Source organism: Streptomyces sp. NPDC060031 (genome assembly GCF_042736805.1).
Lineage (GTDB): Bacteria > Actinomycetota > Actinomycetes > Streptomycetales > Streptomycetaceae > Streptomyces.
Genome location: NZ_JBHWVM010000038.1, coordinates 1 through 54,644, shown reverse-complemented (window position 1 = coordinate 54,644; position 54,644 = coordinate 1). Strand labels below are relative to the sequence as shown.

54 protein-coding genes (1 of these 54 running past the window's edge) are annotated in these 54,644 nt (G+C 72.3%); 24 read left to right on the top strand and 30 right to left on the bottom strand.

Annotated features, from left to right (window positions below):
• The 6 genes from ACFWB8_RS18950 to paaA form a co-directional block, all read right to left on the bottom strand.
• On the bottom strand, positions 1-427 hold the beginning of the coding sequence (locus ACFWB8_RS18950; RefSeq protein ID WP_385227806.1) for an acyl-CoA dehydrogenase family protein. The gene continues 716 nt to the left of window position 1, outside the view; the window shows 427 of its 1,143 coding nt (coding positions 1-427); its start codon is at positions 425-427; its stop codon lies off the left edge, out of view.
• 107 nt (positions 428-534) lie between these two features.
• On the bottom strand, positions 535-1,680 hold the full coding sequence (locus ACFWB8_RS18945; protein WP_385227803.1) for a 2Fe-2S iron-sulfur cluster-binding protein: 1,146 nt from the start codon (positions 1,678-1,680) through the stop codon (positions 535-537).
• The gene (gene paaD, locus ACFWB8_RS18940) at positions 1,680-2,165 is read right to left on the bottom strand and encodes a 1,2-phenylacetyl-CoA epoxidase subunit PaaD (protein WP_385227850.1); all 486 of its coding nucleotides are present in this window, start codon (positions 2,163-2,165) and stop codon (positions 1,680-1,682) included. The genes ACFWB8_RS18945 and paaD overlap by 1 nt, the downstream gene beginning before the upstream one ends.
• A 68-nt stretch (positions 2,166-2,233) precedes the next feature.
• Positions 2,234-2,959, bottom strand: coding sequence for a 1,2-phenylacetyl-CoA epoxidase subunit PaaC (gene paaC, locus ACFWB8_RS18935; RefSeq protein ID WP_385227800.1), 726 nt, complete (start codon positions 2,957-2,959; stop codon positions 2,234-2,236).
• On the bottom strand, positions 2,956-3,240 hold the full coding sequence (paaB, locus tag ACFWB8_RS18930) for a 1,2-phenylacetyl-CoA epoxidase subunit PaaB (RefSeq protein WP_243629195.1): 285 nt from the start codon (positions 3,238-3,240) through the stop codon (positions 2,956-2,958). Before paaB ends, paaC begins: the two co-directional genes overlap by 4 nt.
• Entirely contained in the window at positions 3,237-4,214 is a 978-nt protein-coding gene (gene paaA / locus ACFWB8_RS18925) for a 1,2-phenylacetyl-CoA epoxidase subunit PaaA (protein WP_385227797.1), read from the bottom strand. Before paaA ends, paaB begins: the two co-directional genes overlap by 4 nt.
• A gap of 134 nt (positions 4,215-4,348) precedes the next feature.
• On the opposite strand from paaA, the gene ACFWB8_RS18920 reads away from it, so the two are divergent.
• From ACFWB8_RS18920 to ACFWB8_RS18910, 3 genes are read left to right on the top strand one after another with little or no spacing between them, the layout of a single operon-like run.
• Entirely contained in the window at positions 4,349-5,011 is a 663-nt protein-coding gene (locus tag ACFWB8_RS18920) for a DUF5819 family protein (protein ID WP_385227795.1), read from the top strand.
• Positions 5,008-6,171, top strand: a complete 1,164-nt coding sequence (locus ACFWB8_RS18915) for an HTTM domain-containing protein (RefSeq protein WP_385227792.1) — start codon at positions 5,008-5,010, stop codon at positions 6,169-6,171. Before ACFWB8_RS18920 ends, ACFWB8_RS18915 begins: the two co-directional genes overlap by 4 nt.
• A gap of 57 nt (positions 6,172-6,228) precedes the next feature.
• The gene (locus ACFWB8_RS18910; protein ID WP_385227789.1) at positions 6,229-6,984 is read left to right on the top strand and encodes a TrmH family RNA methyltransferase; all 756 of its coding nucleotides are present in this window, start codon (positions 6,229-6,231) and stop codon (positions 6,982-6,984) included.
• Between the two features lie 16 nt (positions 6,985-7,000).
• On the opposite strand, the gene paaN is transcribed toward ACFWB8_RS18910, so the two are convergent.
• Positions 7,001-8,698 carry a phenylacetic acid degradation protein PaaN gene (gene paaN / locus ACFWB8_RS18905; protein WP_385227786.1) on the bottom strand — a complete coding sequence of 566 codons (1,698 nt, stop codon included), beginning with the start codon at positions 8,696-8,698 and terminating at the stop codon, positions 7,001-7,003.
• Between the two features lie 123 nt (positions 8,699-8,821).
• Here paaN and ACFWB8_RS18900 point away from each other — a divergent pair, with 123 nt between their 5' ends.
• Together ACFWB8_RS18900 and ACFWB8_RS18895 are read left to right on the top strand one after the other, a co-directional pair.
• Entirely contained in the window at positions 8,822-10,348 is a 1,527-nt protein-coding gene (locus ACFWB8_RS18900; RefSeq protein ID WP_385227783.1) for a 3-hydroxyacyl-CoA dehydrogenase, read from the top strand.
• Entirely contained in the window at positions 10,345-10,932 is a 588-nt protein-coding gene (locus tag ACFWB8_RS18895) for a TetR/AcrR family transcriptional regulator (RefSeq protein ID WP_385227780.1), read from the top strand. Before ACFWB8_RS18900 ends, ACFWB8_RS18895 begins: the two co-directional genes overlap by 4 nt.
• A gap of 12 nt (positions 10,933-10,944) precedes the next feature.
• Here ACFWB8_RS18895 and ACFWB8_RS18890 read toward each other — a convergent pair whose 3' ends face one another.
• Positions 10,945-11,505: an Lrp/AsnC family transcriptional regulator gene (locus ACFWB8_RS18890; protein ID WP_385227776.1), complete on the bottom strand. Its 561-nt coding sequence runs from the start codon at positions 11,503-11,505 to the stop codon at positions 10,945-10,947.
• Between the two features lie 177 nt (positions 11,506-11,682).
• On the opposite strand from ACFWB8_RS18890, the gene pdhA (ACFWB8_RS18885) reads away from it, so the two are divergent.
• The 4 genes from pdhA (ACFWB8_RS18885) to ACFWB8_RS18870 all read left to right on the top strand — a co-directional run bounded on the left by pdhA (ACFWB8_RS18885) (position 11,683) and on the right by ACFWB8_RS18870 (position 15,470).
• Positions 11,683-12,816: a pyruvate dehydrogenase (acetyl-transferring) E1 component subunit alpha gene (gene pdhA, locus ACFWB8_RS18885; protein WP_385227847.1), complete on the top strand. Its 1,134-nt coding sequence runs from the start codon at positions 11,683-11,685 to the stop codon at positions 12,814-12,816.
• A complete protein-coding gene (locus ACFWB8_RS18880) occupies positions 12,816-13,814 on the top strand; it encodes an alpha-ketoacid dehydrogenase subunit beta (protein WP_385227773.1) in 999 nt (332 codons plus the stop codon). The genes pdhA (ACFWB8_RS18885) and ACFWB8_RS18880 overlap by 1 nt, the downstream gene beginning before the upstream one ends.
• Positions 13,814-15,133, top strand: a complete 1,320-nt coding sequence (locus ACFWB8_RS18875) for a dihydrolipoamide acetyltransferase family protein (protein WP_385227770.1) — start codon at positions 13,814-13,816, stop codon at positions 15,131-15,133. The genes ACFWB8_RS18880 and ACFWB8_RS18875 overlap by 1 nt, the downstream gene beginning before the upstream one ends.
• Positions 15,134-15,239: 106 nt before the next feature.
• Positions 15,240-15,470, top strand: a complete 231-nt coding sequence (locus ACFWB8_RS18870; protein WP_385227767.1) for a hypothetical protein — start codon at positions 15,240-15,242, stop codon at positions 15,468-15,470.
• A 16-nt stretch (positions 15,471-15,486) separates the two neighbouring features.
• Here the strand turns inward: ACFWB8_RS18870 and ACFWB8_RS18865 are convergent, their stop codons facing one another.
• The 10 genes from ACFWB8_RS18865 to ACFWB8_RS18820 form a co-directional block, all read right to left on the bottom strand.
• Positions 15,487-16,464, bottom strand: coding sequence for an NAD(P)H-quinone oxidoreductase (locus tag ACFWB8_RS18865; RefSeq protein WP_385227764.1), 978 nt, complete (start codon positions 16,462-16,464; stop codon positions 15,487-15,489).
• 42 nt (positions 16,465-16,506) lie between these two features.
• Entirely contained in the window at positions 16,507-17,607 is a 1,101-nt protein-coding gene (locus tag ACFWB8_RS18860; protein ID WP_385227761.1) for a potassium channel family protein, read from the bottom strand.
• Complete coding sequence (locus ACFWB8_RS18855) at positions 17,595-18,878, bottom strand: molybdopterin molybdotransferase MoeA (protein WP_385227758.1); 1,284 nt, start codon at positions 18,876-18,878, stop codon at positions 17,595-17,597. The genes ACFWB8_RS18860 and ACFWB8_RS18855 overlap by 13 nt, the downstream gene beginning before the upstream one ends.
• Positions 18,875-19,741 carry an NTP transferase domain-containing protein gene (locus ACFWB8_RS18850; RefSeq protein WP_385227754.1) on the bottom strand — a complete coding sequence of 289 codons (867 nt, stop codon included), beginning with the start codon at positions 19,739-19,741 and terminating at the stop codon, positions 18,875-18,877. The genes ACFWB8_RS18855 and ACFWB8_RS18850 overlap by 4 nt, the downstream gene beginning before the upstream one ends.
• A gap of 446 nt (positions 19,742-20,187) precedes the next feature.
• Entirely contained in the window at positions 20,188-20,724 is a 537-nt protein-coding gene (locus tag ACFWB8_RS18845) for a bacterial proteasome activator family protein (RefSeq protein ID WP_385227751.1), read from the bottom strand.
• Positions 20,725-20,806: 82 nt separating this feature from the next.
• The gene (locus tag ACFWB8_RS18840) at positions 20,807-23,659 is read right to left on the bottom strand and encodes an FtsX-like permease family protein (protein WP_385227748.1); all 2,853 of its coding nucleotides are present in this window, start codon (positions 23,657-23,659) and stop codon (positions 20,807-20,809) included.
• Positions 23,656-24,387, bottom strand: coding sequence for an ABC transporter ATP-binding protein (locus ACFWB8_RS18835; protein WP_385227745.1), 732 nt, complete (start codon positions 24,385-24,387; stop codon positions 23,656-23,658). The genes ACFWB8_RS18840 and ACFWB8_RS18835 overlap by 4 nt, the downstream gene beginning before the upstream one ends.
• Before the next feature lie 127 nt (positions 24,388-24,514).
• Positions 24,515-25,219 (bottom strand): PadR family transcriptional regulator, encoded by a 705-nt coding sequence (locus tag ACFWB8_RS18830; protein ID WP_385227741.1) that lies wholly within the window; start codon positions 25,217-25,219, stop codon positions 24,515-24,517.
• Positions 25,220-25,315: 96 nt separating this feature from the next.
• Entirely contained in the window at positions 25,316-25,831 is a 516-nt protein-coding gene (locus tag ACFWB8_RS18825; protein ID WP_385227738.1) for a hypothetical protein, read from the bottom strand.
• Positions 25,832-26,030: 199 nt separating this feature from the next.
• Positions 26,031-27,701 carry a protein kinase gene (locus ACFWB8_RS18820; protein WP_385227735.1) on the bottom strand — a complete coding sequence of 557 codons (1,671 nt, stop codon included), beginning with the start codon at positions 27,699-27,701 and terminating at the stop codon, positions 26,031-26,033.
• A gap of 206 nt (positions 27,702-27,907) precedes the next feature.
• On the opposite strand from ACFWB8_RS18820, the gene ACFWB8_RS18815 reads away from it, so the two are divergent.
• Positions 27,908-29,497 (top strand): protein kinase, encoded by a 1,590-nt coding sequence (locus ACFWB8_RS18815; RefSeq protein ID WP_385227732.1) that lies wholly within the window; start codon positions 27,908-27,910, stop codon positions 29,495-29,497.
• Between the two features lie 95 nt (positions 29,498-29,592).
• Here ACFWB8_RS18815 and ACFWB8_RS18810 read toward each other — a convergent pair whose 3' ends face one another.
• On the bottom strand, positions 29,593-30,009 hold the full coding sequence (locus ACFWB8_RS18810; RefSeq protein ID WP_385227729.1) for a pyridoxamine 5'-phosphate oxidase family protein: 417 nt from the start codon (positions 30,007-30,009) through the stop codon (positions 29,593-29,595).
• A gap of 114 nt (positions 30,010-30,123) precedes the next feature.
• On the bottom strand, positions 30,124-30,783 hold the full coding sequence (locus tag ACFWB8_RS18805; RefSeq protein WP_385227726.1) for a response regulator: 660 nt from the start codon (positions 30,781-30,783) through the stop codon (positions 30,124-30,126).
• Between the two features lie 325 nt (positions 30,784-31,108).
• On the opposite strand from ACFWB8_RS18805, the gene pdhA (ACFWB8_RS18800) reads away from it, so the two are divergent.
• The 4 genes from pdhA (ACFWB8_RS18800) to ACFWB8_RS18785 all read left to right on the top strand — a co-directional run bounded on the left by pdhA (ACFWB8_RS18800) (position 31,109) and on the right by ACFWB8_RS18785 (position 35,729).
• Entirely contained in the window at positions 31,109-32,326 is a 1,218-nt protein-coding gene (pdhA, locus tag ACFWB8_RS18800; RefSeq protein ID WP_385227723.1) for a pyruvate dehydrogenase (acetyl-transferring) E1 component subunit alpha, read from the top strand.
• 5 nt (positions 32,327-32,331) lie between these two features.
• On the top strand, positions 32,332-33,312 hold the full coding sequence (locus ACFWB8_RS18795; protein WP_385227720.1) for an alpha-ketoacid dehydrogenase subunit beta: 981 nt from the start codon (positions 32,332-32,334) through the stop codon (positions 33,310-33,312).
• 31 nt (positions 33,313-33,343) lie between these two features.
• The gene (locus tag ACFWB8_RS18790) at positions 33,344-34,759 is read left to right on the top strand and encodes a dihydrolipoamide acetyltransferase family protein (RefSeq protein WP_385227844.1); all 1,416 of its coding nucleotides are present in this window, start codon (positions 33,344-33,346) and stop codon (positions 34,757-34,759) included.
• Positions 34,760-34,967: 208 nt separating this feature from the next.
• A complete protein-coding gene (locus tag ACFWB8_RS18785) occupies positions 34,968-35,729 on the top strand; it encodes a hypothetical protein (protein ID WP_385227717.1) in 762 nt (253 codons plus the stop codon).
• Here the strand turns inward: ACFWB8_RS18785 and ACFWB8_RS18780 are convergent.
• From ACFWB8_RS18780 to ACFWB8_RS18770, 3 genes are all read right to left on the bottom strand, one after another.
• Positions 35,726-36,142, bottom strand: a complete 417-nt coding sequence (locus ACFWB8_RS18780) for a PPOX class F420-dependent oxidoreductase (RefSeq protein WP_385227714.1) — start codon at positions 36,140-36,142, stop codon at positions 35,726-35,728. The two genes, ACFWB8_RS18785 and ACFWB8_RS18780, sit on opposite strands and share 4 nt — an antisense overlap.
• A gap of 86 nt (positions 36,143-36,228) precedes the next feature.
• On the bottom strand, positions 36,229-37,437 hold the full coding sequence (locus tag ACFWB8_RS18775) for a DUF1266 domain-containing protein (RefSeq protein WP_385227711.1): 1,209 nt from the start codon (positions 37,435-37,437) through the stop codon (positions 36,229-36,231).
• Positions 37,438-37,485: 48 nt separating this feature from the next.
• Positions 37,486-37,929, bottom strand: coding sequence for a MarR family winged helix-turn-helix transcriptional regulator (locus ACFWB8_RS18770; RefSeq protein ID WP_385227708.1), 444 nt, complete (start codon positions 37,927-37,929; stop codon positions 37,486-37,488).
• Between the two features lie 86 nt (positions 37,930-38,015).
• Here ACFWB8_RS18770 and ACFWB8_RS18765 point away from each other — a divergent pair, with 86 nt between their 5' ends.
• From ACFWB8_RS18765 to ACFWB8_RS18740, 6 genes are all read left to right on the top strand, one after another.
• Positions 38,016-38,387 carry a VOC family protein gene (locus ACFWB8_RS18765; protein ID WP_385227705.1) on the top strand — a complete coding sequence of 124 codons (372 nt, stop codon included), beginning with the start codon at positions 38,016-38,018 and terminating at the stop codon, positions 38,385-38,387.
• 139 nt (positions 38,388-38,526) lie between these two features.
• The gene (locus ACFWB8_RS18760; RefSeq protein WP_385227702.1) at positions 38,527-39,747 is read left to right on the top strand and encodes an FAD-dependent monooxygenase; all 1,221 of its coding nucleotides are present in this window, start codon (positions 38,527-38,529) and stop codon (positions 39,745-39,747) included.
• A 151-nt stretch (positions 39,748-39,898) separates the two neighbouring features.
• Positions 39,899-41,839, top strand: a complete 1,941-nt coding sequence (locus tag ACFWB8_RS18755) for a C1 family peptidase (RefSeq protein ID WP_385227699.1) — start codon at positions 39,899-39,901, stop codon at positions 41,837-41,839.
• Between the two features lie 15 nt (positions 41,840-41,854).
• Positions 41,855-42,163: a protease inhibitor I42 family protein gene (locus ACFWB8_RS18750; protein WP_385227696.1), complete on the top strand. Its 309-nt coding sequence runs from the start codon at positions 41,855-41,857 to the stop codon at positions 42,161-42,163.
• A gap of 63 nt (positions 42,164-42,226) precedes the next feature.
• A complete protein-coding gene (locus tag ACFWB8_RS18745; protein ID WP_385227693.1) occupies positions 42,227-42,895 on the top strand; it encodes a GntR family transcriptional regulator in 669 nt (222 codons plus the stop codon).
• Positions 42,896-42,900: 5 nt separating this feature from the next.
• Positions 42,901-44,229: a nitrate/nitrite transporter gene (locus ACFWB8_RS18740; protein ID WP_385227841.1), complete on the top strand. Its 1,329-nt coding sequence runs from the start codon at positions 42,901-42,903 to the stop codon at positions 44,227-44,229.
• On the opposite strand, the gene ACFWB8_RS18735 is transcribed toward ACFWB8_RS18740, so the two are convergent.
• Both ACFWB8_RS18735 and ACFWB8_RS18730 read right to left on the bottom strand, forming a co-directional pair.
• Positions 44,208-44,906 carry a CDP-diacylglycerol diphosphatase gene (locus ACFWB8_RS18735; protein ID WP_385227690.1) on the bottom strand — a complete coding sequence of 233 codons (699 nt, stop codon included), beginning with the start codon at positions 44,904-44,906 and terminating at the stop codon, positions 44,208-44,210. The genes ACFWB8_RS18740 and ACFWB8_RS18735 overlap by 22 nt on opposite strands.
• Before the next feature lie 562 nt (positions 44,907-45,468).
• Positions 45,469-46,323 carry a maleylpyruvate isomerase family mycothiol-dependent enzyme gene (locus ACFWB8_RS18730; protein ID WP_385227687.1) on the bottom strand — a complete coding sequence of 285 codons (855 nt, stop codon included), beginning with the start codon at positions 46,321-46,323 and terminating at the stop codon, positions 45,469-45,471.
• Between the two features lie 123 nt (positions 46,324-46,446).
• Between ACFWB8_RS18730 and ACFWB8_RS18725 the strand changes: the two genes are divergently transcribed.
• A complete protein-coding gene (locus ACFWB8_RS18725) occupies positions 46,447-47,235 on the top strand; it encodes a carbon-nitrogen family hydrolase (RefSeq protein WP_385227684.1) in 789 nt (262 codons plus the stop codon).
• A 153-nt stretch (positions 47,236-47,388) separates the two neighbouring features.
• Here the strand turns inward: ACFWB8_RS18725 and ACFWB8_RS18720 are convergent, their stop codons facing one another.
• Both ACFWB8_RS18720 and ACFWB8_RS18715 read right to left on the bottom strand, forming a co-directional pair.
• Positions 47,389-47,952, bottom strand: coding sequence for a hypothetical protein (locus tag ACFWB8_RS18720; RefSeq protein WP_385227681.1), 564 nt, complete (start codon positions 47,950-47,952; stop codon positions 47,389-47,391).
• Positions 47,953-48,113: 161 nt separating this feature from the next.
• Complete coding sequence (locus ACFWB8_RS18715; RefSeq protein ID WP_385227678.1) at positions 48,114-48,458, bottom strand: hypothetical protein; 345 nt, start codon at positions 48,456-48,458, stop codon at positions 48,114-48,116.
• A gap of 32 nt (positions 48,459-48,490) precedes the next feature.
• Between ACFWB8_RS18715 and ACFWB8_RS18710 the strand changes: the two genes are divergently transcribed.
• Positions 48,491-49,294: a hypothetical protein gene (locus ACFWB8_RS18710; protein ID WP_385227675.1), complete on the top strand. Its 804-nt coding sequence runs from the start codon at positions 48,491-48,493 to the stop codon at positions 49,292-49,294.
• Positions 49,295-49,330: 36 nt separating this feature from the next.
• Positions 49,331-49,852, top strand: coding sequence for a DUF4240 domain-containing protein (locus tag ACFWB8_RS18705; RefSeq protein ID WP_385227672.1), 522 nt, complete (start codon positions 49,331-49,333; stop codon positions 49,850-49,852).
• On the opposite strand, the gene ACFWB8_RS18700 is transcribed toward ACFWB8_RS18705, so the two are convergent.
• Entirely contained in the window at positions 49,849-50,403 is a 555-nt protein-coding gene (locus ACFWB8_RS18700) for a Uma2 family endonuclease (protein WP_385227669.1), read from the bottom strand. The two genes, ACFWB8_RS18705 and ACFWB8_RS18700, sit on opposite strands and share 4 nt — an antisense overlap.
• Positions 50,404-50,506: 103 nt before the next feature.
• Between ACFWB8_RS18700 and ACFWB8_RS18695 the strand changes: the two genes are divergently transcribed.
• The gene (locus tag ACFWB8_RS18695; protein ID WP_385227666.1) at positions 50,507-52,327 is read left to right on the top strand and encodes an NHL domain-containing thioredoxin family protein; all 1,821 of its coding nucleotides are present in this window, start codon (positions 50,507-50,509) and stop codon (positions 52,325-52,327) included.
• 66 nt (positions 52,328-52,393) lie between these two features.
• On the opposite strand, the gene ACFWB8_RS18690 is transcribed toward ACFWB8_RS18695, so the two are convergent.
• Together ACFWB8_RS18690 and ACFWB8_RS18685 are read right to left on the bottom strand one after the other, a co-directional pair.
• Positions 52,394-53,689 (bottom strand): M18 family aminopeptidase, encoded by a 1,296-nt coding sequence (locus tag ACFWB8_RS18690; protein ID WP_385227663.1) that lies wholly within the window; start codon positions 53,687-53,689, stop codon positions 52,394-52,396.
• A gap of 103 nt (positions 53,690-53,792) precedes the next feature.
• Entirely contained in the window at positions 53,793-54,533 is a 741-nt protein-coding gene (locus tag ACFWB8_RS18685; protein ID WP_385227660.1) for a hypothetical protein, read from the bottom strand.
• Positions 54,534-54,644 lie beyond the last annotated feature (111 nt).

Here is a 54,644-nt window from a genome sequence, read left to right as displayed (position 1 = left end):
GGGCGGTGACGGAGAGCTCGGCCGGGTCGTGCCCGGTGCGGCCGTGCGCGGCGACGGTCAGGACGAGGCTGCCGCGCCCGGCGTCGCGCAGGAGCGCGGACTTCAGTTCGGGACTGCCGTGGGCCTGGACCGCCATGGCGGTGGCGCAGTGCTCCAGCAGCGGCACCCGGGCCAGTACCCGCGCCGCCTCCCGCAGCACCAGGCACAGGGCGATGGCGTCGAGTCCGGCTCCGCCGTACTCCTCGGCGAGGACCAGGCTCAGCAGGTCGGAGCCGGCGAGCTTGGCCCACAGCCCGCGGTCGAACTCCTCGGCCACGGCTCCCGGCGTGAGCGCGGGGCTGGGCACGCCGTCCGGGGCGACATTCGCGAACACCGCCTTCGCCGCCTCGACGGCTGCCTGCTGTTCCTCGGTGAAGGTGAAGTCCACTGCCTGTCCTTCCGCGCGCACCGGATCCCGTTCAGGTCTGACGGAGCGTCAAGATAGAACACGTTCTTGAAAAAGGACAGGGCCTCGAAAAAGGACAGGCAGTGTGGTCAGCGGTCGAAGTCGATCTCCACGTCCTCCGTCACCGGGTGCGACTGGCACGCCAGCACGAAGCCCGCCTCGGTCTCCTCCGATTCCAGCGCGAAGTTGCGGTCCATCCGGACCTCGCCCGTCACCAGGAACGCCCGGCAGGTACCGCAGACCCCGCCCTTGCAGGCGTACGGGGCGTCCGCGCGGTTGCGCAGCACCGCGTCCAGCAGGGATTCCCCCTCCCGGACCGCCCAGGTGCCGGAGCGCCCGTCGAGCCTGGCCGTGACCCGCCCGTGCTCGGCGGCGGCCGAGGTGGGGGCGGGGGCCGGGGCGGCGGTGTCCTCGACGTGGAAGATCTCCTCATGGATGCGCGTCCGCGCCACGCCCAGCGCGCCCAGCGCCCGCTCCGCGCCGAGGACCAGCCCGTACGGCCCGCACAGGAACCAGCCCGTCAGCTCGCGCACCGGCAGCAGCGCGGGCAGCAGGGCGGCCAGCCGCTCCTCGTCGAGCCGCCCGGACGGCAGCCCGGCTTCCTGCTCCTCCCGGGACAGGACCGTGACCAGCTGGAACCGCTCGGGATAGCGGTCCTTCAGGTCGGCGACCTCCTCCAGGAACATCGTCGAGGCGGCCGTACGGTCGCTGCGCACCAGGCAGAACCGGGCGTCGGGCCGGGCCGCGAGCAGCGTGGCGGCGATCGACAGCACGGGGGTGATGCCGCTGCCGCCGACGACGGCCGCGTAGTGGGCGCCGGCCGGGGCGGCCGCCGGGTCCAGGACGAAGCGCCCGGCCGGGACCATCACGTCCAGTACGTCCCCGGCGGCGATCTCCTTGTGGGCGAAGGTGGAGAACTCCCCGCCCTCCACCAGCCGCACCCCGACCCGCAGCAGAGCGGGCCCCGGTCCTTCGGCCGCCGGGGCGGGGGAGCAGATCGAGTAGGTGCGCCGGACCTCGGATCCGCCCGGGGTACGGCGGCGCAGGGTGAGGTGCTGGCCGGGTGCGTGCCGGTACTCGGCGCGCAGTTCCGGCGGTACCGCCAGGGTCAGCGCCACCGCGTCGTCGGTGAGCGGCTCGACCGCCGCCACCGTGAGCGGGTGGAAGGCGCCGTGCCGTGCGGGGCGCGATGTCGCCGATGCGGCTGAGGGCGTGGCCGGCGTGGACACAGCCATTACAGCTCCTTGAAGTGGTCGAACGGTTCACGGCATGCGGTGCAGCGGCGCAGTGCCTTGCATGCGGTGGAGGAGAACCGGCTGAGCAGCTCGGTGTCGGTGGACCCGCAGTGGGGGCAGCGGACCGACAGGGTGAGCGGGACGGGCCCGTCGGCGGAGTGCGGCCGCGGCGGGGCGATGCCGAACTCGGCCAGCTTGCGGCGGCCTTCGGCGCTGATGTCGTCGGTCGACCAGGCGGGCGCGAGCACGGTGCGCACCCGCACCTCGGGTATCCCGTGGTCGGTCAGGACCCGCTCGATGTCGGCGGACATGGCCTCGATGGCGGGGCAGCCGGTGTAGGTGGGGGTGAGGGTGACCTCGACGTGCCCGTCCTCCTGCATCCGCACCCCGCGCATGACGCCGAGCTCGGCGAGGGTGAGCACCGGCAGCTCGGGGTCGGGCACCGAGCCCGCCAGCTCGGCGAGCTCCGTCTCCAGCCGGGTCATGCCCGCGGTGCCGTCCTGGGCCTCGGTGCGGGCCGCCGCACCGGGCTGCCCGGTGCGGTCCGCGGAGGTCACCATGACGCCCCCGGGTGGCTGCGGTGCAGGTGCTGCATCTCGGCGAGCAGCCGCCCGAACGGTTCGGTGTGCAGCCCCTGGCGCCCGGCTCCGGCAGCCCAGGCGCCGGTGCGCGGCCCCTCCGGCAGCGCGAGGCCGGCCCGGTCCAGTACGCCGGTCAGCGCGGCCAGCCAGCGGCCCTCCAGGGCGGGCCCGTCCACGCCGTCGAGCCCGGCCACCGGCTGGAACATCTCCCCGGTGTACCTCCACAGCGCGTCCAGCGCCGTCCGCATGCGGGCCCGGCTCTCCTCGGTGCCGTCGCCGAGCCGCAGCGTCCAGTGCTCGGCGTGGTCGCGGTGGTACGCCGTCTCCTTGACCGCCTTGGCGGCGAGCGGCGCGAACGGGCCGTCCCCGGCCGCGAGCTCCCCGTAGAGCTCGTGCTGGTAGACGGAGAAGTAGAGCTGGCGGGCGATGGTGTGGGCGAAGTCGCCGTTCGGCTGCTCGACGAGCTGCAGGTTGCGGAAGGAGCGCTCCTCGCGCAGGAAGGCCAGCTCGTCCTCGTCGCCGGCCATGGACAGCAGGACGCGGGCCTGGCCGAGCAGGTCGAGGGCGATGTTGGCGAGGGCGACCTCCTCCTCCAGCACGGGCGCGTGGCCCGCCCACTCGCCGAGGCGGTGGGAGAGGATCAGCGCGTCGTCCGCGAGGGCCAAGGCAGCGGAATTGACGACATCGGTGCTGGTCACAGGTGGCGCACCCCCTCGGGGATCTCATAGAAGGTGGGGTGCCGGTACGGCTTGTCGGCGGACGGGGCGAAGAACGGGTCCCGCTCGTCCGGCGAGGAGGCGGTGATCTCGGTGGAGGGCACGACCCAGATCGAGATGCCCTCGCCGCGCCTGGTGTAGAGGTCGCGGGCGTTGCGCAGGGCCATCTCCGCGTCGGGGGCGTGCAGGCTTCCCGCGTGCGTGTGCGAGAGGCCGCGCCGCGAGCGGACGAACACCTCCCACAGCGGCCAGTTCTGCGTCATGCCTTTGCCTCACTTTCGGTACGTGCCTGCTTGTCGGCATACGCCGCGGCCGCCTCGCGGACCCAGGCGCCTTCCTCGTGTGCCCTGCGGCGCTGGCCGATCCGCTGGTCGTTGCACGGGCCGTTGCCCTTGAGCACGTCCCAGAACTCCGCCCAGTCGATCGCGCCGAAGTCGTGGTGCCCGCGTTCCTCGTTCCACTTCAGGTCCGGGTCGGGCAGGGTCAGGCCGAGCGCCTCGGCCTGCGGGACGGCGATGTCCACGAAGCGCTGGCGCAGCTCGTCATTGGAGTGCCGCTTGATCCGCCAGGCCATCGACTGCGCCGAATGCGCCGACTCGTCGTCCGGCGGGCCGAACATCATCAGCGACGGCCACCACCAGCGGTCGACCGCGTCCTGCGCCATCGCGTGCTGGGCCGCCGTGCCCTTCGAGAGGGCCATGAGGAGCTCGAAGCCCTGGCGCTGGTGGAAGGACTCCTCCTTGCAGATCCGGACCATGGCCCGCGCGTACGGACCGTACGAGCAGCGGCAGATCGGGACCTGGTTGGTGATCGCCGCGCCGTCCACGAGCCAGCCGATCGCGCCGACGTCGGCCCAGGTCAGCGTGGGGTAATTGAAGATCGAGGAGTACTTCTGCTTGCCTGCGTGGAGCTTGTCCAGCAGCTCGTCGCGGCTGGTGCCGAGGGTCTCGGCAGCGCTGTAGAGGTACAGGCCGTGGCCCGCCTCGTCCTGGACCTTCGCCATCAGGATCGCCTTGCGGCGCAGCGAGGGCGCCCGGGTGATCCAGTTGGCCTCGGGCTGCATGCCGATGATCTCGGAGTGGGCGTGCTGGGCCATCTGGCGGACCAGAGAGGCGCGGTACTCGTCGGGCATCCAGTCCCGCGGCTCCACGCGCTCGTCGGCCGCTACGGCCGCGTCGAATGCCGCCGCGAGCTGCGCGCCGAGGTCCTGCCCCGTTTCCGGGGTCACTGCAACCATCCCGGCCCCCTGCCAGAGTGTCCGTCCGCCCGACCGACCGATCGTTCGGTTCATTCTCTTCAATGGTGAGACGCAGGCCCGTAGGGTGTCAACCTCTGTGGTCAACCCTGTGGACGCCGGATGATCGGGGCGGGATGGATTCGAACGAGCGCGAGCCCGTGGAAAGGGCCTTCCCACCGCCCCGGACGCCCGGAATCGCCGGACTGTCCGCCCCGTACCGGATCGTCGTCGCGCTCGCCCTCGGCGCTGTGGCCGTCGCCGCCTGCTGGCACCTGGCGCTCGTCTTCCTGCACGTGGCCCCGTCCAACACGGTGAGCAAGCAGCACGCGCAGGCGGTCGACGACTGGATCTATCCCGAGTTCGAACAGAACTGGAAGCTCTTCGCCCCCAATCCGCTGCAGCAGAACATCGCGGTCGAGGTACGGGCCCAGGTGCGCGGCGCGGACGACAAGCTGGTCACCGGCGACTGGCGCGACCTGTCGGCCGAGGACGGCGCGGCCATCCGGCACAGCCTGCTGCCGAGCCACACCGAGCAGAACGAGCTCCGGCGGGCCTGGGACTTCTTCACCGGCTCCCACGACGAGGACAACAAGGCGAACGGCGAGCGGGGCACGCTGTCGGAGGAGTACCTGCGGCGGATCGCGCTGGAGCGGCTGGCGGCGCGGCAGCGGGCCGGCGACGTGATCGTACGGATCCAGCTGCGCTCGGCGACCCGGGCGGTGGCCGCGCCGAAGTGGTCCGACGAGAAGACCGACACCCAGACGTACTACCGGGAGCTGCCGTGGTGGACGGTGTGAACCGCGCACGCGCGGCGGCCGGGCGGGCACTGGCGAAGGCCACCGGGCAGGCGCTGGGCCCGTACCAGAGCGCCGTGGTCCGCATCGGCTTCGCCGGGACCTGGCTGTTCTTCCTGCTGCGCGAATTCCCCAACCGGCGCGAGCTGTACGGCCCCGACGGCCCGTGGAGCTGGGGGATGGCGGAGCGGCTGATCGCCTCGAACCGGTCGTTCACGGTGCTGCTGTGGTCGGACTCGACGCCCTGGTTCGAGCTCGTGTACGCCGTGTCCGTGCTGGCGAGCCTGCTGCTGATGCTGGGCTGGCGGACCCGGGCGACGTCGGTGCTGTTCATGGTCGGGGTGCTGTCCCTGCAGAACCGCAGCGTGTTCATGGGTGACGGCGGGGACAACGTCATCCACCTGATGGCGATCTACCTGGTGCTGACGAGGTGCGCCCAGGTGTGGTCCCTGGACGCCCGGCGGGCGGTGCGGCGCGGCTCGGCGTCGGCCGGTCCGGGCGGGCCGGTGCTGTGGGGCGTCCTCGGCGCGGTCTTCGCGTACGGGGTGGTGACGGGGCGGTTCGGGTACGGCTGGCTGGCGGCCTTCGCGGCGCTGTGGGTGGTCGCGGCGCTGTGGTGGACGGTCGACCGGTACGACGGGGACGGGGAGGGGCGGGCGGTCCTCGACGTCCTCGCGAACGTGCTGCACAACGCCGGGATGCTGGTGATCACGGCGGAGGTGTGCCTGATCTACGCGACGGCGGGCTGGTACAAGATCCAGGGATCGCGGTGGCAGGACGGGACCGCGCTGTACTACCCGTTGGGCCTGGACTACTTCACGCCGTGGCCGGGGCTGTCCGCGCTGCTGGCGGGCAGCGGGGTGATGGTGATGCTGCTGTCCTACGGGACGGTGGCGGTGCAGGTGGCGTTTCCGTTCACCCTGTTCAACCGGCGGATCAAGAACGTGTTGCTGGGCGTGATGATGGTCGAGCACGCCGGGATCGCGGTGGTGCTGGGACTGCCCTTCTTCTCTCTGGCGATGATCGCCGCCGACGCGGTCTTCCTGCCGACGGGGTTCCTGGTCTGGCTGGGCGCGAGGGCCGCGGCGCTTCGGCCGCGCCGCGCTCCGGCCGGGCCGGCCGCGGAACCGGCCCCGGTCCCGGCGGCTTCCGCCTTGCGCTGACCCGCGGCGCCGCTGCCGGGTCCGGATTGCCCGGCCGGCCGCCGTAGGGTCGGGGGCATGAGTGACCTGGGGAGTGCGGATGAGGCGGCGCGGTGGTGGCGGGAGGCCGCGGCGGCGGAAGGGGCCGTGCTGCTCGACGGGTTCCACGCGCTGAAGCACGCCCTGCGGTTCGGGGCCGAGGTGCGGATGGCCGTCGCCGATGACCCCGACGCCGTACGGGCCCTCGCCCGCGAGCTGGCTCCGGACGTGGAGGCCGAGATCGCCCGGCTGGTGCGGCGGGCGCCGCTCAAGGGGCTGCTGGCCCGCGTGCACCCCACGGGGGTCGCCGCGCTCGCCGTACGCCCCGCCCGGGAGGCTGGGCGCGCGGCCCTGGCGGAGCTGCCCCGCCGGGCGCCGGTCGTGGTGCTGGACAACCCCCGCAACCTCGGCAACGTCGGCGCGGTCGTCCGCCTCGCCGCCGGCTTCGGCGCCACCGGCGTCGTCACCCGGGGCGACCTCGACCCCTGGCACCCGAACGTGGTCCGGGCCGGCGCCGGCCTGCACTACGCCACCACCGTCGACCGGGTCACCCTGGAGACCCTCCCGCCCGGGCCGCTGTACGCGCTCGACCCGGAGGGCGAGGACATCCGTGCCCTCACCCTCCCGGACGACGCCCTGCTCGCCTTCGGCTCGGAACGCCACGGCATCTCGCCCGAGCTGCGCGCCCGCGCCGATCACCTGGTGTCCCTGCCGATGCGCCCGCAGGTCTCCAGCTACAACCTGGCCACCAGCGTGGCCATGACCCTCTTCCACTGGGGCGGGCCCAAGCCCTGACGGCTACGCCCGACCGCTACGCCTGGCGGCGGACCTCCACCACCCGGAAGCGGTTCGCCACGAACGCCCCGTCGCACAGCGCCGCGTTCGCCGCGGGGTTGCCGCCCGAGCCGTGGAAGTCGGAGAAGGCCGCGGTCTGGTTGACGAACACCCCGCCCGTGAGGTTCAGGGAGAGCTGCGCCGACTCCTCCAGACAGACCTCCTCGATGGCCCGCTCGGTGTCCGCGGAGGTCGTGTACGCGCCCACCGTCATGGCGCCCTTCTCCCGCACCGTACGGCGCAGCAGGTCGAGCGCGTCCGCCGTGGAGTCGACCGCCACCGCGAAGGAGACCGGGCCGAAGCACTCGGAGAGGTAGGGCGCCTCCGGGTCCGGCTTGGCGGCGTCCAGCTTCACCATCACCGGGGTACGCACCACCGCGTCCGGGAATTCGGGGTTGGGGACCTCCCGCGAGGCCAGCGCGACCTCGCCCAGGGCGGCCGCCGCCTCCAGGCGGGTCTTGACGTCCGGGTTGACCAGCGCGCCCAGCAGCGCATTGGCCCGGGCGTCGTCGCCGAGCAGGCCGCCGACCGAGGCCGCGAGATCGGCCACGACCTCGTCGTACGTCTTGTGGCCGGCGTCGGTGGCGATGCCGTCGCGCGGGATCAGCAGGTTCTGCGGGGTGGTGCACATCTGGCCGCTGTACAGGGACAGGGAGAAGGCCAGGTTGGACAGCATCCCCTTGTAGTTGTCGGTGGAGTCGACGACGACGGTGTTGACGCCGGCCTTCTCCGTGTAGACCTGCGCCTGGCGGGCGTTGGCCTCCAGCCAGTCGCCGAACTCGGTGGACCCGGTGTAGTCGATCAGCTTGATCTCGGGGCGCACCGCGAGGGTCTTGGCGATGCCCTCGCCCGGCCGCTCCACCGCCAGCGCCACCAGGTTCGGGTCGAAGCCGGCTTCGGCGAGCACCTCGCGGGCCACCTGGACCGTCAGCGCCAGCGGGAGCACGGCGCGGGGGTGGGGCTTGACCAGCACGGCATTGCCCGTGGCCAGGGAGGCGAAGAGGCCCGGGTAGCCGTTCCACGTCGGGAAGGTGTTGCAGCCGATCACGAGGGCGATGCCGCGCGGGACCGCGGTGAAGGTCTTGCCCAGCTCCAGCGGGTCCTTCTTGCCCTGCGGCTTGGACCAGTCGGCCCGGCCGGGGACGCGGGTCTGCTCCTCGTACGCGTAGGCCACCGCCTCCAGGCCGCGGTCCTGCGCGTGGGGGCCGCCCGCCTGGAAGGCCATCATGAAGGCCTGGCCGCTGGTGTGCATGACCGCGTGCGCGAACTCGTGCGTCCGCGCGCTGATCCGGGCCAGGATCTCGATGCAGACCACGGCGCGGGCCTCGGGCCCGGCGTCGCGCCAGGCGGCCATGCCGGCCTTCATCGCGGGCAGCAGCACGTCCGGGTCGGCATGGGGGTATTCGACACCCAGCTCCGGGCCGTACGGGGACACCTCGCCGCCCGTCCAGCCGTCGGTGCCGGGCTGCCCGAGGTCCAGCCGGGTGCCGTGCAGCGCCTCGAAGGCGGCGAGCCCGTCGGCGGGCGCGGTCTCCCCGTACGCCTTGGGGTGCTCGGGGTGCGGGGACCAGTAGGCGCGGCTGCGGATGGCGGCCAGCGCCTGGTCGAGGGTCGGCCGGTGCCGCTCTGACAAGCGGGACACGGGCAGAGCTGCGGCGGACTGGTCGGCGGCCATCAAGACCAACTCCTCGTTGAGCCGGGCGAAAAAGAGCAGACTGGAGTTAGAGTAACCGAACGATCGGTCGGGACAAGAGGGCCCGGCAGACCTGTGGACAAGTCCGTGCGGGAGGATCGGGTCATGACAGCAATCGAGCGGTCCCGCACTGTGGCGGTCGTCGGCGCCGGAACCATGGGACAGGGCATCGCCCAGGTAGCCCTTCTCGCGGGTCACCGCGTGCTGATCTACGACATCAACGGGGCGCTGGCGGCCGACGGCGTCGGCATGGTCCAGGACCGCGTGGAACGGATGGCCGCCAAGGGCCGGCTGGACCGGGCCGAGGCCGAGGACGCGATCGGCCGAATCGATGCGGCCGCCGAGCTGTCCGGGCTGGCCGGAGCCGCGCTCGTCGTCGAGGCCGTCGTCGAGAACGTCACCGTCAAGCGGGCACTCTACGAAGCACTCGAAGAGGTGGTTTCGCCGGACGCGCTGCTGGCCACCAACACCTCCTCCCTCTCCGTCACCGAGCTCGCCGCCGGTCTCGCGCACCCCGGCCGCTTCCTCGGCCTGCACTTCTTCAACCCGGCCCCGCTGCTCCCGCTCGTCGAGGTGGTCAGCGGTTTCGCGACCGACCCGGCCGCCGCCGACCGCGCGTACGCCACCGTGCTGGGCTGGGGGAAGACGCCGGTCCGCTGCGCCGACACCCCGGGCTTCATCGTCAACCGGATCGCCCGACCCTTCTACGCCGAGGCCTTCGCGGTGTACGAGGAGCAGGGCGCCGACCCGGCCACCATCGACGCCGTGCTCCGCGAGAGCGGCGGCTTCAAGATGGGGCCCTTCGCGCTGACCGACCTGATCGGGCAGGACGTGAACGAGGCCGTCACCCGCTCGGTGTGGGAGTCGTTCTTCCGGAGCCCCAAGTTCACCCCCTCCCTCGCGCAGCGCCGGCTGGTCCAGTCGGGCCGCCTCGGCCGCAAGTCGGGCCACGGCTGGTTCCCCTACGGCCCGGACGCGCAGGTGCCCGGCCCGCACACCGCCGGCCCCGAGGAGGCCCCGGAGAAGGTCACCGTCGTCGGCGACCTGGGTCCGGCGGCCGAGCTGGTCGACCTCTTCGAGGAGGCCGGGATCGCGGTCACCGCCACCGAGCACGGGGGCCCGTACATCCAGCTCCCCGGCGAGGGCCAGCTGGTGCTCGCGGACGGCAAGACCTCGGTCGAGTTCGCGGACGTCGTCTACTTCGACCTCGCGTTCGACTACCGCGGCGCCACCCGGATCGCGCTCTCGGCGAGCGAGGACACCAGTGAGCAGACCCTGGCCGAGGCCATCGGACTGTTCCAGAAGCTCGGCAAGAAGGTCTCCGTCATCGGCGACGTCCCCGGCATGATCGTCGCCCGGACCGTGGCGATGCTGATCGACCTCACCGCCGACGCGATCGCCCGTGGCGTGGCCGCCGCCGAAGACATCGACACCGCGATGCGGCTCGGCGTCAACTACCCCTTCGGCCCCGCCGAATGGCACGACCGGCTCGGCCGGGACTGGGCGTACGACCTGCTGCACCACCTCGACGAACGCTGTCCCGGCGGCCGCTACGCGCCCTCGCTCGCGCTGTTCCGGCTGGGCTACGCGGCCGGCGACGAGGACGCGATCGAAGCGGGGGAGGCACAGTGACGACGGCCAAGCGGGACACGTACACGCCCGAGACGCTCCTGTCCGTGGCCGTCCAGGTCTTCAACGAGCGCGGCTACGACGGCACCTCGATGGAGCACCTCTCCAAGGCCGCCGGAATCTCCAAGTCCTCGATCTACCACCACGTCGCGGGCAAGGAGGAGCTCCTGCGCCGGGCCGTCAGCCGGGCGCTGGACGGGCTCTTCGCGGTCCTGGAGGAGCAGGGCGCCGTACGCGGGCGCGCGGTCGAGCGGGTCGAGTACGTCACCCGCCGCACGGTCGGGGTGCTGGTCGCGGAACTGCCCTACGTGACGCTGCTGCTGCGCGTGCGCGGCAACACCCGCACCGAGCGGTGGGCGCTGGAGCGCCGCCGGGAGTTCGACCACCAGGTCGCGGACCTGCTCAAGGCCGCCGCGGCCGAGGGCGACCTGCGGGCGGACGTCGACATCCGGCTGGCCACCCGGCTGCTCTTCGGCATGGTCAACTCCCTGGTCGAGTGGTACCGACCGCACCCGGGCACGACCCCCGACCAGCTCGCGGACGCGGTGGTCAGCATGGCCCTGGACGGACTGCGCACCCAGCGCTGAGCGTTGCGCCGCCTACTCCTCCGAGATCGTCGGGCCCGGGCCCGAGCCCTGGCCGGAGTCCAGGAGGTCCGTTTCCTCGAAGACCAGCAAGGTGCGGGTGGAGAGGACCTCCGGGATGGACTGGAGGCGGGTCAGGACCAGTTCGCGCAGGGTCCGGTTGTCCGGGGTGTGGACCAGCAGCAGGACGTCGAAGTCCCCGCTGACCAGGGCGATGTGGGCGGCGCCCGGGAGCTCGCGGAGCTGTTCGCGGACCGTCCGCCAGGAGTTCTGGACGATCTTCAGCGTGATGTAGGCGGAGGCACCCTGGCCCGCGCGCTCGTGGTTCACCCGGGCCGTGAAGCCCCGGATCACGCCGTCGTCGATCAGCCGGTTGATGCGGGCGTAGGCGTTCGCGCGGGACACGTGCACCTGCTCGGCGACCGAGCGTATCGACGCCCGGCCGTCCGTTTGGAGCAACCGCATGATGGACCGGTCGACCGGGTCCAGGGGGCGCGCGGGGGGCGCGGGGGTCCCGGGGGCACCTCCCGGTGGTACCGGTGCGGAACCCGCTCCGGCCATTTGTTCATCCGCCATCGCCCACTGCCTCCCTCTCCTGGACGTCCTGCATCCATCCCAGGGCCCCGGCGCCAGTTTGTCCACAGCCTGGAGCCGCCTGTAGCCAAATTGCGCAGACAACCGAACAATCGGTAGGTGAGGGGCCTCACATCCGAGGCCTCCATGCCCGCTTCCCACGAGGAGGTGTACGCCGCCATGACGGTCCAAGAGCTGCCCGGTGCCGGTGCGTCCCACCGTTCCACCCCGCCGCCCGCCTGGAGGCCCCGCACGGATGCCGCCCCGCTGCTCCCGGACCCCGAGCCGTACCGGGTGCTGGGCACCCCGGCCGCCGACCGGCTCGACCCCGAGCTGATGCGCCGGTGCTACGCCGAGCTGGTGCGCGGCCGGCGGTACAACGCGCAGGCCACCGCCCTCACCCGGCAGGGCCGACTGGCCGTATATCCCTCCACCGTCGGCCAGGAAGCCTGCGAGATCGCGGCCGCACTGGTCCTGGAGGAGCAGGACTGGCTCTTCCCCAGCTACCGCGACACCCTCGCGGCCGTGGCCCGCGGCCTGGACCCCGTACAGGCGCTGACCCTGCTGCGCGGCGACTGGCACACCGGCTACGACCCGCGCGAGCACCGGATAGCCCCGCTGTGCACCCCGCTCGCCACCCAGCTGCCGCACGCGGTGGGCCTGGCGCACGCGGCCCGGCTGCGCGGCGACGACGTGGTGGCCCTCGCCATGGTCGGCGACGGCGGCACCAGCGAGGGCGACTTCCACGAGGCCCTGAACTTCGCGGCCGTCTGGCAGGCCCCGGTGGTCTTCCTCGTGCAGAACAACGGCTTCGCGATATCCGTCCCGCTCGCCAAGCAGACCGCCGCCCCCACCCTGGCCCACAAGGCCGTGGGATACGGGATGCCCGGCCGCCTCGTCGACGGCAATGACATCGCCGCCGTCCACGAGGTGCTGTCCGAGGCCGTCCGGCGGGCCCGGGCCGGCGGCGGACCGACCCTGATCGAGGCCGTCACGTACCGGATCGAGGCGCACACGAACGCCGACGACGCGACCCGCTACCGCGGCGATGCCGAGGTCGAGGCGTGGAAGGCGCACGACCCGGTGGAGCTGCTGGAGCGCGAGCTGACCGCGCGCGGGCTGCTCGACGCGGCCGGCATCCAGGAGGCCAAGGACGCGGCCGAGGAGATGGCGGCGGCGCTGCGCGAGCAGATGAACGCGGAGCCGGTCCTCGACCCGATGGACCTGTTCACCCACGTCTACGCGGAGCAGACCGGCCGGCTGCGCGAACAGGCGGACATGCTGCGTGCCGAGCTCGAAGCGGAGACCGAGTGATGACCACGGTTGCGGTGAAGCCGGCGACCATGGCCCAGGCCCTGACCCGGGCCATGCGCGACGCGATGGCCGAGGACCCGACCGTCCACGTGATGGGCGAGGACGTCGGGGCACTGGGCGGGGTCTTCCGCATCACGGACGGGCTCGCGAAGGAGTTCGGCGAGGACCGCTGCACCGACACCCCGCTCGCGGAGGCCGGGATCCTCGGCGCCGCGGTGGGCATGGCCATGTACGGCCTGCGGCCGGTGGTGGAGATGCAGTTCGACGCCTTCGCCTACCCGGCCTTCGAGCAGCTGATCTCCCACGTCGCGAAGATGCGCAACCGCACCCGCGGCGCCATGCCCCTGCCGATCACCATCCGCGTGCCGTACGGCGGCGGGATCGGCGGGGTGGAGCACCACTGCGACTCCTCCGAGGCGTACTACGTGGCCACTCCCGGCCTGCACGTGGTGACCCCGTCGACGGTCGAGGACGCGTACGGGCTGCTGCGCGCCTCGATCGCGAGCGACGACCCGGTGGTCTTCCTGGAGCCGAAGCGGCTGTACTGGTCGAAGGCGCAGTGGTCGCCGGACGCCCCGGCGGCCGTCCCGGGCATCGGCAAGGCGCTGGTCCGGCGCCCCGGCACGAGCGCGACGCTGATCACGTACGGGCCCTCGCTCCCGGTCTGCCTGGAGGCGGCCGAGGCGGCGCGCGAGGAGGGCTGGGACCTGGAGGTCCTGGACCTGCGCTCGCTGGTGCCGTTCGACGAGGAGACGGTCGTCGAGGCCGTACGCCGGACCGGGCGCGCGGTGGTGGTCCACGAGGCCGGCGGCTTCGGCGGACCGGGTGCGGAGATCGCCGCTCGCGTCATGGAGCGGTGCTTCCACCACCTGGAGGCGCCGGTGCTGCGGGTGACGGGCTTCGACATCCCGTACCCGCCGCCCATGCTGGAGAAGCACCATCTGCCCGGCGTCGACCGGATCCTGGACACCGTGGCCCGCCTGCAGTGGGAGAACTGATGCCGCAGGTAATGGAATTCAAGCTCCCCGATCTGGGGGAGGGACTGACCGAGGCGGAGATCGTCCGCTGGCTGGTCGCGGTCGGCGACGTCGTGGCGATCGACCAGCCGGTGGTCGAGGTCGAGACGGCCAAGGCGATGGTCGAGGTGCCGTGCCCGTACGGGGGCGTGGTCACCGCGCGCTTCGGCGAGGAGGGCACGGAGCTGCCGGTCGGGGCCCCGCTGATCACCGTGGCGGTGGGTGCGGGGGCCGGGGCGGCGGAGCCGCCGGAGGCAGAGGCGCAGGGCTCGGGCAACGTCCTGGTCGGCTACGGCACGGAGCACTCGCGTCCAGCGCGTCGGCGACGGGTGCGACCCGTCACCGCCGAGGTCTCGGCGCCCGCTCCTGCGGCTGCGGCTGCGGCTGCGGCTCCGGCTGCGGTGGCGGTGGCCCCCGTGGCCACCGGGCCGGTGGCGGTGATCTCGCCACTGGTGCGGAAGCTGGCCAGGGACAACGGGGTCGACCTGCGCGGACTCAGCGGATCGGGCCCCGAGGGGCTGATCCTGAGGGCGGACGTCGAGGCGGCGCTGCGGGCGCCCGGGCCGGCTCCGGCGCCGTCCCCGGCGGTGGCCGCCCCGGCGGTGGCCGCGCAGGGCGAGCGGATCCCGCTCAAGGGGCTCCGCGGAGCCGTGGCCGAGAAGCTGTCGCGCAGCCGCCGGGAGATCCCGGAGGCCACCTGCTGGGTCGACGCGGACGCCACCGAGCTGATGGCGGCCCGGGCCGCGATGAACGCCGCGGGCGGCCCTAAGATCTCGGTGCTCGCGCTGCTGGCCCGGATCTGCACGGCGGCGCTGGCCCGCTACCCGGAGCTCAACTCCACCGTGGACCTGGAGGCCAAGGAGATCGTCCGGCTCCCGGCGGTGCACCTCGGCTTCGCCGCGCAGACGGAGCGGGGCCTGATGGTCCCGGTCGTGCGCGACGCCCAGACGCGCAACCCGGAGTCCCTCTCGGCGGAGTTCGCCCGGCTGACCGAGCTGGCCCGGGCCGGGAAGCTGACCCCGGCCGATCTGACCGGCGGGACCTTCACCCTGAACAACTACGGGGTCTTCGGGGTCGACGGCTCCACGCCGATCATCAACCACCCCGAGGCGGCCATGCTCGGCGTGGGCCGGATCATCCCCAAGCCGTGGGTCCACCAGGGCGAGCTGGCCGTCCGCCAGGTCGTCCAGCTGTCCCTGACCTTCGACCACCGCGTCTGCGACGGCGGCACGGCGGGCGGCTTCCTGCGGTACGTCGCCGACTGCGTCGAGTCCCCGGCGGTGCTGCTGCGCTCGCTCTGACGCCGAACGGGTGGTCGCGGGGCCGGGGTGCCGAGCCCCGGCCCCGCGGTGCGGTTAGCTGCGGTGCACCGCGACCTGCGCGGAACCGGCGTACGAGGGAGAAGCGATGACCAAGTCGAGCCCGGCGAAGCTGCGCCGCGGCAAGCGGATCGGCACGGTCGAGTCGGTGACGCTGGCGAGCGCGCAGGTCAGGCTCCCCGGCGGCACCGAGCTGACGGCCTACCTCCCGAGCAATACGAGGGACGTCCGCCCGGGCTGGACCGTCTTCGTCCGGACCAGCCGGTCCCTGCGCTTCCCGGGCGTGACGCACCGCATCGCCGGCGTCCTCGACCGCTAGCGGGGCGGCCACAGCACTAGGGCGTCAGCAGCAGCTTGCCCACGTGCGTGCTGGACTCCAGGACCCGGTGGGCCTCCGGGGCCTCCCGCATCGGGTACGACGCGTGGACCACGGGACGGACCCGGCCCGCCGCGACCAGGGGCCAGACGTGCTCCCGTACGGCCGCCACGATGGCCGCCTTCTCCTCCAGCGGCCGGGCCCGCAGCGACGTCGCGGTGATCGCCGCCCGCTTCGCCAGCAGTGCGCCCAGGTTCAGTTCCGCCTTGACCCCGCCCTGGAGCCCGATCACCGCGAGGCGGCCGTTCACGGCCAGCGCGTCCACGTTCCGCGCCAGGTACTTCGCGCCCATGATGTCCAGGATCACGTCCGCCCCGGCCCCGCCGGTCGCGGCCCGCAGCTCCTCTACGAAGTCCTGCTCGCGGTAGTCGATCAGGACGTCCGCGCCCAGTTCCGCGCAGCGGGCCAGCTTCTCCTTGCCGCCCGCCGTCACCGCCACCCGCGCGCCGACCGCCTTCGCGAGCTGGATCGCCATGGTGCCGATGCCGCTGGAGCCGCCGTGCACCAGCAGGGTCTCGCCGGGGCGCAGTCCCGCCACCATGAACACGTTCGACCACACCGTGGCCACGACCTCGGGCAGCGCCGCGGCCGTCACGAGGTCCAGGCCCGCCGGAACGGGCAGCAGTTGCCCCGCCGGGACCGCCACGCGCTCCGCGTACCCGCCGCCGGCCAGCAGGGCGCACACCTCGTCGCCCACCGACCAGCCCGAGACCCCGGGCCCGATGGCGGAGATCCGTCCGGAACACTCCAGGCCGGGGTAGCGCGAGGCGCCGGGCGGCGGTGCGTAGAACCCCTGCCGCTGGAGGACGTCGGCGCGGTTCACGGCGCTCGCCGCGACTTCGACGAGGACCTCGCCGTCGCCGGCCACCGGATCGGGAACGTCCGCCCACACCAGGGCCTCGGGGCCGCCGGGCTGCTCGATGGTGATCGCATGCATGGCCCGGAGGCTACGCGACCCCGCCCGCCACGCCCAGTAGGACTACTCCGCCGGGCCCAGCACCACCGGCGGCGAAGTCGGCGGCACCGCGCGGACGATGGTGATGAGACGGTCCGTCAACTGGAGCGGGCTCGCGTGCGGGTCGTCGTACGGGAGCAGCCGGTGTCCGCGCAGGACGCTGACCACCAGGTCGTTCGTGTCCCGCACGCTCTTGCCGGCCTCCGACCTGTTGACGGGCCGTTCGATGAGGTCGAGTCCGCTGCCCTGCTGGATCAGGTCCTCCATCACCGTGCCCGCGCTCGGGCTCAGCACCGAGAGACCGAGCAGTCGGCCGGCCGCGCTCGCGCTCGTGATGACCGCGTCCGCGCCCGACTGGCGCAGCAGCGGCGCGTTCTCCTCTTCTCGCACGGCGGCCACGATCTTCGCGCCGCGGTTGAGCTGGCGTGCCGTCAGGGTGACCAGGACCGCCGTGTCGTCCCGCTGGGTGGCGATGACGATCTGACGGGCCTTCTGGAGTTCGGCCCGCAGCAGCACGTCGGAGCGGGTGGCATCGCCGACCACGCCCGTGAAGCCCTCCGCGTTGGCGATGTCGATCACCTTGACGCTGGGGTCCACGATGACGACCTGCTCCTTCTGGAGGCCGGTGGCCAGCAGCGTCTGCAGGGCCGAGCGGCCCTTGGTGCCGAAGCCGACGACGACCGTGTGGTCACGCAAGTTCTTCCTCCAGCGGTTCAGCCGCCACTCTTCCCTGGTGCGCTCCGTGAGGACTTCCAGGGTGGTGCCGACCAGGATGATCAGGAACAGCACGCGCAGCGGCGTGATCAGCAGGACGTTCACCAGCCGCGCGCTGTCGCTGTACGGGACGATGTCGCCGTAGCCGGTCGTCGACAGCGTCACGGTGGCGTAGTAGATGCAGTCGAGCAGGTCCACCTTTTCGTTGGCGTTGTCGTGGTAGCCATCGCGGTCGATCCACACGAGCAGGACCGTCAGGAACATCACGAACAGCGCCATCAGCAGGCGGCGGGTGACCTGGCGCAGCGGCCTTTCGACGATGCGCTTGGGCAGTTTGATGCGCCGGGAGACGAGCTTCTCGTCGGCGCCGCGGGCCATGGCGTCCTGGCCGTGAAGTTTCACGTGAAACATCCCCCCGAGGCCCACGGCAGGTCCAGGATCTCCAGCTCCTGACCGGACCGTGCGCCGTGCGGCGGTACGACGGCCAGCGCGTCGGCCGCGGCCACTCCGCGCAGCATCGCCGGGCCGTTGTAGCGCAGCGGTACGGCGTGCTCGTCGGTCAGCAGTACCGGCACGAGCCGGGTGTCGTGCGGGTGGCCCGGTACGTCGCCCTCCACGGGCAGCGCGTACCGGGGGCGGCGGCGGCGTCCGGCGAGGGCGCGGACCAGCGGTTCGGCGAGGGTCAGCAGACCGGAGACGGCGGCGAGCGGGTTGCCGGGCAGGCCCACCACGTACCGGCCGTCGGCGGGGGCGCCGAGCCGGGCGAGCAGCATCGGGTGGCCGGGGCGCACGGCGACCCCGTCGACGAGGAGCTCGGCGCCGGCCTGCCGCAGGACGGGGTGGACGTGGTCGACGGGGCCGGAGGCGGTGCCGCCGGTGGTGATGACCAGATCCGCGGTGGAGCCGGTGACGGCCTTCAGCAGGGCCTCGGCGCCGTCCGGGTCGTCGCCGAGCCGCCGGGTGGCGACGACCTCGGCGCCGAGCCGGGTGAGCCAGGGGCCGAGCATGGGGCCCAGGGCGTCGCGGATCAGGCCGTCGTGCGGACGGCCCTCGGTGAGCAGTTCGTCGCCGAGCACCAGGATCTCCACGCGCGGGCGGGGCCGGGTGGTCAGCTCGTCGTACCCGGCGGCCGCGGCGAGCCCGAGCACGGCGGGGGTGACCAGCGATCCGGCGGGGAGCAGCAGGTCGCCGGAGCGGCACTCCTGGCCCCGCGGGCGGATGTCCTGGCCGGTGGCGACCGGCCGCTCGGGGTGGAGCTGGGTGCCGGCTTCGCGGGAGTGCTCGCTGCGGATCACGGCGGTGGTGTCGGCGGGGATCCGGGCGCCGGTGGCGATCCGTACCGCCTCTCCGTCCGCGAGGGGCTCGGGCCGGTCGGCGCCGGCCAGTACCCCGCCGCCCGCGCGGACGGTCCAGGGACCGGGTCCGGCGACGGCCCAGCCGTCCATGGCGGAGGTGTCGAAGGACGGCAGGTCGGTGAGGGCGTCCAGGGGGGCGGCCAGGACCTCGCCGAGGGCGTCCGCGAGGGACGCCTGGCGGGTGCGGCCGCGGACGCTCTCGCCGGCGCGGGCGGCGGCTTCCCGGGCCCGGGACCAGGCGGCGGGGCGGTGGCCTCCGCCGCCGGGATTGCGGCTGACCAGGGCGAGGGCCTGGTCGAGGGCGTGATCGGCCTCGGTGGGGCTCATCCGGAGCGGTTCCCGTCACCGGGGGCGGCCTCGGCCTCCGCGGCCCAGCGCAGGGCCAGGTCGGCGGCCTTGCGCGAGGCTTCGGCGACGGCCTGGGCGGGGTCGGCGCCGCGGGCTTCGGCTTGGGCCGCCGCGTAGCCGACCAGGAACGTGGTCAGCGGGGCGGCGGGCCGGGCGACGCCGTGGGCGGCGTCGCGGGCGAGGTCGAGCAGGGTCTTCGTGTCGACGGGGAGGTCGAGGCCCAGCTCGTTCTTGACGGCGGTGATCCATTGGTCCAGCACGGTTCCATGCTCCCTGATCCGGGCGCGGGCGGCGGCGAGATCGTCCCAGGTGTCGCAGTCGAAGGAGGCGAGTGGCGCAGCGGCGGTGACGGTGGCGAGGTCGAGTTCGGCGGTGAGGGCGCGCAGGGGCAGCCCGGTGAGGTTGCCGTGCTCGGTGGCGAGGAGGGCGAGCTCGCGGCGCAGGGGCTCGGCGCGGTAGGCGGCGACGAGGGGCTGGTCGCGGCCGGCGGGGTCGCGGAGCATGGCGCCTTCGGGGCCGGGCGAGTCGAGGAGCGCGCGTACGGTTTCGGCGTCGAGGAAGGGCAGGTCCGCGGAGAGCACGAGGACCTGCGCGGCCGTGGTCCGGCGCAGGCCGGCGTCCAGCGCGGCGAGGGGGCCGCCGCCGGGGGGCTCCTCGCGGGTCCAGTGGACCGGGCGGGCGGTGGGTCTGCGGCCGCCGACCACGACGGTGGTGCGGGCGTCGGCGCAGGCGTCCAGGACGCGGTCCAGGAGGGTGCGGCCGCCGACCTCCAGTGCGGGTTTGTCGGCGCCGTCGAGACGGCGGGCGGCGCCGCCCGCCAGGACGACTGCGTCGTAGCTCATGCCCCGAGTATGCGTGGCGCGTGTCCCCTGCGGGGAGCGCCGCTTACCCGGGACTTACACCCCGCCCGGCCCGCGGGCGCGGCCCACCGATCTGGGGCTCCGCCCCCCGGCGCCTCATCGTCGGCGGGGCTGGATCTGCCCGATGCCGCCGTGTCGGCGCGGCCTGAGGACCGGGGGCTCCGCCCGGACCCGGCGCCTCGAACGCGGCGGGGCTGGACTTTGGCTGATGCCCTCGCGTGGGCGCGGCTCACTGACCTGGTGCTCCGCCCCAGACCCCGCGCCTCGATCGCGGCGGGGCTGGACTTCGGCTGATGCCGCCTTGTGGAGCCGGGCAAGAATCGGCCCCGCCGACGTGTGGGGCGCGGGGCCCGGGGGTCCGGGAACGGAGCGGCGGGCCCGGGCCACGGGTGTGGCTCGGGCCCGCCGTTGTTCGGGGGCCGCCGGGGCTAGAGGTAGGGGCCCGAGCGGATCGCGCCGTGCGGGCCTTCCTCGTCGTCGTGGGACCCGCCCGGCGGCAGCGCGCGCCGCATCTGTTCCAGTTGGGCCCGCGCCGCCATCTGCTGCGCGAACAGGGCCGTCTGGATGCCGTGGAAGAGACCCTCCAGCCAGCCCACCAACTGTGCCTGCGCGATCCGCAGTTCCGCCTCGGACGGAATCGCCTCCTCCGTGAAGGGCAGGGAGAGACGCTCCAGTTCCTCGACCAGCTCCGGAGCCAGACCGTCCTCAAGCTCCTTCACCGAAGCGGCGTGGATGTCCTTGAGACGGACCCGGCTTGCCTCGTCCAGAGGCGCGGCGCGGACCTCTTCCAGGAGTTGCTTGATCATGCTGCCGATCCGCATGACCTTGGCGGGCTGTTCGACCATCTCCGTCACCGGGACCTCGCGCGACTCGTCATCGGCGCCGCCGACCGCCATCCCGTCCTGTCCCACGATCAGGACGTTCGGGGGGCTGTCCTGCGACCGTTCACTCCTCGGCATCTCCATGCCGTCATTGTCTCGCACACCTTCGTACTCACACGGTGTGCCCCCGTACGGGCGTGATCCACCCTGTACGGGGGCACCGACATCAGCCCGCCGCCCGCCGGGCCAGCGCGCCGCTCGACCGGGTGACCAGGGCCGCGAGCAGGGCCGCGCCCAGCGGCACCAGGATCACCAGGGCGCCGAGGGTCTCCCACGGCACGGCGATCGGCACGTACACCTTCTCCCCGGGGCTGGTCCACCCCATCGCGGTGCCCCGCTCGATGAACCGTTCCATCTCCCGGGCCTGGGTGAGCCGCAGCCCGACCGCCGGCAGGATGCCCGCCGCCGAGCCCAGGACCACGCCCATCAGGGCGACCACCCCGCACTGGAAACCGCTCAGCGTGCGCCGCACCCGCGGGGCGGCGCCGACGGCGGCCAGGGTCTTCAGGTCGGCCTCGGCGTCCGCCTGGGCGAGCCCGGTGGCGATGCCGGCCGCACCGATGGTGACCAGGCCCGCGAAGAGGGCCAGGGCGAGCATCTCGATGCTGTTGTCCCCCGGGTACCCCTGCTCGATCTTGATCCGGGCGTCCACGCCCATCGTGTCGAGGGCGCCGTCCAGTTTCTGGCGCTGCTTGCTGCTCGGCGCGCCGTCGAGCGCGAAGTACGAGCCGAACGGGGCCGTCGTCAGCCCGGCGGCCTTGGCCGTCGCGGCCGGAAGGATGAGCTTGACGCCCCAGCCCTTGACGCCGTCCGGCGCCTGGTAGACGGGCAGGACCTTGTCCTCACCCGGCCCCTCCTCGCGCTTGCTGCGAGCGTTGTCAGCCGCTTCCGGGTCGGTGATGAGCCGGATGGTGACCTTGCCGTCCTTCACGTTCTGCTTGTCGAGGGAGACGGGCTTGCCCGACTTCAGGGCGGCGACGGCGCCGGGGTCGGTCACGGCCAGCGCGGTCAGCAGCTTCTCGTCGGCGACGACCGCGTTGTTCTCCGCGAAGTTCCGGTTCCGGGCCTGCCCGCAGCGCCAGTCCTTGCGCAGCTCCTTGGCCCGCTCGGGGGCGAAGTCGGCCGGGCCGTGCTCGGATTCGTAGAGCGGGCAGCGCTGGTCCTTGGGCACGATGACCTCGGCCCGCCCGCAGCCCGCTTCGTGCGAGTACGCGTCACAGCCCGGCTTGCCGACCACCAGGCGCTCCACGTCGGCCCGTAGGGACAGCGAGAACTCCTTGGACAGGGCCTCGCGCACGGCCGGGACGTCCTTGTAGGAGCTGTTGTCGGAGACCGAGACCAGCCCGGAGTGGTGCGGCAGGTCGGCGACGTACTCGTGCCGGGCCTGGACGTCCTGGCTGTGCTGGTACGTCGCCACGGCGACGGTGCCGGCCACGGCGGCCAGGACGGCGGCCACGGCGGGAGCCGTACGCCCCCGGTTGCGCACGGCGTCGCGCAGCGCGAGCCGGGGCGACAGCGGCAGCCAGCGTCCGAGCCGCCCGAAGAGGCCGACCAGCACTGGGGTGAGGGCGACGATGCCGAGCTCGGCGATGGCGCTGCCGCCCGCGACGACCAGGGAGCCCATCTCGGACACCGTGCCGTACAGGGCGATGGCCGCTCCGCCGGCGACGGCGATCAGGCCGAGGACGGGCAGCACCCGGTTGGCCCGGCGGACGCCGCGGCGGCCGGTGAGCGAGGCCAGGACGGTCTGCCGCGAGGCGGTGATCGCGGGGACGATGGCGGCCAGCAGGCCGGTCACCACGGCGAGCAGGGCGATGGCGGCCAGTTCCAGCGGCCGGAGCTCGAACCCGCCCCAGCGCAGCCCGAGGTACTCCTCGAGCAGCGGCCGGAGCCCCAGGGTGAGGGCGATGCCGATCGCGGTGCCGACGACGGCGGCAGCGGCGCCGATGACCAGGCCGCCGGAGAGCACGATGGCCCGGATGTGCCGCCGGTCGCCGCCGTTGGCGCCGACGAGGCCGAGCTGGCGGCGCGAGCGCCGGGCGCCGACCGCGAAGGCGGGGCCGGCGAGCAGGCAGATCTCCAGCATGGCGAGACCGACGACGGTGGCCAGGACGGCCATTTCGACGGCGTGGGTCGAGCCGGAGGCCTCGAACTGCTCCTTGGGCTCCTGCGCGTACAGCGGCACTTCGGAGTCGGCCGGCTTGTCGAGGGTGACGGCGCGCGAGATGGCGAGCACACCCTTGCCGTTGACGTCCTTGACCATGTTCCACGTGAAACCACCGGCACCGGAGACCTTCACGAGGTACACGTCGTCGGCCCGCACCCCGGACACCCCGGCGGCCTGCAGGGCCTTGTCGAGCGGGGTCAGCAGCGTCCCCGGCTGCGCGATGAGCTGCACTTCCTGGAGCGCGCTGGGCAGTTCGTACGAGCCCACGATCTTGTACTCGAGGTTCGTGCCGCGCGCGTTGACGCTGGAGCCGACGAAGTAGCCGGACTCCTTCAGGAACGCGGTGGTGGCGATGACCTCGCCGGCCGCCTCGGGCAGCCGGCCCCGGTCGAGCGTGAACCGGCCCTTCACCAGGGGGCTGTGCGTGTCGATCTCGCGCAGGTTGGTGTCGAGGAGCCCGTGGGTGGTGCGCAGCTTGGCGTGCCCGGTGCTGTCCTTGACGACGTCGGCGCCGGCCGGGAGCGACTGCTGCAGCAGCTGCGGGTTCTCCTCCTTGGGCGGCTCGTACGAGTCGTAGCCGCCGACCGGCGCGTACCGGTTGCCGTCGGGGCTCTGGTAGATCGGCACGTTCATGCGGGAGAGGCTGAGCTCGGCGTCGGCGGCGCCGATGCGGCGCTGGAGCTCCTGCTCGACGGAGAGTTCGGCACTGCGCATGGTCAGGTCGGCGGCGCTCACACCGACGATCGGCAGGGCGATCATCGCGAGGACGAGGACGCTGCGGCCCTTGGAGCGCCAGGCGTCGCGGCGGGCGATCCGGATGGCCGCGACCCAGGAGTGGTACCAGGAGATCACTGTGCGGCCGCCTGCCCGAACAGCAGGGAGTCGGCGCCGGCGCGCAGGGTCTCGTCGACCACGCTGCCGTCGCGCAGGAAGACGACGCGGTCGGCCCAGGCGGCGAACCGCGGCTCGTGCGTGACCAGGATCCCCGCGGCGCCGGCGTCGCAGCGCGAGCGCAGCAGGGCGAGCACGGACTCGCCGGTCTCGGAGTCGAGGGCGCCGGTGGGCTCGTCGGCGAGGACCAGGCGGCGGTCGCCGACGAGGGCGCGGGCGATGGCCACGCGCTGCTGCTGGCCGCCGGACATCTCGTCGGGGAAGCGGTCGGCGAGCTGGCCGAGCCCCATCTCCTCCAGGGCGGCGAGCGCGGAGACGCGGGCCTTGCGGGCGGATATCCCGTCGAGTTCGCGGGGCAGGGCCACGTTCTCTGCGGCGGTGAGCGCCGGGATCAGGTTGTAGTCCTGGAAGACGTAGCCGATGCTGCGCCGGCGCAGGGCGGCCAGCTCCTTGCGGCCGGCGGCGGTGATGTCGGTGCCTTCGACGATGACCCGGCCGCTGCTGGGGGTGTCGAGCCCGCCGGCGAGGGTGAGCAGCGTGGACTTGCCGGAGCCGGAGGGGCCCATGACGGCGACGAGTTCGCCGGGGAAGACGGAGAGGTTGATGCCGCGCAGGGCGTGGACCTCGGTGGCTCCACTGCCGTGTGTGCGGACGAGTTGGTCCAACTGGAGTACGGGCTGGTCAGGCATGAAGGGTGTCCCCCTGGAGGTGCGGTCGTTCAGCCCCGCCAGCGCGTGCGGGCGGGACGGAGCCGGTCGGTTGTGGTGTTCGTGGTGGCCTCGGCGGCAGGTGGCCGGGTGCGGGGTGGCCGGAGTCTCAGCGGCCGGTGGCCTCGGGGCGGGTCGTGGCGGCGGTCGGGGCCTTGGCGGCAGCCGTGCGGGCGGCCCCGGGCGGCTCGGGTTCGGCTTCGGACGCCGGGTCGGACGCAGGGTCGGACGCAGGGTCGGGCGCCGAGGTCGCCACCGGCCGCGCGGCGGCCACGGAGAGCCGTACGAGGCGGGCCTCGGAGTGGTCGAGCCAGCGGGCCTCGGCCTCGGTCTGGAAGATGAGCTGCTCCAGGACCAGTAGCCAGGCCACGTCGTCGCGTTCGCGGGTCCGCCCGCTCTCGATCGCGGCGAGCGCCTGGGCCTTGAGCCGGGTGTAGTCCTGCATCGCCTTGACGGTGGCGTGCCGCTGGGCCTGGATGACGGCGCGGATGTCCACGCCGGGTGCCCCGACGGCCATCGCGAGCTTGATGGCGAGTTCGTCGCGGGGCGGGTTGGCGCGGTCGACGGGGCGCTCGTACCACTGGTGCAGTTCGGCACGTCCGGGGTCGGTGATGGCGTAGAGCGTGTGGCCGGCGCTGTCCTCGCCGCCGGGCGCGACGAGGCCGTCACGCTCCAGCCGGGCGAGCGTGGTGTACACCTGCCCGACGTTCAGCGGCCAGGTGGAGCCGGTGCGGGATTCGAACTCGGTACGCAGCTGGGAGCCGTACCGAGGGCCCCGTTCCAGGAGGGCGAGAAGGCCGTGGCGAATGGACATACTCAGTATGTATACCGAGTATGCCGGTAGGTGCAACCTCCCTCCGGCGTACATCCCAAGGGGGACGGACGGCTTCGCGTCCGTCTGGAGGAGAGGTCAGGGCCCCTTGCGCAACCGCATCCCCATGAAGCCGAGACCCAGTCCCATCAGGGCGAATCCGGTGCCGAGGGGCAGTATGTGCGCGGCCAGGTCGGCGGCCCGATCGTTCGGCTCGGCGGCGAGCGCGGTGCCCGTGTCCGGCGGACTCGGCGCAGCGGACGGCGTCGGCGTGACCGGCCGGGCGGGCGGCGGCCGCAGCGGGACGGGCCGGGCCGCGATCACCGTTTCGGGGTTGGCGGGCGCGGTCGCGGGCCGGCCGGGCCGCTCCCGGCCGACTCCGGCGGCGCTGCCGGCGAGTTCCTCGTAGGCCTCTTGCGGTACGTCGCCGGCCGTCGCGCTGGCCGTCGCGCTCGCCGTCACGGGAGCGGGAGTGGGAGTGGGACCCCCGGGGGACGCGAAGGCGGGCGCTGCGGGCAGGAGGGGCAGGGCGGGCACGACAGGCGAGAGCGCGGCGGCGGCGACCAGTGCGGCGCAGGCGAGCCGCCGTAGCGGCGGGTGGAAGCCTTGGGTCACAGTGAGCCCCTCCCGTCCCTGGGGGTCCCCCCGGACGCGGTCCGGGGGAGTCTGGGGATACCGAGACGACGTGCTCAGATTTACACAGCGGGGCAAAAGCGGCATCCCGAGCGCCCCATCAGGGTCGCCCGGGATGCGGGTGCGTCGTGAGGTCGTGGCGCCGAGCCGTGAGGCGAAGCGGTGCCGCGAAGCCGTCCGACTACTGGGGATCGCCGGTCGAGACGATCAGCGTGAACTCGGTGCTCTCCTTGGCGACGTTCGTGCCCGCCTCGGGCAGCTGCTCCAGGACCGTGTCCTGCCCGTACACGGCCTCGTCGCGCTCGGTGATCTTGTACTTCCAGCCCGCGGCCTGGATGCACTCCTTCACCGAGCGGATGTTCTTGTACCGGAAGTCCGGAGCGATGACCTTGGTGGCGTCGTTGAACGCCTTGCTCGGCTCCTTGCACTTGTTCACGTCGATCGTGCGCGCGGGATCCGGCCCCTTGTGACCGGCCTGGGTCGAGCCGCTCGGGGCGCTGGAGGAGCCCTTGGAGGAGCCGGGGTCGGCGGTGTTCCCCTTGTCCTTGTCCCCGCCCAGGTCGAGCGCCGCGATCAGACCGCCGATGGCCAGCAGGGCCACCACGATCGCGCCCACGATCACCGGGGTGTTCTTCTTCGCCCCCGCGCCGCCCGTGCCGACGGACGTCCGCGGCCTCTGGGCGGAGACCGCGTACGGCGGCGGAGTCTGCGGCGCGTACTGCTGCTGGGGCGCCGGGGTGTGCTGCTGCGGCGGGTACGCGTACCCGCCCTGCCCGTGCTGCACCGGCGGGGGCGTCGGCGCGTACGGGGACGGCGCCGGGGTGTGCGGCGCCGGGGCCTGGTACGGCTGCTGGAGCGACTGCGGCGGCGGCGCCTGGAAGCCGGAGTCCACCGGCGGGAAGACGGCCGAGCCCACGCCCGCCCCGCTGCCGCCCGCGTGGGCGCCGGGGACGATCACCGGGGCACCGGTCTGACCGGCGTTCAGCACCCGCGCGACCTCGTCCCGCATGGCGGCCGCGGTGGGGAAGCGCTCGTTCGGGTTCTTCTTCAGGGCCCGCGCCACCAGCGCGTCCATCGCCGGGGTCACCGCGCGGTTGACGGAGGACGGGGCGACCGGCTCCTCCTGTACGTGTGCGTACGCTATGGCCAGCGGCGAGTCGGCGTCGAAGGGGATCCGCCCGGTCAGCAGCTGGAACAGCATGATGCCGACCGAGTACAGGTCGGACCGCGCGTCGACCCCGCGCCCGAGCGCCTGCTCGGGGGAGAGGTACTGCGGGGTGCCGACGACCATGCCGGTCTGCGTCATCGAGGTGACCCCCGACTGCATGGCCCGCGCGATGCCGAAGTCCATCACCTTGACCACGCCGCGCTTGGTGATCATGACGTTGCCCGGCTTGATGTCGCGGTGGACCAGACCCATCTCGTGGCTGGTCTCCAGCGCGGCCAGCACGTCGGCTGTCACCTTCAGCGCCTTGTCGGCCGGCATCGCCCCGTACTGCGTGATGTCCGACTGGAGCACGGAGCCGAGCGGCTGCCCCTCGACGTACTCCATGACGATGTACGGCATGAGCGAGCCGTCGAAATCGTCCTCACCCGTGTCGAACACCGAGACGATGTTGGTGTGCGACAGTTTCGCAACAGCCTGGGCCTCACGGCGGAACCGCTCGCGGAAGGACTGCTCGCGGCCCAGCTCGGTGTGCAGGGTCTTGATCGCCACCTGGCGGTCGAGCGCCGTGTCGTAGGCGAGGTACACCGCGGCCATGCCGCCCTCGCCCAGCAAATCCCGTAGCTGGTAACGGCCACGGGCCAGGGAACCGCCTGCGTACCGGCCCTGAGTGCCGTCCTGGCTCATGACTGTTGCTTCCCCTCGCCACGCTTGTGTCGCGCCCAGTCTGCCGGAGGGCAAGCACACGTCAAGCCAGGTGCCCGTTCCGTGACCACAAGGCCACCCGGGCCCTTGTCCGAACGGTGGACGGTTCCGAGGCTGTAGCGTTCATCGGAGCACCCGATGAGGACCTACCGCTGAGCGGCGGCCGAGAGAGACGACGGCGAGGACTGATGGCACCCGAACCCGAGGGAAACGGCGCCGGGATGGCCGACGGTCCTGAGCACTGGGGCGCAGGTGGCCTGGTGGGAGACGGCCGTTACCGGCTGACCCACCGCCTGGGCCGCGGTGGTATGGCCGAGGTGTTCGCCGCCGAGGACGTACGGCTGGGCCGGACCGTCGCCGTCAAGCTGCTGCGCGCGGACCTCGCCGAGGACCCGGTGTCCAAGGCCCGGTTCACGCGCGAGGCGCAGTCGGTCGCCGGGCTCAACCACCATGCCGTCGTCGCCGTGTACGACTCCGGCGAGGACAAGGTCGGCCCCAGAACCGTTCCGTACATCGTCATGGAGCTGGTCGAGGGCCGCACCATCCGCGACCTGCTGATCAGCGCCGAGGCCCCGGGCCCCGAGCAGGCGCTCATCATCACCTCGGGCGTCCTCGAAGCGCTCGCGTACTCGCACCAGCACGGCATCGTGCACCGCGACATCAAGCCCGCCAACGTCATCATCACGGACACCGGCGCGGTGAAGGTGATGGACTTCGGCATCGCCCGCGCCCTGCACGGCGTGCAGTCGACGATGACCCAGACCGGCATGGTCATGGGCACCCCGCAGTACCTGTCGCCCGAGCAGGCCCTCGGCAAGGCCGTGGACCACCGCTCCGACCTGTACGCGACCGGCTGTCTGCTCTACGAACTGCTCGCGCTGCGGCCCCCGTTCACCGGTGAGACGCCGCTGTCGGTGGTCTACCAGCACGTCCAGGACGCGCCGATCCCGCCCTCGCACCTGCCGGAGGGCCACTCCATCCCGCAGGAGCTCGACGGGCTCGTCATGCGCTCCCTCGCCAAGGACCCGGACGACCGGTTCCAGAGCGCCGAGGAGATGCGCGGGCTGGTCCAGTACGCCCTGCAGATGCTGCACGACCAGGGGCCGAACACCGGTACCTGGAACACCGGTCCGGTCACCATGGCCCTGCCGCACGGGCGCGGTCCCGCGCAGACCACCGCGATGCCGATCGGCTCCACGGGCGGTCAGCACCAACACCCCTCGAACGCCTCGACCTCGCAGTTCAAGCAGCCGATGGTGCCGCCGCTGAACCCGGACGACGGCTCGGCCTTCTCCGGCGCCGGCGGGCACGGCGGCCAGGGGGGCCAGGGCGGCGGCGGTTACGACGGCTACGACGGTTATGACGACCACTCCGGCGGCGGCAGCCGCTGGAAGCTGTGGCTGTTCGCGGTGCTCGCCGTGATCGCGGTCGCCGCGGGCGTGGCCTACGCCGTCAACAGCGTCGGCTCCAAGAAAAAGCACGAGACCCCGCCGGCCAACGTCAGCTCCTCCAGCGGCCAGCCGAGCTCCCCGGGCACGCAGAACAGCCCGGAGACCTCGCCGTCGCGGCACACCCCGGAGACCTCGCGCTCGTACGACGACTACTCGCCGACGCCGGGCCGCAGCCGCTACACGCCGAGCTATACGCCGTCCGCGCAGTCCTCGCCGCCCCCGACGAAGTCCTCGCCGCCGCCGACCAAGTCGAGCCAGCCGCCGGTGACGAAGTCCCCGTCGCCCGGTGGCGGGGGGAGCCCGGCCGCTCAGGACGACTCCGACTAGGCGCGCACACGAAAGAACGGCCCGGCGGGGTGAATTCCGCCGGGCCGTTCTCGTACGTACGGTTCGTATGACTCGTACGACACGACTCTTACGCGTCAGAGTGCGTGCTGATACTGCCGGTCGGGATTCCCCACGAGGGTGTGCACGGTGACGAACTGGGGCTCGATTCGCATGTAGACGGGGTCGAAGACCGCGCCGTCCGCGAAATGCGGGCCCGGACCGAAAAGCTCCAGCTCAGCGGTGGTGGGCTCGATGATCTCGGCCGTTCCGGTGAACTGGACCGACCACAGCCGGGGTTCCGGGGAATTGAAGTTGTCGGCGCCGTAGGCGACCACACTTCCGTTGCAGGCCTGGTGATAGCCGAAACCGGCGTGCATTCTCAGGACGACCTTGCCGTTCACCACGATGTGGCGGGCGAGGGCGAGGAAGGGCAGCGCGCGCATGCTGGTGGCGACTCGGCCGTACGGCACGCGGCGCAGCAGTTCGATGGCGTGGAGTTCCTCTGGGGACATGCGGTCCACTGTGCGGTAGCGACCCGACGGCCCAAAAGAGGAGCCCGCCCCGATCGATCGGGGACGTTGGTCCCGAATTGAACATCTTGCCCCGTGCCGGCGATGACGGACGGGTCAGCGCTTCTCCGCCTGGAGGCGGGCCACGTAGGCCGCGGCCTGGGAGCGGCGCTCCATGCCCAGCTTGGAGAGCAGGCTGGAGACGTAGTTCTTGATCGTCTTCTCGGCCAGGTGGAGCCGCTCACCGATCACGCGGTTCGTCAGGCCCTCGCCGATCAGGTCGAGGATCTTCCGCTCCTGGTCGGTGAGGTTGGAGAGGCGGTCGTCGCCCTTGCCTTTCTTGCCGTCGCGCAGCCGCTCCAGCACCCGGGCGGTGGCGACGGGGTCGAGCAGCGACTTGCCGGCCGCGACGTCCCGTACCGCGTTGAGCAGCTCATTGCCGCGGATCGCCTTGAGCACGTACCCCGAGGCGCCGGCCATGATCGCGTCGAACAGTGCCTCGTCGTCGGCGAAGGACGTCAGCATGAGGCACTTGATGTCCTCGTTGTGCGAGCGGACCTCGCGGCAGACCTCGACGCCGCTGCCGTCCGGCAGGCGCACATCGAGAATGGCCACGTCGGGGCGGGTGGCGGGGATTCGCACCAGCGCGTCGGCGGCTGTACCGGCCTCGCCGACGATCTCGATGTCCTCCTCGACCGACAGCAGCTCATAGACGCCCCGGCGTACCACTTCGTGGTCGTCCAGGAGGAATACCTTGATTTTTCCGTTTTCGCGCACGGTGTCAGTTTCACACACTCACCCCTTCCCTGCCGCTGTTACCCGGGATAACGTGCCGTTGTTCCGGCCCCCTGCAAGGCTGTGACCAGTGGTTGTTCCCGCTTCTGCGGATTTACTTGGAAATCCAAGCAAAATCGCAGGTCAAACGGGGTTTCGCAGTTATGCGGCGCACTGGGTAACGTGCATTGCGCAGGGCACTCGCCGGGGCACCTGTCACGCCTGAATCCCGTACGCGACGCGCACCCACCCCGTGCGCGGGTACGGATACAGGTGAGCCGCACTGGACCCCGGAGAACCCGGGTGCCGGACCGACGGAGGAGCACACGTGACCGTGGAGAGCACTGCCGCGCGCAAGCCGCGACGCAGCAGCGGCACCAAGCGGGCGGCAGGCGCGGCGAGCGCCCGCAAGACCCCTGCTGCCACCGCGCAGATGCATGACGCCGAGCCTCAGCTCGTACAGCTGCTGACGCCCGAGGGGGAAAGGATCGGGGTCGACACCCACCCCGACGACGCAGACGTCGCCGAGTTCGCCCCCTTCGTCGCCGACATCACCACCGAGGACCTGCGCGGCCTTTACCGCGACATGGTCCTGACCCGCCGTTTCGACGGGGAGGCGACCGCCCTGCAGCGCCAGGGCGAGCTGGGCCTGTGGGCCTCGCTGCTCGGGCAGGAGGCGGCTCAGATCGGCTCCGGCCGGGCCCTGCGGGACGACGACTACGTCTTCCCGACCTACCGCGAGCACGGCGTGGCCTGGTGCCGCGGGGTCGACCCGACCAATCTGCTCGGCATGTTCCGCGGTGTGAACCACGGCGGCTGGGACCCCACCACCAACAACTTCCACCTGTACACGATCGTCATCGGCTCGCAGACGCTGCACGCGACCGGTTACGCGATGGGCGTGGCCAAGGACGGCGCCGACTCGGCCGTCATCGCCTACTTCGGCGACGGCGCGTCCAGCCAGGGCGACGTCGCGGAGGCCTTCACCTTCTCGGCCGTCTACAACTCCCCCGTGGTGTTCTTCTGCCAGAACAACCAGTGGGCGATCTCCGAGCCCACCGAGCGCCAGATGCGCGTGCCGCTCTACCAGCGCGCGCAGGGCTTCGGCTTCCCGGGCATCCGGGTCGACGGCAACGACGTACTGGCCTGCCTCGCGGTCACCCGCTGGGCGCTGGAGCGCGCCCGCCGGGGCGAGGGCCCGACGCTGGTCGAGGCCTTCACGTACCGCATGGGCGCGCACACCACCTCCGACGACCCGACGAAGTACCGGCGGGACGAGGAGCGCGCGGCCTGGGAGGACCGGGACCCGATCCTGCGCCTGAAGGCCCACCTGCTGGCCACCGGAGGCGCCGACGACGCGTTCTTCGAGGAGCTCGAGGCCGAGAGCGAGAAGCTGGGCAAGCACGTGCGCGAGGTCGTACGGGCCATGCCCGACCCGGACACGATGGCGATCTTCGAGAACGTCTACGCGGACGGTCACGCGCTGGTCGACGAGGAGCGCGCGCAGTTCGCGGCCTACCTCGCGTCGTTCGAGGGTGGGGAGTGAGCGGCATGGCTATCGAAAAGATGTCCATTGCGAAGGCGCTGAACGAGTCGCTGCGCAAGGCGCTGGAGCAGGACCCGAAGGTCCTCATCATGGGTGAGGACGTCGGCAAGCTGGGCGGTGTCTTCCGCATCACCGACGGCCTGCAGAAGGACTTCGGCGAGGAGCGGGTCATCGACACCCCGCTCGCCGAGTCGGGCATCGTCGGCACCGCGATCGGCCTGGCCCTGCGCGGCTACCGGCCGGTCGTCGAGATCCAGTTCGACGGTTTCGTCTTCCCCGCGTACGACCAGATCGTCACGCAGCTCGCGAAGATGCACGCGCGGGCGCTGGGCAAGATCAAGCTCCCGGTCGTCGTACGCATCCCGTACGCGGGCGGCATCGGCGCGGTGGAGCACCACTCGGAGTCGCCCGAGGCGCTCTTCGCGCACGTGCCGGGCCTGAAGGTGGTCTCGCCGAGCAACGCCTCGGACGCGTACTGGATGCTCCAGCAGGCGATCCTCAGCGACGACCCGGTGATCTTCTTCGAGCCGAAGCGCCGCTACTGGGACAAGGGCGAGGTCGACGTCGAGGCGATCCCCGACGCGCTGCACGCGTCCCGGGTGGCCCGCGCGGGCTCCGACATCACCCTGGCGGCCTACGGGCCGATGGTGAAGGTCTGCCTGGAGGCGGCGGCCGCCGCGGCCGAGGAGGGCAAGTCGGTGGAGGTCGTGGACCTGCGCTCGATGTCCCCGATCGACTTCGACGGACTTCAGGCGTCGGTGGAGAAGACCCGCCGGCTCGTCGTCGTCCACGAGGCCCCGGTGTTCCTGGGTGTGGGTTCGGAGATCGCCGCTCGCATCACGGAGCGGTGCTTCTACCACCTGGAGGCCCCGGTCCTGCGGGTGGGCGGCTTCCACGCCCCGTACCCGCCGGCCCGTCTGGAGGACGAGTACCTGCCGGGCCTGGACAGGGTGCTCGACGCCGTCGACCGCTCGCTGGCGTACTGAGGAGAGCCCTGTGACGATCCGCGAATTCAAGATGCCCGATGTGGGCGAGGGCCTCACCGAGGCCGAGATCCTCAAGTGGTACGTCCAGCCGGGTGACACCGTCACCGACGGGCAGGTCGTGTGCGAGGTCGAGACGGCGAAGGCGGCCGTCGAGCTGCCGATCCCCTTCGACGGCACCGTCCACGCGCTCCTCTTCGAGGAGGGCACCACGGTCGACGTCGGCCAGGTGATCATCTCCGTCCGGACCGGCCCCGCCGGCGAGGCGGAGGCCCCGGTCCAGGAGGCGGCTCCGGTCCAGGAGGCGGCCCCGGCCGTCGCGGCTCCGGCCGTCGCGGCCGCCGCCGAGGAGGCCGCCCCCGAGGGGCGCCAGCCCGTCCTGGTCGGCTACGGCGTCTCCACCGCTTCCACGAAGCGCCGCCCGCGCAAGGCCGCTCCGGCGGCCACCGCCGCGCAGAACGGCACGGCCGCCCCGGTGGCGCCCGCGCTGCCCGCCGTCCCCGCGCAGCCGAACGGGACCGAGCGCCCCCTGGCGAAGCCGCCGGTCCGCAAGCTCGCCAAGGACCTCGGCATCGACCTGGCCGCCGTGGTCCCGACCGGCGACGGCGGGGTGGTGACCCGCGAGGACGTGCACGCGGCGGCAGCCGCCGCGATCACCCCGCAGGCCGCGGCGCCCGCTCCGGCGACCGTGGCGGCCGCGGCCGCGGCCGTGCCCGCTTCCGTCCAGGCCCCGGCGGCCGAGACGGCGGCGCGGGAGACCCGTATCCCGGTCAAGGGGGTCCGCAAGGTCACCGCGCAGGCCATGGTCGGCTCGGCCTTCACCGCGCCGCACGTCACCGAGTTCATCACCTTCGACGTGACGCGCACGATGAAGCTGGTCCAGGAGCTCAAGGACGACCCGGACCTCGCCGGTCTGCGGATCAACCCGCTGCTCCTGATCGCCAAGGCCGTCCTCGTGGCCATCCGCCGCAACCCGGACGTCAACGCGTCCTGGGACGAGGCGGCCCAGGAGATCGTGCTCAAGCACTACGTCAACCTGGGCATCGCGGCGGCCACCCCGCGCGGGCTGATCGTCCCGAACATCAAGGACGCCCACGCCAAGACGCTCGGCGAGCTGTCGACGGCCCTGTCGGACCTGGTCGCCACGGCCCGCGAGGGCAAGACCTCCCCGGCCGACATGCAGCAGGGCACCATCACCATCACCAACGTCGGCGTCTTCGGCGTCGACACCGGTACGCCCATCCTGAACCCCGGCGAGTCCGCGATCCTCGCGGTCGGCGCGATCAAGCTCCAGCCGTGGGTCCACAAGGGCAAGGTCAAGCCGCGCCAGGTCACCACCCTGGCGCTGTCCTTCGACCACCGCCTGATCGACGGCGAGCTCGGCTCCCGCTTCCTCGCCGACATCGCGGCGGTCCTGGAGCACCCCCGCCGACTGATCACCTGGGCGTGACGGGCAACCACGCACCATCCGACGGCCGGTCCCCGCAATCCGGGGACCGGCCGCCGGCCGTCGTGGAGCTGGAGTGGGTGCAGGACGGCGAGGCGCTGGTCGGCGTTGAGCCCCGGCAGGTCACGCGGTCCGTCCCGTGCCGGAGCGGCCGTCGCGGGACGAACGCGGTAGCCTCCCGCCCGGAGAAGCGGACGAGGGGGGCCGGGGGTTGTCCATCGCCGAGTTGCAGGTGTACTCCGTCGAGGAGGCGGACGTCACCGGCGGGGTGTGCGTGGTCCGCTGCGTCGGCGGGGTCGCGCGGGCCGGACAGGTGTACGCCGTCGGGGAGCTGCGGCTCGGGCTGCGCCGGATCGAGCGGTACGGGCGCCCCGTCGGCTTCGTCGACGCGGGTCACGTGGCGAAGGTCCACCTCAGCGGCGCCGTGGTCGCGCTGCTCAGCCGGGGGCAGGTGCTGACCTCGGTACCGGCCGACGGGCATTCTCTGGAGGAACTGGAGGCCTGGCTGGCCACCGGGCCCCCGCTGCTCGACGAGCCGCACCCCGCACCGCTGCGGAGCCTGGCGGTGGGCCGGATGCAGGACGAGTGCCTGCCCGAGGGGGTACGGCTGCGGTGGGGGCGGGTGGCGCTGGCGGCCATCGGCCGGGCGGGCCGGCCCGAGGCGGAGTGCGGGGCCGAAGGGGCCGCCGTACGGGGCTACTTGATCCAGCACTTCGGTCCCGAGGACGCGAGCCCGGACCGGGACCCGGCCGCGCTCTGCCGCGACGTACTGGCCCAGATCGGGATCTCCCCCGAGGAGGCGCTGGCGCAGGCCCGCACCTGGCGGGAGCTGCCGCGTCCGGCGATCCTTCGGCTGCGCCGCATCAAGAACCTGATCCCGTGGATGGCGCCGGCCCGCCCCCACCTCCGGGACGCCGACCCCTTGGCGGAGGCGGTCGACGCCTGGTCGAGGGTCCGTCCCGAGCTGCCCTAGCCGGCCTGGGCGGCGTTGCCGAGCACCTTGGCCGGGGTGACGCGCACGACGACGCGCACCCGCTCCGCCGGGGCGTCGGCGTACTCCTGGCCCGCGCCGGGGCCCATGTACTCCTCCGCTATGCGCACGGCGACGGCCCGGCCGGTGTCCTCGGTGATGGTGGCGGTGCCGCGGATCTCGGCGTAGAGGAAGGGGTTGGCCAGGTCGAAGACGGTCAGGCCGACGCGGTCGTCACGGGCCATGTTGCGCTCCTTGCGGCGGCCCCGCTCGGTGGAGATCAGGATGTCCTCGCCGTCGCGGGTCACCCACACCACCGAACTCTGCGGGCTCCCGTCGGGGTTGAGGGTCGCCAACACCGCGGGGTTCGGGGAGTCGAGCAGCTTTCGTACCGTGTCGTTCAAGGCAACAGTCATGTGCACGAGACTAGTTGCCGCGGGGCGCGGACGCCCGGGGCATCGCGGCCGGGGACCGGGACGTCGCGAAGGCGGCTACGGATCCGTCAGGCCCAGGGGATGTTGCGCCAGGGGCTGGCCGGGTCGGTGGTCAGGGCGAGGTGGGTGGCGAGGGAGGTTTCGTACCACTCCCCGAACTCCTCCTCGTCGAAGTGCAGGCAGCGCGCGAGCAGGTACCCGGCGGAGAACTCCTCCCACGAGCGGTACACCCCGCGGGCGGCCTCGCCGGCCCGGAGCACGGCCCGTTCGGCGTCTTCGAGGGTGCCGTAGCGGGTGCCGAGGCCCCAGCGGGCCATCTGGGAGGCCCGGCCGTGGTCCCAGCCCTGGACGGAGCGGACCCAGGCGCCCTCGGCGAGGAGTCCGTCGGCCCGGAAGCGCTGCTCGTAGCGGGCGATGCGGCCGATCAGCCGCTGGACGCCGGCGATCTCGCCCTCGACCTCCGCGGAGGGGCGCGGCTGGGCGACGGTGACCCCGTCGGGGGTGAGCTGCGGCTGCGCGGAGCGCTGGGCGCTCAGGCGCAGGCTGGCCTCGGCGGCGTGCCGCCAGTGCTCGATGTCGACGGGCCCGGCGAAGTCGGAGGCGAGGACGCGGCGCACGCGCAGGGCGAACTCCCAGACGGGGCTGACGATCTCGGCGTTCAGCATGCGGTCGAGCACGTCGAGCCAGTCTTCGGGGGTGGTGATGTCCCACATCTTGCGCAGGCGGTCGCGCTCGCGGGTGTAGCCGCTGCCGTGGTAGGCGAGGGCGTTCCAGAACTCGCCGTTGCTGACGGCGAGATGGGCGCCGACGGCGAGTCCGTGCGCGACCGGTCCGTGCAGCGGGCCGCCGGTGTGCAGGGCGTGTACGGCGCCGGCGGCCAGGCCCCAGGAGTCCGCGGCGTCCCAGTGGGCGCGCCAGCGGTCGCGGTCGGCGGGGGTGGTGGTGAGGTAGGCCTCGGCGGGGGAGCCGGGGTTCACGGCGAGGTACGGGGGGTCGCGGTGGTCCCAGGCGTTGGCGAACCAGGCGAGGCTCTGGCGCAGGTAGACCGTGTGGGGGTCGGGGACCGGGAGCATCCCGCGGGTGTAGACGGCGAGGCTCCGGCCGTCGGGCATGGGGTGGAAACGGGCCTGCGTCGGCTCGGCGTCGACGTGGGCGCGGGGTTGGGGCAAGAACAGCTCGGCGCGCGCGAGGGCGTCGAGGTACGCGGCCCAGTCGCCGCGCGCCTTGGTCTCGTGCAGCTCCCGCTCGATGCCACTCGGCGCTATCCAGCCATGCATGGCAGCAGACTAACGGGACGCCTCGCGGGCCGGCGCGGCCCTGGGGCCTCAGCCGTCCAGCACCGATGCCATGCGGTCGAGGTCGGCCAGGAGTTCGGGGAGGCGGGACTCCGGGACGGCGTCGGTCATGCGCCGGTCGATCGCGTAGACGGCCGAGCGTGCCGCCGCGAGGCGGCGGTGGCCCTCCTCGGTCAGGTGGGCCGGCAGGGCGCGGCCGCGGTCCGTGGTGGCCGGGCGGGTGATCAGGCCGCCGTCCTGGAGTCCGCGCAGGACGACGTTCATGGACTGCCGCGTGACGAAGGCGCCGCGGGCCAGTTCGGCGTTGGAGAGGCCGGGGCGCTGGTCGAGGAGTTCGAGGCAGGCGTACTGCGGCACCGTCAGGTCGTACGCGCGCAGCGCCCTGTCCATCGCGCCGCGCAGTGCCGCCGCGGCGCGCTTGAGGCGGTAGCCCAGGCGCTGGGTCACGTCGTCGGCAGGGGTTCCCTCATCCATGTCAGGAGTTTGACATGCCGACGCGAGGTCGTCTACCTTCCGGGATGTCAAAGTCCTGACATCAAGGCGCCCACCAGGGAGAACTCATGACCGTCACCGTCACCGGCCCGGACTTCATCGCTCTGCAGGTGCGCGACGTCGAAGCGGCCGCCACCTTCTACGAGGAGCACCTCGGCCTGCGCCGCACGCCCGCCTCGCCGCCCGGGGCCGTGGTGTTCGCGACCGAGCCCGTGCCGTTCGCCGTCCGCGAGCCGCTGCCGGGCGTGGACCTCGATGCCACCCCGCGGCCCGGCCTCGGGGTCGCCCTGTGGTTCAAGACCAGCGACGCGCAGGCCCTGCACGACAGGCTGCACGCCGCCGGGGTCCCGATCGTGACGGCGCCGCAGGAGGGTCCGTTCGGCAAGATGTTCACCTTCATCGGCCCCGACGGCTACGCCATCACCACGCACGAGGGCTGACGCACGAGGGCTGACGCACGAGGGCTGACACGCGAGGGCTGACACGCGAAGGCTGACCGCCGAATGGCCTGTCTGCCCCGCGCGGGCGACGGGCCCGCTTCTGTAGGGTGTCGGCCCCCGGAAGCGTACGGAGGCGGACATGCGGGACGGTGCGGTCGCGGTGGTCGGCGGGAGCATCGCCGGATGCGCATTCGCCACGGCGGCGGCGCGCGCCGGCGCCGGGGAGGTGGTGGTGCTGGAGCGGACCCGGGGGCGGCTCGCGGACCGGGGCGTCGGGCTCTGCGTCCACGACGACCGGGCGGCCGAGCTGCGCGCGAGCGGGGCCCTGCCCGAGGGGATCGCCGCGCACCGGCTGGAGCGGCGCCGGTGGGTGGTCCGGGATCGTGACGCGGCAGGCGGGCGGGTGATCTGGGAGCAGCCGTTCCCCTTCCACTCGTACCACTGGGGCCTGCTCTGGCGCGGGCTGCGCGAGGCGGTCCCGGACGCGGTGGTCTACCGGCAGGGCGAGACGGTGGCGGGCGTGGCGGAAGCGGAAGCCGGTGGCGGGGCCGAGGTGCGGCTCGCGGGCGGCGCCGTCGAGCGGTACGACCTGGTCGTCGGCGCCGACGGCTACCGCTCCGTGGTGCGCGCGGCGGTCTGCCCCGAGTCCCGGCCGCACTACGCCGGGTACGTGTGCTGGCGCGGCAACCTCGACGCGGCGCGGCTCGCGGAGCTCGGCGCCGCCGCCGACCCGGCGCCCGACGCGGTGACCACCGTCTGCTTCCCCGGCGGCACCTGCGTCATCTACCGCATGCCCGGACCGGACGGACCCCGGGTGAACTGGGTGCTCTACGCTCCGCCCCCGCAGGACGGGCAGCTGCGCTTCGACGACCCCACGAGCTTCCCGCCGGGCGGTCTGACCCCGGAACTCTCCGCGCACCTCGGTGCGTTGCTGGAGCGGGAGTTCCCGTCGTACTGGGGTCGGGCGCTCGCGCTGACCGACCCGGCGGACACCTTCGTCCAGCCCATCTACGACCTGGAGACCGCGCGCACCACCGCCGGCCGCCTCCTGCTCGCGGGGGACGCGGCCAGCGTCGTACGCCCGCACAACACGAGCGGCGCCGCCAAGGCCCTCCAGGACGCCACCGCCTTCGCCGAGGGCTGGCGCCGGTCCGGCTCCTTCGAGGAACTGCTGCGCGGCTACCAGGCCGCCCGCGGCCCCGCCGGGCGGGAACTGGTCGCGCTGGCACGCCGGCTCGGGCACGCCCAGGTCGAGCGGACCCCGGCCTGGGCGGACATGAGCCACGGCGAGGTGGCGGCGTGGTGGCAGGGGCAGTTGGCCGGGGCCCCGGGCATCGGCGGCCGGGCGATGACCCCGTAGCGAGGCGCTTGCGCCTGCCGCCCGCCGCCTGCCCGCCGGCCCGTGCGACCGCCGTGCCACCGCGCGACCGCCCCGACCCCCTTGACCGCCCCCGGTGGCGGGGAGACGCTCCCGGGTCCCGCAACCGGGCGGGTACAGCTGGGGGGCCGGTATGCCGGAGGAGTCTGTCCAGACGGTGGGGGAGTTGCGGGCGCGGCTCGCGGAGCAGGGGGCGCGGTGGTCCGTGAGCGAACACCTGGCCGACGAGGAGCCCGTACCGCGGCCCTCGCTCGGCCTGGAGCCGGGGGCGAACCTGACGCCCGCCGAGGACGTGGGGGTCATCGATCTGCGGGGGACCATCGGGCACGCGAGCGGAAATCCGCACCTCACCCGGCGCAGGGCGGCGCACGGCCTGCTGGGAGCGGCAGAGGAAGCGGGAGCGGCAGGGGAAGCGGGAGCGGCAAGGGCGCCGCACACGGCAGGACCGGTCGTGGGGGCGCGGCCGACCGCCGTGGACTGGCGGGGCCGCTGGGGCTGGCCGTGGATCACCAAGGTGAAGGACCAGAACCCCTGCGGCTCCTGCTGGGCCTTCGGGGCGGCCGGGCTCGTGGAGTCCATGGCCCGGATCGAGCACGACGTGTGGGCCGAGCGCTCCGAGGGGGACGTCCACGACGGGCTGCGCTTCACCTGCGGGCAGGGCAGCAACCCCGAGACCGCACTCGACTGGATCAAGACCAACGGGGGTCTCGCGGACCCGGACTGCTGGCCGTACTCGACCCCGCCCGACGGGCTGCCCGCCGAGCGGCGCGACGCCTGGCGCGCCGAGTACACGCCGAGCTGGGACCGCTCCGGGCGCACCGTCAGGATCTCCGACTACGTGCGCCTGGGCGACGTGGAGCAGCAGAAGGTCTGGCTGGACACGGTCGGCCCGCTGACCGCCTGCTTCGACGTGTACGAGGACTTCTTCGGCCTCGGCTCCGGCGTCTACCACCGCACCACCGACCGCCTCGCGGGCGGCCACTGCGTGCTGATCGTCGGTTACGACGACGCGGCGGGCTGCTGGCTGTTCAAGAACTCCTGGGGCACCGGCTACCACGTGGGCGGCTACGGGCGGATCGCGTACGGCGAGGTGCGGATCGACCACTGGGCCAAGTGCGGACTGCGCGGCACCAACATCGACCCCTGGAGCAAGCGCCGTCTGCACGGGGGCAACGTCTACGAGAGCGGCAACGGCCGCGCCCACCGCAACTTCGAGCTGCTCGCCACCACCGGCGGGGCCCGCCTGCAGCACTGGTGGCGCGAGGGCGACGCCCCCTTCGCGTGGGCCCGCGCCGGGGCCTTCGCCAACGACGCCTCCGGCCAGCCGGCCTTCACCGGGACCACGTACAACCGGAACATGGAGTCCCTGCACGTCACCACGGGCGGGCGGATGCGCCACTGGTACTACGAGCAGTCCGGCGGCACCTGGCGCGACGGCGGGGCCTTCGGGCCGGGTGACGCGGCGGTCGGCTCGACCCCGGCCTTCATCCAGAGCGACTACGGCAAGCCGGGCAACTTCGAGGTGGTCGTCCGGACGGCGGACGGCCGCCTCAACCACTGGTGGCGGATCAACGGCGCCCCCTGGACCTGGAACGACGGCGGCCGCTTCGCCTCCGGCATCGCCCACTACGGCCCGGCCCTCGTCCAGACGCGCTCCCGCCACCTCGACCTGGTCGCCACCCGTACGGACGGCCGGATGCAGCTGTGGTGGCGCGACGACCCGAACGGCTTCGCCTGGCGCCCCGGGGAGGTCTTCGGCAGCGCGATCACCTCCGCGCCCTGCCTGATCGAGGGGCAGTACGGGGCCGCGGACGAGGACACCGCCGGGAACTACGAGCTGTGCGTGGCCGTCGGGGACGGGCGGGTCGAGCACTGGTGGCGGGGGAACGCCGCCGGAGCCGCCTGGAGCCGCGGCGCGGTCTTCGGCCACGACGCGCTCGCGGTCACCGGGATGCTTCAGGGCAGCTTCGGGTTCAACCTGGAAGTCGTCGTCCTGCGCACCGACCGCCTGCTCCAGCACTACTGGCGCGATGGCGCGGGATGGCACGAGGGGCCGGTGATCGGCCCCGCCTGAGCCGAGGGGAGCACGGTGGAGGTGCGAAGGGTCGTACTCGCGCCCGGTGAGTCGTACGAGCTGCGGCTCACGGGGCGCGGTGCGCGCGGATACGTGTGGACCTGGCGGGTGACCGGGGACGAGGACGCCGTCTCGGTGGCGCAGGGCCCGGAGGGGGAGCCGGACGACGCGCTGCCGGGGGCTGCGGTGGAGCGGGTGTACGTGGTGCGGGCCCGGGGCGTGGGCGGGCGGGCCCGGGTCCGGTTCGCGCAGGTGCGGCCGCCGTATCCGGACGAGGCGCCGTACGACGAGTTCGTGCTCGACGTGCAGGTGGACTCCGAGTAGAGCCGGGGTCCACATGCCGGACGAGGGGACGACTCGCACCTGTGTTGTATCTATCCTGTGCCCATGCCATCAGCCACCGTGACCGCGGCCGCGGCCGCCCCGATGACCGCCGCCGACCGCGTCTACCAGCACGTCAAGAACGGGGTGCTCGACCGCCGCTACGAGGGCGGCACCCTGCTGACGGAGGGCGAGCTGGCCGAGGCCGTCGGGGTCTCCCGTACGCCGGTGCGCGAGGCGCTGCTGCGGCTGGAGACCGAGGGGCTGCTGAAGCTGTATCCGAAGAAGGGCGCGCTGGTGCTGCCGGTCTCCGCGCAGGAGATCGCCGACGTGATCGAGACGCGGCTGCTGGTGGAGGAGTTCACGGTACGCAGGGCCGTGCCGGCGCCGCCCGGTCTGCTGGACCGGCTCGCGGAACTGCTCGACGAGCAGCGGCGGCACGCGGCCGCGGGCGACCTCGCCGCGATGATGGCCGCCGACCGGGGCTTCCACGCCGAGATCGTGCGCAGTGCCGGGAACCAGATCCTGAGCCGGCTCTACGACCAACTGCGCGACCGCCAGCTGCGGATGGGCGTGGCCCTGCTGCACGCGCACCCCGAACGGGTGGAGCGCACGCTGGCCGAGCACGCGGAGATCCTGGCCGCGCTGCGGGCGGGCGACGGGGAGAGCGCCGCGGCGGCGGTACGGGGGCACGTGGGCAGGGTCGGGGCGCTGGTGCGCGGGGTGTCCCGGTGACCGGGCTGCCGAAGGACCCTCCGGGCGGCCGCCGGGCGGTGGCGATCTGGTCGATCGGCGTCGCTGTCTACTTCGTCGCGGTGATCTTCCGGACCAGCCTGGGGGTCGCCGGCCTGGACGCGGCCGACCGCTTCCACGTCGGTTCCTCGGCGCTGGCCTCCTTCTCGCTGCTGCAGCTCCTGGTGTACGCGGGGATGCAGATACCGGTGGGGCTGATGGTGGACCGGCTCGGCACGAAGAAGGTGCTGACGCTGGGGGCCGTCCTCTTCACCGCGGGCCAGCTCGGCTTCGCGCTGTCGCCCTCGTACGGGATGGCGCTGGCCGCCCGCGCGCTGCTGGGCTGCGGCGACGCGATGACCTTCATCTCGGTGCTGCGGCTCGGGACGCGGTGGTTCCCGGCCCGGCGCGGACCGCTGATGGCGCAGCTCGCGGGGCTGGTCGGGATGGCCGGGAACCTGGTCTCCACGCTGGTGCTGGCACCCGTGCTGCACGGGGTCGGCTGGGTGCCGGCCTTCGCGGGCAGCGCGGTCGCGGGGCTGGTGGTGCTCGTGCCGCTGGTGCTGTTCCTGCGGGACCATCCGGAGGGGCACGCGGCGCCGCCGGTCGCGCGGGGGGCGGGGGGCGGGTTCGTACGCCGCCAGATCGCCGACTCGTGGAAGGAGCCGGGCACGCGGCTCGGGCTGTGGGTGCACTTCACCACGCAGTTCCCGGCGATGGTGTTCCTGCTGCTGTGGGGCCTGCCGTTCCTGGTGGAGGCCCAGGGGCTGTCGCGGACCACCGCGGGCGGGCTGCTGACACTGGTGGTCGCCTCGAACATGGCGCTGGGCCTGGTCTACGGCCAGATCATCGGCCGCCGCCAGTCCGCGCGGATACCGCTGGCGCTCGGCACGGTCGGGCTGACGGCGCTGCTGTGGGCCTCGGTGGTGCTGTACCCGGGCGACCGGGCGCCGATGGGGCTGCTGGTGACGCTGTGCCTGGTGCTGGGGATGTGCGGGCCGGGGTCGATGATCGGCTTCGACTTCGCGCGGCCCGCGAATCCGGCGGAGCGTCAGGGGACGGCCTCCGGAATCACCAACATGGGCGGTTTCATCGCCTCGATGACGACGCTCCTGGTGGTGGGCGTGCTGCTGGACGCCACGGACGACGACTATCGCATCGCGTTCTCGTCGGTCTTCGTCCTGGAGCTCCTGGGCGTGACCCAGATCCTCCGCCTGAGGGGCCGGGCCCTGTCCCGCGAACGGGAACGCCTGCTCACCGCGGCGCCCCTGTCGGGAGCCGCGGCGGCGGCCCTGCCCACCGCGGTGCGCGCTGCTCAGCGGCAGGCCAGGAGGTAGTCGCAGGTCCCGGTGCCGTTTCCCCCGGGAAGGGTCCCCTGGCTGTTCAGGACCCAGAGCCCATTCAAACCTGGGATCGAGACCATGGTCTGCAGCTTCATGTTGTCCGGACTCCGGGCCACGTTTTGGTCCAGAAGCCAGAAGAGATTCTGGTCGAGCGCCTTGAGCCACAGCACCCGATAATTCCGGGTAACAAGGTCACCGTTCTTCGGATCGCGACCCCTGATGGGAAAGATCGCGCTAGGGTCCGTCCATTTCGCCGGATCGGTGACGGGGGTTTTGATCTTTCCGAGATCTTCCTTCACCTCAGGGTGGAACGCGGCCATATGAATGTGCAGCTGGTCCTGTTTCCGCGACTCCGCCGAGTTGACCCCGAGTCCTACGAGTTCGGGGTGGGCGGTGTAATACGCCGGGACCTTTTCCGCCGCATAGAGCCAGTAATTATAGGAGCCGAGGACCTTCCCGCACTCGATTCCCTTGACGCGGTCGGTCGGAATCGTCAGAAAACCTTTGGTTCCGTTCGCGACTGCGATCCTGCGCTTCGTGTCGATCTCCTGGCAGGTATACGGGAAATCCTTGACCTTGATCCAGAGAAAGTCTCTGTCGCCGTCGCTCGGATCGCCGCAGTTGGGGTCGGTGGAAGAAGTCGCGACGCTGTCACGGTTGTCATCAGTCATGTTCCACCTCCATGGGAGGCCGCCCGGTTCGGACACGCGGACGCCGGGCCGTGGCGGGAGCGGGGAAGCCATCAGGGGCGGGCGCCGGTTTTCCACCGGAGGCCATCGGGCTTGCGAAGAATTCTCCGGAGCAACAGCAACGGAATCTGCCGGGCATGACGTGCCGGGGTGATGAATTCCTCGATTAACTCAGTTTCTATCTCCTCGGGCAGAGCCGCAACTGGAGCAGCTGCCAAGAATTCTGCCTCCCGTCATCGCCGGTGATGCCGAATCCTCGCGCTGACCGCCGCGATTTGGCACAGCGACCACACCGGACGGCCCGTCCTGCGCTCATTGACCGCTCATGGCCATTGGCCCTTGGAGTCGATCATCCAGGGTCTGCGAGACGCGGTTGAAAGGGTGCCCGTGGAAACAGCCGATCGTGTGTGGCCCGACACGTACTTCGGTGAAGTCGCTGTAGCGTTTACGCCGCCCAACGTCCACCCACGCGAGCGGGCCCCGTCCGACCACGTGCCGGACGGGCCCTTTCATCCCAGGTCCCGGCGGAGTCGGGCCCGGCGCGCTACGGGGTGACGGCGAAGTGGGTCAGGATGGCCGCGGCCAGGGCTTCGTCGCCCTCGATCTTGACGCGGTCGGCCACCGCGTGCGGACGGACGCGGCCCGCCGCCAGGCGGACGTACGTCTCCCAGTCCAGTGTCAGCGTCACGGCCGGCCCGAGCGACGGCGTCTTGTCCACCGTGCCCCGCCCCTGCGCGTCCACCCGTACCGTCCGCATGAACTCCAACGGACCGTGCACGTCGAGGACCACCGCCGAGTTCGCCGGCGCCCCCGCCAGCTTCGCCACCACCTTCGGCAGCCCGGCCAGCAGGAGGTCCCGCGTCACGTACGCGCCCGGCGAGTCCCAGTTCCCCGGCACTCCCAGCGCCGCCCGCAGGTCCTGTTCGTGGATCCACACGTCGAACGCCCGCAGCCGCAGCGCCATCTCCAGCGTGACCTGCTCGCCCAGCGGTCCCCGCACCATCGTGGCCGGATCCCGCTTCTCGTTGCGCAGTTGCCGCGCCCGCCGGATGACTGTGTACTCCAGCTCCGAGGTCATCTCCGGGGCGGTGTGGTGCCGGCGCACGTCGACCTGCACCTCCATGTACCGGGTGAACTCGTCCACCACGTGCCGCAGATCCCGCGCCACGGTGTGGATCGGCCGCGGGTCCCCGAGCTGCTCGCATTCGATGCCGATGATGTGTGACACCACATCACGCACTGACCAGCCGGGGCACGGGGTCGCCCGGTTCCACTCGCCCTCCGTCAGGGGGAGGACCAGCGCGGATATCGCCTCGATGGAGTGCGTCCACGCGTCGGCATAGGGCTGAAGGCTGGGATGCGGATGGACGGTCAACGGGACCCCTCGCGTGCTGTTCATTGGCGCGTTCTGGAAGCTTGTGGACTGGCTTCAAAACTACGCTGCCGGTGAGCACCCCGGCAGTGCTTTCGTGTGACGATCGTAGGCCCGAGTCGACGGCTTGAAAGCCAGGACGGTGGTAGTGTGCGCGCCTCTCTGCTCCAAATCGCGGTGAATGAGGGGGAGTCGGTGGGTTCCCGCCGCTCCCGCGTCGCCGACCTCGTACGGGAGCAGCACCGCTGCGACCTCGTCGTGCTGCCCGAGCTGTGGACCGTCGGGGCCTTCGCCTACGAGCAGTTCGAGACGGAAGCCGAACCGCTGGACGGCCCGACCTTCGAGGCCATGTCCAGGGCTGCGCGCGACGCAGGGGTCTGGCTGCACGCCGGCTCGGTCGTGGAGCGCGCGGGTGACGGCTCGCTCTACAACACCGCGCTCGTCCTCTCTCCCACGGGCGAACTCGCGGCCACGTACCGAAAGATCCACCGCTTCGGCTTCGACCAGGGCGAGGCGGTGCTCATGTCGCCAGGCGACTCCCTCACCACCGTGGTCCTGCCGGAGCAGACGCTCGGCCTCGCCACCTGCTACGACCTGCGCTTCCCGGAGCTGTTCCGCGGCCTGGTCGACGCGGGGGCCACCACGATGGTCGTGTCCGCGGGCTGGCCGGCCCGCCGCCGGGCCCACTGGACCCTGCTGAACCGGGCCCGTGCGGTCGAGGACCAGTCCTACGTCCTCGCCTGTGCGACGGCCGGCGCCCATGCGGGCGTCGAACAGTCCGGGCACAGCCTGGTGGTGGACCCGTGGGGCGAGGTGCTGGCGGAGGCGGGCCCGGGGGAGGAGGTGCTCACGGTGGAGCTGGACCCGGCGAAGGTCGCCGGGACGCGCGAGCAGTTCCCGGCCCTGAAGGACCGCCGCCTCGGGCAGGGACACGCCTAGTGCTGTGACCGGGAACGTTCACCGGGTTCCTCCTGGTGCTGACCAACGGCGCGAACGCGCCCGAATCCGCAGCGAAAAACGACTCCGTTGGGGCGGCAGACCTGCCCTCGTCGTCTGATCACATATTTGCGAACAATCCAGTGGCGGAAGCGGTCACAGGTCCGCACCCGAAACCCAGACCACGGGATGCGCCGGATCGGTGTTGTCCACCGCCAAGGACCGTGGACTGGTCCGCTTGGCATCACTGGGACTGTCCTGGCTGTAGAGCATGGTGGGGTTGACCGGCGGGGTCAGGCCGCACGGGCCCTCTGCAGGCTGGACAGCTGCTCCGGGACTGTAGGCGGTCCAGCTACCCTCGAGCACCTTCGTGGCCGCGCTTGGTGGTTCGAAATGGCTGGCCGTAAGGAACGTGGCGAGATCTGCCGGCGTAGTAGTGAATCGCAGCGTCAAGTTGCTCTCTCCCTGCAAACCACCCACGTCGGCAGTGAAGACGAGGCTCGTGGCGACGGGGGGCACAGCCAGACCGAAGTGCCTGGTGGCCTCGGCGAGGGAGATGTTGTTGCCCCGGGTCTGCGGGCAGACTCGGGGATCGGTCGCTGCGACATGGTTGTCCGGCGGTCCGAACGCTGAGTCGAGCATCGACGTCGCACCCCAGCCGAGCAAGCCCAGCAGGCCGGCTGCACTCACCGAGATCGTCAGGCATCCCGGTCTCTTCATGACCTCAGCTCCCCCGTGAGCAAATCAGAGCGTGATCATAGTGGGCATCCCGACACTGGCCGATGTCCGGTACCTCGTGCTCCCGTTTCGTCAGTTCCTGAAGGAGTTGGTCCTGGCCCGGCCCCTAACCGACAAACCGGCAAAGGTTCGCGGTCACAGCACTAGACGTCTGCCTCGACGTCTTCCTCGCGCTTCTTTTCGGCCATTCTGATCACGCACACGGCCACGGCGATCAGCAGCGCCGCGTCCGCGTCCTCCCGGATCACGTCCACGGCGTACGTCTCGCGGATCCGGTACCACTGGCGGGAGATCAGGGCGAGCAGCTCCCCGTCGTACTCGACCTTGAACTCCCGGTCCAGGATCCGGCCGTCGGGGTCCTTCAGCTCCAGGGTGTCCCGGACGCGCAGCGCCTTCCCGTCCACGAGGAAGGCGTGCCGCCCGTCCTCGTCCTCGATCAGGTGGTCGTCCCCGACGGCCAGCACTTTGTCCCGAACCAGGTATTTCATGCCGTGATCGCTGCCCGCGATAGGTTGCCGTCATGCCTCTGCTCTATGTGACCGACCTGGCGTACCCGGCGCGCGGCCGCCGCTACTGCGACGAGGACATATTCCTCACCTCGCGACTGCGGGCGCACTTCGACCTGGCGCTGTGCCATCCGCTGGACGCGCGGGCCCTGATGCCCGGCTTCGACGCGGTCGTGATCCGCAACAGCGGGCCGGTCCTGCACTACCAGGAGGCGTACGACGCCTTTCGCGCGGCCGCGCTGGCCGCCGGGACCCGCGTGTACAACCCGCTCACGGGCCGTGGCGACATGGCGGGCAAGCAGTACCTCCTCGACCTGACGCAGGCCGGCTACCCGGTGATCCCGACGATCGACGACCCGGCGCGGCTGGCGCTGCTGCCGGACGTCCCCGAGTACGCGGTGAAGCCCAAGCAGGGCGCGGACTCCATCGGCCTGACCTTCACCGCGAACCCGTCCGCGGTGCCGGGCGAGATGCTCATCCAGCCGCGCATCGACTTCGCGTACGAGGTGTCCTTCTACTTCGTGGACCACGCCTTCCAGTACGCCCTGTACGCCCCGGACCCGGCGCGGCGCTGGGAGCTGGCCCCGTACGAACCCTCGGCGGCGGACCTGGCCTTCGCCCGTGCCTTCGTCGACTGGAACACCCTCGACCACGGCATCCAGCGCGTGGACGCCTGCCGGGCGCCGTCGGGGGAACTGCTCCTGGTCGAGCTGGAGGACCTGAACCCGTACCTCTCGCTGGACCTCGTCCCGGCGGAGGTGCAGGACCGTTTCATCGAGTCCCTCACACAATCCCTCCACTCCTTCCTGAACTCCTGACCCCCTGATGTCAGAGGGGGATGCCAGGCTCTGGGCATGGACAAGCAGACGTTCTGGAAGCTGATCGAGACGGCCCGCGCGGAGGCGGCGCCGGACCAGGTGGCGGCGCGGGCGGCGCAGTTGCTCGCGGGGCGGCCGGCCGCCGAGATAGCCGCGGCGCAGCAGGTGCTGTGGGATCTGCTGGCGGAGTCCTACCGCGCCCCGCTCTGGGCCGCGGCCTACGTGATCAACGGCGGCTGCTCGGACGACGGCTTCGACTACTTCCGCGGCTGGCTCCTGACCCAGGGCGAGGCGGCCTTCGCCGCCGCCCTCGGCGACCCGGACTCCCTGGCCGCCCACCCCGCGGTCCGCGAGGCCGCGGCGGAGGGCTTGGAGCTGTGGGACGAGGAGGCCCTCTCCATAGCCTGGCAGGCCTACGAATCCGCCACAGGCCGAGAACTCCCGTCGGACTCCTTCACGATCGGGTACCCGGACCTGGACCCGGCCTGGTCCTTCGACTTCGGCGACTCCGAGGAGACCTCGGCCCGCCTGCCCCGCCTGAGCGCCCTCTTCGACTAGAGCCCGCTGGTGTCGAGATCGAGGTTGAACGGGGCCGGCAGGTGGACCGGAGTCCCGAACGAGTGCGGCCCGTCGACCTTCGTGTAGCCGAGTCGTCCCGGCCCGGCGAACAGTGTGACGGTCTTCTCCACCCGGTCGACGAGCAGGTACAGCGGTGCGCCGTACTCGGCGTACCGCTTGCGCTTGACGACACGGTCGGTCTCGGCGTTGGAGTCCGATGTGACCTCGACGATCAGGAGCGTCTGATCAGGAAGAAGAGCCTCGTTCCTCGTCGCCAGATCCTTGGGCGCGACGGCGATGTCGGGGATGTACCAATTGGGGGTCCCCGGAAGGTCCAGATTGCCTGACCCGGTGACACAGCCCAATTCCTTGACACGCGGTTTGATCTGATCCCGGATCTCCTCCGCGGCGTTCTCGTGGGGCCAGCTCGGCGTCACGTGGCAGATGACTCCTTCGACGATCTCGGTGCGGTCCCCGCTGTGGTGCTGGATTGCGTACTTCAGCGCGCGCTCAGGGTCGATGCCCTCGCTGTAGTCGTGCGCGGTGGTCATACCGGACGCCTCCTTCGCTGCCTTGTCGCCAGCGTCCCACGAGGGCCCGTGCTCCGTCGTCACCCCTGCGGGTGCATATGCAGGGGGGTGGCACCCTTGTCGCATGACTTCTGCCGCGTCCGCACCCCGTCGCGCCCGTGTCCGTGCTCCCGAGCTGATCGGCAAGGGGGGCTGGCTCAATACCGGTGGCAAGCCGTACACCCTCGCTGACCTGCGGGGACGGATCTTGATCATCGACTTTTGGACCTTCTGCTGCGTCAACTGCCTGCACGTCCTCGACGAGCTGCGGGAGCTGGAGGAGAAGCACCGCGACACCGTCGTGATCATCGGGGTGCATTCGCCGAAGTTCGTGCACGAGGCCGAGCACGCGGCCGTCGTCGATGCCGTCGAGCGGTACGAGGTGCACCACCCGGTGCTCGACGATCCGGAGCTCGCGACCTGGAAGCAGTACGCCGTGCGGGCGTGGCCCACGCTCGTGGTGATCGACCCCGAGGGGTACATCGTCGCGCAGCACGCCGGCGAAGGTCATGCGCACGCCATCGCACGGCTCGTCGAGGAGCTGGAGGCCGAGCACGAGGCCAAGGGGACGCTGCGCCGCGGGGACGGGCCGTACGTGGCTCCCGAGCCGGTGGCGAGCGACCTGCGGTTCCCCGGGAAGGCGGTCGTGCTGCCGTCCGGGAACTTCCTGGTGTCCGACTCCACCCGCCACCAGCTCGTGGAGCTGGCCCCGGACGGGGAGAGCGTCGTACGCCGCGTCGGCAGCGGTGAGCGCGGCTTCGGCGCCGACGGCTTCAGCGAGCCGCAGGGCCTGGCGCTGCTGCCTGACGGCAGGGTCGTGGTCGCGGACACGGTCAACCACGCGCTGCGCGTCTTCGACCCCGCCACCGGGACCGTCCAGACCGTCGCCGGGACCGGCCGCCAGTGGTGGCAGGGCTCGCCGACGTCCGGGCCGGCCCTGGAGGTGGACCTGTCCTCGCCGTGGGACGTGGCCTGGTGGCAGGGCCGGGTCTGGATCGCCATGGCGGGCGTGCACCAGCTGTGGACGTACGACCCGCAGGCGCGCACCGTCGGGGTGGCCGCCGGGACGACCAACGAGGGCCTGCTCGACGGCCCCGCCGCCGAGGCCTGGTTCGCGCAGCCGTCCGGGCTCGCGGCCACCGAGGACCGGCTGTGGATCGCGGACTCCGAGACCAGCGCCCTGCGCTACGTCCACCGCACCGACGCCGGCTACGCCGTCACCTCCGCCGTCGGCACCGGCCTGTTCGACTTCGGCCACCGCGACGGGGACGCGGCGCAGGCGCTGCTCCAGCACCCGCTCGGGGTCACCGCCCTGCCGGACGGCTCGGTCGCGGTGTGTGACACGTACAACCACGCGCTGCGCCGCTACGACCCCGCCACCGGGCAGGTCTCCACCCTCGCGACCGATCTGCGCGAGCCCAGCGCCGCCGTGCTGGTCGGGGAGGACATCGTGGTCGTCGAGTCCGCCCGCCACCGGCTGACCCGGCTGCGGCTGCCGGAGGAGGCGGTACGGGTCGACGCGGTCGCCCACCGCACGCAGCGCGCCGCCACCGAGGTGGCCCCGGGCACGCTCCGTCTCGACGTGGTCTTCCAGGCCCCGAGCGGGCAGAAGCTCGACACCCGGTACGGGCCCTCGACGCGGCTGCTGGTCTCCTCGACCCCGCCCGAGCTGCTGGCGGCGGGGGAGGGCGCCGGGACCGACCTCTTCCGCGAGCTGGTGCTCGCCGACGGGGTGACCGAGGGCGTGCTGCACGTCTCGGCGATGGCCGCCTCGTGCGACGACGACCCCGAGAACGAGTACCCGGCCTGCCACGTCCACCAGCAGGACTGGGGTGTTCCGGTGACGGTGGCCGCGGGCGGCGCCAGCCGGCTCCCGCTCGTCCTCGCCGGCCTGGACGCCGAGTAGCCGAAGGAGCCGAACGCGCCGAACGCGCCGGGCCCGCCCCGAGAGGGCGGGGCCCGGCGGCGCGCGTCAGCCCTCCAGGAACGAGACCAGCGCGTTCGCCAGGAGGAACGGGTCGTCCGCGCCGCACAGTTCGCGGGCGCTGTGCATCGAGAGGATCGCGACGCCGATGTCCACGGTCTGGATGCCGTGCCGGGCGGCGGTGATCGGGCCGATCGTCGTGCCGCACGGCATGGAGTTGTTGGAGACGAAGGTCTGCCACGGCACGCCGGCCCGCTCGCAGGCGCTCGCGAACACCGCGCGCCCGCTGCCGTCGGTCGCGTACCGCTGGTTGACGTTGACCTTCAGGATCGGGCCGCCGTTGGCACGCGGGTGGTGCGAGGGGTCGTGGCGCTCCGCGTAGTTGGGGTGCACGGCGTGGCCGGTGTCCGAGGAGAGACAGATGGTGCCGGCGAAGGCACGCGCGCGGTCCTCGTACGAGCCGCCGCGCGAGAAGACTGAACGTTCCAGCACGTTGCCCAGCAGGGGGCCGTCCGCGCCGGTGTCCGACTGGGAGCCGTTCTCCTCGTGGTCGAAGGCGGCCAGCACCGGGATGTGGTCCAGCGCGTCGGAGGCGGAGACCGCCGCGAGCGCCGCGACGCCCGCGTGCACGGACAGCAGGTTGTCCATGCGCGGGCCGGCGAGCAGTTCGCGGTCACGGCCGAGGTAGGACGGCGGCTCGATCGAGTGGACCATCAGGTCCCAGCCCGCCACCGAGCCCTGCGCCAGGCCCTCTTCCTCCTCCAGGAACGCGATCAGGTCGCCTTCCTGGACCTCGCCCAGGCCCCAGATGGGCTGCATGTGCCGCTGCTTGTCCAGCTTGAGGCCGTCGGTGTTGACCGACCGGTCCAGGTGCACGGCCAGTTGGGGAACGCGCAGCAGGGCGCGGTCGACATTGACGAGCCGCTCGCTGCCGTCCCGCAGGGTCAGCCGCCCGGCCAGGCCCAGGTCCCGGTCCAGCCAGGTGTTGAGCAGGGTGCCGCCGTAGATCTCGACCGCGATCTGCCGCCAGCCCTGCGAGCCCGTGTCCGGCAGCGGCTTGACCCGCAGGTTGGGGGAGTCGGTGTGCGCGCCGACGATCCGGAAGGGTGTGTGCGCGGCCGCGCCCTGCGGCACGTACCAGGCGATCAGGGCGCCGCCGCGGAGCACGAATTTGCCCCCCGTGCCCGCATCCCATGCGTCCGTTTCCGACAGCTGCCTGAAACCTGCCTTCTCCAGCCGCTCCGCCGCGTTGGCCACGGCGTGGTACGGCGACGGACTGGCCGTCAGGAAGGTCATCAGGTCGTCGGTGTGGCCGCGGTCGAAGCGGGCGGCGGGAGAGCTCATGTGGTTCACCTTAACGACGGTCGTGTTCGTCATGGCCGGACAGTTGCGGATCGCCGAAAGGGCAGGGGTTCGGGCGGTGTGGCCCCTACTCCCGGTGCCTTCCTCAGCCCGGCGGTCGCTCGAATCGGCGCTGCAGCTGCCTGCGCTCGCCCCGACGGATGCGCGGGAGCATCTCCGGGGTCTGTGCGGAGCGCTGCGCCCGTCTCTTGCGTCCGGCGCAGAAGATACAGGCCTCGCCCGGGGGCGCGTCCGGGTCGATGGGCGCACCGGGGTGTTCGGAGCATCCCGAGGCGTTGCGCGGCCGGGACAGTTCGCGGGCGACGATGAAGGCGCGGTGCAGGTCGTCCGCTATCTGTACGAACTCTTCGGCCGGCGAGGAGAAGCCGAGGTGGAAGCGGCGGTCCTCGACCGTACGGACGCACGCGCGCAGGGCCTGGAGCGTGTACGGGGGCTCCGGTACGGGGTAGCCGAGCCGGCGCTGCTCTGCGGCGGGCGGGGCCGCGGCGGCCGCCCGGGCGCCCTGGGCGCGCAGTCCGAGGCGTCGCCGGTCGTTGCAGATGAGGCAGCGGCCCCAGCCGTCGGGCGCCTCGGGGTCGAGGGCGCCGTTGGGGTGCTCGGGGCAGCCGGTGTAGCTCTTGGCGGGGGCGAGCCCGGCCGCGGTCTGGAAGGCGGTGTAGAGGGCGTCGGCGACGGCTTCGTACTCGGCGGGCAGGGCGCCGTCGTAGAGCTCCGCCAGATGGTCGCCGAGGCTGCCCAGGGCAGCCTGCAGCTCCTTGAGGGCGTACGGCCGCCCGGTCGGGACGGAGTACCCCCTGCTGTGGCCGCGCTGCTCCTGTGGACTCATGTCTACGAGCGTCCCATGAACGACTGACAAGGCGCGAACAACGGCGGCCGGACCCCCCGTACGGAGGCTGCGGCCGCCGCCCCGCCCGGTCACCAGTCTCTGTTTAACAAA

Excerpts from the sequence above, each read along its gene's own strand:
- ACFWB8_RS18770 (WP_385227708.1), bottom strand. The coding sequence starts at position 37,929 with ATGGATGAGGGAACCCCTGCCGACGACGTGACCCAGCGCCTGGGCTAC.
- paaD (WP_385227850.1), bottom strand. The coding sequence starts at position 2,165 with ATGACCCGGCTGGAGACGGAGCTCGCCGAGCTGGCGGGCTCGGTGCCC.
- ACFWB8_RS18810 (WP_385227729.1), bottom strand. The coding sequence starts at position 30,009 with ATGTCCCCAGAGGAACTCCACGCCATCGAACTGCTGCGCCGCGTGCCG.
- ACFWB8_RS18720 (WP_385227681.1), bottom strand. The coding sequence starts at position 47,952 with ATGAAGAGACCGGGATGCCTGACGATCTCGGTGAGTGCAGCCGGCCTG.
- ACFWB8_RS18835 (WP_385227745.1), bottom strand. The coding sequence starts at position 24,387 with ATGCCTGACCAGCCCGTACTCCAGTTGGACCAACTCGTCCGCACACAC.
- ACFWB8_RS18765 (WP_385227705.1), top strand. The coding sequence starts at position 38,016 with ATGACCGTCACCGTCACCGGCCCGGACTTCATCGCTCTGCAGGTGCGC.
- pdhA (WP_385227847.1), top strand. The coding sequence starts at position 11,683 with ATGACGGTCCAAGAGCTGCCCGGTGCCGGTGCGTCCCACCGTTCCACC.
- ACFWB8_RS18920 (WP_385227795.1), top strand. The coding sequence starts at position 4,349 with ATGGATTCGAACGAGCGCGAGCCCGTGGAAAGGGCCTTCCCACCGCCC.
- ACFWB8_RS18865 (WP_385227764.1), bottom strand. The coding sequence starts at position 16,464 with ATGCATGCGATCACCATCGAGCAGCCCGGCGGCCCCGAGGCCCTGGTG.
- ACFWB8_RS18775 (WP_385227711.1), bottom strand. The coding sequence starts at position 37,437 with ATGCATGGCTGGATAGCGCCGAGTGGCATCGAGCGGGAGCTGCACGAG.
- ACFWB8_RS18700 (WP_385227669.1), bottom strand. The coding sequence starts at position 50,403 with ATGACCACCGCGCACGACTACAGCGAGGGCATCGACCCTGAGCGCGCG.
- paaN (WP_385227786.1), bottom strand. The coding sequence starts at position 8,698 with ATGGCCGCCGACCAGTCCGCCGCAGCTCTGCCCGTGTCCCGCTTGTCA.
- ACFWB8_RS18760 (WP_385227702.1), top strand. The coding sequence starts at position 38,527 with ATGCGGGACGGTGCGGTCGCGGTGGTCGGCGGGAGCATCGCCGGATGC.
- ACFWB8_RS18695 (WP_385227666.1), top strand. The coding sequence starts at position 50,507 with ATGACTTCTGCCGCGTCCGCACCCCGTCGCGCCCGTGTCCGTGCTCCC.
- ACFWB8_RS18745 (WP_385227693.1), top strand. The coding sequence starts at position 42,227 with ATGCCATCAGCCACCGTGACCGCGGCCGCGGCCGCCCCGATGACCGCC.
- ACFWB8_RS18795 (WP_385227720.1), top strand. The coding sequence starts at position 32,332 with ATGGCTATCGAAAAGATGTCCATTGCGAAGGCGCTGAACGAGTCGCTG.
- ACFWB8_RS18715 (WP_385227678.1), bottom strand. The coding sequence starts at position 48,458 with ATGAAATACCTGGTTCGGGACAAAGTGCTGGCCGTCGGGGACGACCAC.
- ACFWB8_RS18845 (WP_385227751.1), bottom strand. The coding sequence starts at position 20,724 with ATGGAGATGCCGAGGAGTGAACGGTCGCAGGACAGCCCCCCGAACGTC.
- ACFWB8_RS18875 (WP_385227770.1), top strand. The coding sequence starts at position 13,814 with ATGCCGCAGGTAATGGAATTCAAGCTCCCCGATCTGGGGGAGGGACTG.
- ACFWB8_RS18730 (WP_385227687.1), bottom strand. The coding sequence starts at position 46,323 with ATGAACAGCACGCGAGGGGTCCCGTTGACCGTCCATCCGCATCCCAGC.
- ACFWB8_RS18860 (WP_385227761.1), bottom strand. The coding sequence starts at position 17,607 with ATGTTTCACGTGAAACTTCACGGCCAGGACGCCATGGCCCGCGGCGCC.
- ACFWB8_RS18855 (WP_385227758.1), bottom strand. The coding sequence starts at position 18,878 with ATGAGCCCCACCGAGGCCGATCACGCCCTCGACCAGGCCCTCGCCCTG.
- ACFWB8_RS18945 (WP_385227803.1), bottom strand. The coding sequence starts at position 1,680 with ATGGCTGTGTCCACGCCGGCCACGCCCTCAGCCGCATCGGCGACATCG.
- ACFWB8_RS18735 (WP_385227690.1), bottom strand. The coding sequence starts at position 44,906 with ATGACTGATGACAACCGTGACAGCGTCGCGACTTCTTCCACCGACCCC.
- ACFWB8_RS18890 (WP_385227776.1), bottom strand. The coding sequence starts at position 11,505 with ATGGCGGATGAACAAATGGCCGGAGCGGGTTCCGCACCGGTACCACCG.
- paaA (WP_385227797.1), bottom strand. The coding sequence starts at position 4,214 with ATGGTTGCAGTGACCCCGGAAACGGGGCAGGACCTCGGCGCGCAGCTC.
- ACFWB8_RS18685 (WP_385227660.1), bottom strand. The coding sequence starts at position 54,533 with ATGAGTCCACAGGAGCAGCGCGGCCACAGCAGGGGGTACTCCGTCCCG.
- ACFWB8_RS18900 (WP_385227783.1), top strand. The coding sequence starts at position 8,822 with ATGACAGCAATCGAGCGGTCCCGCACTGTGGCGGTCGTCGGCGCCGGA.
- ACFWB8_RS18870 (WP_385227767.1), top strand. The coding sequence starts at position 15,240 with ATGACCAAGTCGAGCCCGGCGAAGCTGCGCCGCGGCAAGCGGATCGGC.
- ACFWB8_RS18710 (WP_385227675.1), top strand. The coding sequence starts at position 48,491 with ATGCCTCTGCTCTATGTGACCGACCTGGCGTACCCGGCGCGCGGCCGC.
- ACFWB8_RS18790 (WP_385227844.1), top strand. The coding sequence starts at position 33,344 with ATGCCCGATGTGGGCGAGGGCCTCACCGAGGCCGAGATCCTCAAGTGG.
- ACFWB8_RS18820 (WP_385227735.1), bottom strand. The coding sequence starts at position 27,701 with ATGAGCCAGGACGGCACTCAGGGCCGGTACGCAGGCGGTTCCCTGGCC.
- ACFWB8_RS18910 (WP_385227789.1), top strand. The coding sequence starts at position 6,229 with ATGAGTGACCTGGGGAGTGCGGATGAGGCGGCGCGGTGGTGGCGGGAG.
- ACFWB8_RS18690 (WP_385227663.1), bottom strand. The coding sequence starts at position 53,689 with ATGAGCTCTCCCGCCGCCCGCTTCGACCGCGGCCACACCGACGACCTG.
- ACFWB8_RS18815 (WP_385227732.1), top strand. The coding sequence starts at position 27,908 with ATGGCACCCGAACCCGAGGGAAACGGCGCCGGGATGGCCGACGGTCCT.
- ACFWB8_RS18830 (WP_385227741.1), bottom strand. The coding sequence starts at position 25,219 with ATGTCCATTCGCCACGGCCTTCTCGCCCTCCTGGAACGGGGCCCTCGG.
- paaB (WP_243629195.1), bottom strand. The coding sequence starts at position 3,240 with ATGACGCAGAACTGGCCGCTGTGGGAGGTGTTCGTCCGCTCGCGGCGC.
- ACFWB8_RS18755 (WP_385227699.1), top strand. The coding sequence starts at position 39,899 with ATGCCGGAGGAGTCTGTCCAGACGGTGGGGGAGTTGCGGGCGCGGCTC.
- ACFWB8_RS18850 (WP_385227754.1), bottom strand. The coding sequence starts at position 19,741 with ATGAGCTACGACGCAGTCGTCCTGGCGGGCGGCGCCGCCCGCCGTCTC.
- ACFWB8_RS18705 (WP_385227672.1), top strand. The coding sequence starts at position 49,331 with ATGGACAAGCAGACGTTCTGGAAGCTGATCGAGACGGCCCGCGCGGAG.
- ACFWB8_RS18880 (WP_385227773.1), top strand. The coding sequence starts at position 12,816 with ATGACCACGGTTGCGGTGAAGCCGGCGACCATGGCCCAGGCCCTGACC.
- ACFWB8_RS18780 (WP_385227714.1), bottom strand. The coding sequence starts at position 36,142 with ATGACTGTTGCCTTGAACGACACGGTACGAAAGCTGCTCGACTCCCCG.